The 57,671-nt window shown below is 72.2% G+C and carries 47 protein-coding genes (1 of these 47 running past the window's edge); 27 read left to right on the forward strand and 20 right to left on the reverse strand.

Going from position 1 to position 57,671, the window contains the following annotated elements:
• Positions 1-95: 95 nt before the first annotated feature.
• The 3 genes from ACFYWM_RS31630 to ACFYWM_RS31640 all read right to left on the reverse strand — a co-directional run bounded on the left by ACFYWM_RS31630 (position 96) and on the right by ACFYWM_RS31640 (position 3,659).
• On the reverse strand, positions 96-1,109 hold the full coding sequence (locus ACFYWM_RS31630) for an enolase C-terminal domain-like protein (RefSeq protein WP_389921101.1): 1,014 nt from the start codon (positions 1,107-1,109) through the stop codon (positions 96-98).
• A gap of 220 nt (positions 1,110-1,329) precedes the next feature.
• Positions 1,330-2,874, reverse strand: coding sequence for an MFS transporter (locus ACFYWM_RS31635; RefSeq protein ID WP_389921104.1), 1,545 nt, complete (start codon positions 2,872-2,874; stop codon positions 1,330-1,332).
• 47 nt (positions 2,875-2,921) lie between these two features.
• Positions 2,922-3,659 carry a TetR/AcrR family transcriptional regulator gene (locus tag ACFYWM_RS31640; RefSeq protein ID WP_389921107.1) on the reverse strand — a complete coding sequence of 246 codons (738 nt, stop codon included), beginning with the start codon at positions 3,657-3,659 and terminating at the stop codon, positions 2,922-2,924.
• Between the two features lie 171 nt (positions 3,660-3,830).
• On the opposite strand from ACFYWM_RS31640, the gene ACFYWM_RS31645 reads away from it, so the two are divergent.
• From ACFYWM_RS31645 to ACFYWM_RS31655, 3 genes are all read left to right on the forward strand, one after another.
• Entirely contained in the window at positions 3,831-5,288 is a 1,458-nt protein-coding gene (locus ACFYWM_RS31645) for an MFS transporter (protein ID WP_389921110.1), read from the forward strand.
• Positions 5,289-5,543: 255 nt separating this feature from the next.
• A complete protein-coding gene (locus ACFYWM_RS31650) occupies positions 5,544-6,173 on the forward strand; it encodes a TetR/AcrR family transcriptional regulator (protein ID WP_389921114.1) in 630 nt (209 codons plus the stop codon).
• A 1-nt stretch (position 6,174) separates the two neighbouring features.
• The gene (locus tag ACFYWM_RS31655; protein ID WP_389921118.1) at positions 6,175-6,615 is read left to right on the forward strand and encodes an acyl-CoA thioesterase; all 441 of its coding nucleotides are present in this window, start codon (positions 6,175-6,177) and stop codon (positions 6,613-6,615) included.
• Positions 6,616-6,974: 359 nt separating this feature from the next.
• On the opposite strand, the gene ACFYWM_RS31660 is transcribed toward ACFYWM_RS31655, so the two are convergent.
• The 5 genes from ACFYWM_RS31660 to ACFYWM_RS31680 form a co-directional block, all read right to left on the reverse strand.
• Positions 6,975-8,126 (reverse strand): VWA domain-containing protein, encoded by a 1,152-nt coding sequence (locus ACFYWM_RS31660; protein WP_389921120.1) that lies wholly within the window; start codon positions 8,124-8,126, stop codon positions 6,975-6,977.
• Positions 8,119-10,707: a DUF5682 family protein gene (locus ACFYWM_RS31665; protein WP_389921123.1), complete on the reverse strand. Its 2,589-nt coding sequence runs from the start codon at positions 10,705-10,707 to the stop codon at positions 8,119-8,121. Before ACFYWM_RS31665 ends, ACFYWM_RS31660 begins: the two co-directional genes overlap by 8 nt.
• Positions 10,708-10,983: 276 nt before the next feature.
• Positions 10,984-12,051, reverse strand: a complete 1,068-nt coding sequence (locus tag ACFYWM_RS31670) for an AAA family ATPase (RefSeq protein ID WP_389921126.1) — start codon at positions 12,049-12,051, stop codon at positions 10,984-10,986.
• Positions 12,051-13,463, reverse strand: a complete 1,413-nt coding sequence (locus tag ACFYWM_RS31675) for a DUF5691 domain-containing protein (RefSeq protein ID WP_389921129.1) — start codon at positions 13,461-13,463, stop codon at positions 12,051-12,053. Before ACFYWM_RS31675 ends, ACFYWM_RS31670 begins: the two co-directional genes overlap by 1 nt.
• Entirely contained in the window at positions 13,460-15,049 is a 1,590-nt protein-coding gene (locus ACFYWM_RS31680; protein ID WP_389921132.1) for an SWIM zinc finger family protein, read from the reverse strand. The genes ACFYWM_RS31675 and ACFYWM_RS31680 overlap by 4 nt, the downstream gene beginning before the upstream one ends.
• Before the next feature lie 97 nt (positions 15,050-15,146).
• On the opposite strand from ACFYWM_RS31680, the gene ACFYWM_RS31685 reads away from it, so the two are divergent.
• From ACFYWM_RS31685 to ACFYWM_RS31695, 3 genes are all read left to right on the forward strand, one after another.
• Entirely contained in the window at positions 15,147-15,578 is a 432-nt protein-coding gene (locus ACFYWM_RS31685; protein ID WP_389921135.1) for a cupin domain-containing protein, read from the forward strand.
• A 184-nt stretch (positions 15,579-15,762) separates the two neighbouring features.
• On the forward strand, positions 15,763-17,298 hold the full coding sequence (locus ACFYWM_RS31690) for an aldehyde dehydrogenase family protein (protein ID WP_389921137.1): 1,536 nt from the start codon (positions 15,763-15,765) through the stop codon (positions 17,296-17,298).
• A gap of 225 nt (positions 17,299-17,523) precedes the next feature.
• On the forward strand, positions 17,524-18,333 hold the full coding sequence (locus ACFYWM_RS31695; RefSeq protein ID WP_389921140.1) for a class I SAM-dependent methyltransferase: 810 nt from the start codon (positions 17,524-17,526) through the stop codon (positions 18,331-18,333).
• A gap of 202 nt (positions 18,334-18,535) precedes the next feature.
• Here ACFYWM_RS31695 and ACFYWM_RS31700 read toward each other — a convergent pair whose 3' ends face one another.
• On the reverse strand, positions 18,536-20,365 hold the full coding sequence (locus ACFYWM_RS31700) for a M14 family zinc carboxypeptidase (protein WP_389921143.1): 1,830 nt from the start codon (positions 20,363-20,365) through the stop codon (positions 18,536-18,538).
• A 152-nt stretch (positions 20,366-20,517) separates the two neighbouring features.
• The gene (locus ACFYWM_RS31705; RefSeq protein WP_389921146.1) at positions 20,518-20,886 is read right to left on the reverse strand and encodes an ATP-binding protein; all 369 of its coding nucleotides are present in this window, start codon (positions 20,884-20,886) and stop codon (positions 20,518-20,520) included.
• Between the two features lie 231 nt (positions 20,887-21,117).
• Here ACFYWM_RS31705 and ACFYWM_RS31710 point away from each other — a divergent pair, with 231 nt between their 5' ends.
• Together ACFYWM_RS31710 and ACFYWM_RS31715 are read left to right on the forward strand one after the other, a co-directional pair.
• Complete coding sequence (locus tag ACFYWM_RS31710; protein WP_389921149.1) at positions 21,118-21,942, forward strand: helix-turn-helix domain-containing protein; 825 nt, start codon at positions 21,118-21,120, stop codon at positions 21,940-21,942.
• Between the two features lie 33 nt (positions 21,943-21,975).
• Complete coding sequence (locus ACFYWM_RS31715; protein WP_362693278.1) at positions 21,976-22,206, forward strand: DUF397 domain-containing protein; 231 nt, start codon at positions 21,976-21,978, stop codon at positions 22,204-22,206.
• Between the two features lie 107 nt (positions 22,207-22,313).
• Here the strand turns inward: ACFYWM_RS31715 and ACFYWM_RS31720 are convergent, their stop codons facing one another.
• Entirely contained in the window at positions 22,314-25,322 is a 3,009-nt protein-coding gene (locus ACFYWM_RS31720) for an AAA family ATPase (protein ID WP_389921152.1), read from the reverse strand.
• Between the two features lie 14 nt (positions 25,323-25,336).
• Complete coding sequence (locus tag ACFYWM_RS31725; RefSeq protein WP_389921154.1) at positions 25,337-25,993, reverse strand: hypothetical protein; 657 nt, start codon at positions 25,991-25,993, stop codon at positions 25,337-25,339.
• 964 nt (positions 25,994-26,957) lie between these two features.
• Between ACFYWM_RS31725 and ACFYWM_RS31730 the strand changes: the two genes are divergently transcribed.
• Genes ACFYWM_RS31730 through ACFYWM_RS31775 form a run of 10 tightly spaced genes read left to right on the forward strand, consistent with a single transcriptional unit; the run spans position 26,958 to position 32,863 of the window.
• Positions 26,958-27,665, forward strand: a complete 708-nt coding sequence (locus ACFYWM_RS31730; RefSeq protein WP_389921157.1) for a hypothetical protein — start codon at positions 26,958-26,960, stop codon at positions 27,663-27,665.
• 5 nt (positions 27,666-27,670) lie between these two features.
• Positions 27,671-28,846, forward strand: a complete 1,176-nt coding sequence (locus ACFYWM_RS31735; RefSeq protein WP_389921160.1) for an SRPBCC family protein — start codon at positions 27,671-27,673, stop codon at positions 28,844-28,846.
• Positions 28,847-28,882: 36 nt separating this feature from the next.
• A complete protein-coding gene (gene gvpJ / locus ACFYWM_RS31740; RefSeq protein WP_389921163.1) occupies positions 28,883-29,323 on the forward strand; it encodes a gas vesicle protein GvpJ in 441 nt (146 codons plus the stop codon).
• A gap of 1 nt (position 29,324) precedes the next feature.
• Positions 29,325-30,194 carry a GvpL/GvpF family gas vesicle protein gene (locus ACFYWM_RS31745; RefSeq protein WP_389921165.1) on the forward strand — a complete coding sequence of 290 codons (870 nt, stop codon included), beginning with the start codon at positions 29,325-29,327 and terminating at the stop codon, positions 30,192-30,194.
• A 33-nt stretch (positions 30,195-30,227) separates the two neighbouring features.
• On the forward strand, positions 30,228-30,452 hold the full coding sequence (locus tag ACFYWM_RS31750) for a gas vesicle protein GvpG (protein ID WP_389921168.1): 225 nt from the start codon (positions 30,228-30,230) through the stop codon (positions 30,450-30,452).
• Between the two features lie 45 nt (positions 30,453-30,497).
• Positions 30,498-30,959, forward strand: a complete 462-nt coding sequence (gvpO, locus tag ACFYWM_RS31755; protein WP_389921171.1) for a gas vesicle protein GvpO — start codon at positions 30,498-30,500, stop codon at positions 30,957-30,959.
• A gap of 1 nt (position 30,960) precedes the next feature.
• Positions 30,961-31,398 (forward strand): gas vesicle protein, encoded by a 438-nt coding sequence (locus ACFYWM_RS31760; RefSeq protein WP_389921173.1) that lies wholly within the window; start codon positions 30,961-30,963, stop codon positions 31,396-31,398.
• Entirely contained in the window at positions 31,391-32,182 is a 792-nt protein-coding gene (locus ACFYWM_RS31765; RefSeq protein WP_389921176.1) for a GvpL/GvpF family gas vesicle protein, read from the forward strand. The genes ACFYWM_RS31760 and ACFYWM_RS31765 overlap by 8 nt, the downstream gene beginning before the upstream one ends.
• A complete protein-coding gene (locus tag ACFYWM_RS31770) occupies positions 32,172-32,447 on the forward strand; it encodes a gas vesicle protein (RefSeq protein WP_389921179.1) in 276 nt (91 codons plus the stop codon). The genes ACFYWM_RS31765 and ACFYWM_RS31770 overlap by 11 nt, the downstream gene beginning before the upstream one ends.
• On the forward strand, positions 32,444-32,863 hold the full coding sequence (locus ACFYWM_RS31775; protein ID WP_389921181.1) for a gas vesicle protein K: 420 nt from the start codon (positions 32,444-32,446) through the stop codon (positions 32,861-32,863). Before ACFYWM_RS31770 ends, ACFYWM_RS31775 begins: the two co-directional genes overlap by 4 nt.
• Before the next feature lie 129 nt (positions 32,864-32,992).
• On the opposite strand, the gene ACFYWM_RS31780 is transcribed toward ACFYWM_RS31775, so the two are convergent.
• The 3 genes from ACFYWM_RS31780 to ACFYWM_RS31790 form a co-directional block, all read right to left on the reverse strand.
• Positions 32,993-35,656, reverse strand: coding sequence for a glycoside hydrolase family 3 N-terminal domain-containing protein (locus ACFYWM_RS31780; protein WP_389921184.1), 2,664 nt, complete (start codon positions 35,654-35,656; stop codon positions 32,993-32,995).
• Positions 35,657-36,073: 417 nt separating this feature from the next.
• A complete protein-coding gene (locus tag ACFYWM_RS31785; RefSeq protein WP_389921187.1) occupies positions 36,074-37,618 on the reverse strand; it encodes an MFS transporter in 1,545 nt (514 codons plus the stop codon).
• Between the two features lie 299 nt (positions 37,619-37,917).
• Positions 37,918-41,232: a BTAD domain-containing putative transcriptional regulator gene (locus tag ACFYWM_RS31790; RefSeq protein WP_389921189.1), complete on the reverse strand. Its 3,315-nt coding sequence runs from the start codon at positions 41,230-41,232 to the stop codon at positions 37,918-37,920.
• A gap of 233 nt (positions 41,233-41,465) precedes the next feature.
• Here ACFYWM_RS31790 and ACFYWM_RS31795 point away from each other — a divergent pair, with 233 nt between their 5' ends.
• Complete coding sequence (locus ACFYWM_RS31795; protein WP_389921192.1) at positions 41,466-41,792, forward strand: carboxymuconolactone decarboxylase family protein; 327 nt, start codon at positions 41,466-41,468, stop codon at positions 41,790-41,792.
• Between the two features lie 179 nt (positions 41,793-41,971).
• Here the strand turns inward: ACFYWM_RS31795 and ACFYWM_RS31800 are convergent, their stop codons facing one another.
• On the reverse strand, positions 41,972-43,231 hold the full coding sequence (locus ACFYWM_RS31800) for a nucleotide sugar dehydrogenase (RefSeq protein ID WP_389921195.1): 1,260 nt from the start codon (positions 43,229-43,231) through the stop codon (positions 41,972-41,974).
• A 353-nt stretch (positions 43,232-43,584) separates the two neighbouring features.
• Between ACFYWM_RS31800 and rffA the strand changes: the two genes are divergently transcribed.
• The gene (rffA, locus tag ACFYWM_RS31805; RefSeq protein WP_389921198.1) at positions 43,585-44,883 is read left to right on the forward strand and encodes a dTDP-4-amino-4,6-dideoxygalactose transaminase; all 1,299 of its coding nucleotides are present in this window, start codon (positions 43,585-43,587) and stop codon (positions 44,881-44,883) included.
• Entirely contained in the window at positions 44,865-45,761 is an 897-nt protein-coding gene (locus ACFYWM_RS31810; protein ID WP_389921200.1) for a GNAT family N-acetyltransferase, read from the forward strand. The genes rffA and ACFYWM_RS31810 overlap by 19 nt, the downstream gene beginning before the upstream one ends.
• Here ACFYWM_RS31810 and ACFYWM_RS31815 read toward each other — a convergent pair.
• Positions 45,712-46,719, reverse strand: coding sequence for a glycosyltransferase family 2 protein (locus ACFYWM_RS31815; RefSeq protein WP_389921203.1), 1,008 nt, complete (start codon positions 46,717-46,719; stop codon positions 45,712-45,714). The two genes, ACFYWM_RS31810 and ACFYWM_RS31815, sit on opposite strands and share 50 nt — an antisense overlap.
• Before the next feature lie 175 nt (positions 46,720-46,894).
• Between ACFYWM_RS31815 and ACFYWM_RS31820 the strand changes: the two genes are divergently transcribed.
• The 5 genes from ACFYWM_RS31820 (at position 46,895) to ACFYWM_RS31840 (ending at position 52,705) form a co-directional block, all read left to right on the forward strand.
• Complete coding sequence (locus ACFYWM_RS31820; protein ID WP_389921207.1) at positions 46,895-47,269, forward strand: GtrA family protein; 375 nt, start codon at positions 46,895-46,897, stop codon at positions 47,267-47,269.
• A gap of 123 nt (positions 47,270-47,392) precedes the next feature.
• A complete protein-coding gene (locus ACFYWM_RS31825; RefSeq protein ID WP_389921211.1) occupies positions 47,393-48,460 on the forward strand; it encodes a glucose-1-phosphate thymidylyltransferase in 1,068 nt (355 codons plus the stop codon).
• Positions 48,457-49,434, forward strand: coding sequence for a dTDP-glucose 4,6-dehydratase (rfbB, locus tag ACFYWM_RS31830; protein WP_389921214.1), 978 nt, complete (start codon positions 48,457-48,459; stop codon positions 49,432-49,434). The genes ACFYWM_RS31825 and rfbB overlap by 4 nt, the downstream gene beginning before the upstream one ends.
• 36 nt (positions 49,435-49,470) lie before the next feature.
• Complete coding sequence (locus ACFYWM_RS31835) at positions 49,471-50,175, forward strand: class I SAM-dependent methyltransferase (protein WP_389921219.1); 705 nt, start codon at positions 49,471-49,473, stop codon at positions 50,173-50,175.
• 184 nt (positions 50,176-50,359) lie between these two features.
• Positions 50,360-52,705, forward strand: coding sequence for a hypothetical protein (locus tag ACFYWM_RS31840; protein ID WP_389921222.1), 2,346 nt, complete (start codon positions 50,360-50,362; stop codon positions 52,703-52,705).
• A 64-nt stretch (positions 52,706-52,769) separates the two neighbouring features.
• Here ACFYWM_RS31840 and ACFYWM_RS31845 read toward each other — a convergent pair whose 3' ends face one another.
• Entirely contained in the window at positions 52,770-55,088 is a 2,319-nt protein-coding gene (locus ACFYWM_RS31845; protein WP_389921225.1) for a hypothetical protein, read from the reverse strand.
• Positions 55,089-55,548: 460 nt separating this feature from the next.
• Here ACFYWM_RS31845 and ACFYWM_RS31850 point away from each other — a divergent pair, with 460 nt between their 5' ends.
• Positions 55,549-56,418, forward strand: coding sequence for a sulfotransferase family protein (locus tag ACFYWM_RS31850; RefSeq protein ID WP_389921228.1), 870 nt, complete (start codon positions 55,549-55,551; stop codon positions 56,416-56,418).
• On the opposite strand, the gene ACFYWM_RS31855 is transcribed toward ACFYWM_RS31850, so the two are convergent.
• Together ACFYWM_RS31855 and ACFYWM_RS31860 are read right to left on the reverse strand one after the other, a co-directional pair.
• Entirely contained in the window at positions 56,394-57,539 is a 1,146-nt protein-coding gene (locus ACFYWM_RS31855; RefSeq protein WP_389921231.1) for a glycosyltransferase, read from the reverse strand. The genes ACFYWM_RS31850 and ACFYWM_RS31855 overlap by 25 nt on opposite strands.
• Before the next feature lie 28 nt (positions 57,540-57,567).
• Positions 57,568-57,671: the end of a hypothetical protein gene (locus ACFYWM_RS31860; protein WP_389921233.1), read on the reverse strand. 1,105 nt of this gene lie beyond the right edge of the window; the window shows 104 of its 1,209 coding nt (coding positions 1,106-1,209); its start codon lies off the right edge, out of view; the stop codon is at positions 57,568-57,570.

Raw genomic sequence — 57,671 nt, forward strand, 5'->3', positions numbered from 1 at the left:
AACACTCGCGCCCGTCCCTGGATCTGGGACCGCCCGGCTCCCGAGCCTCGTCGGCGCCGACACCGTTTTGTCTACCTGCTTTAAGAAACGGAGCATTAGACCGAGTACGACTCCTTGGACAGGCGCCGGACCCGGTCCTCGTCGATGCGGTGGCCGAGGCCCGCCTGGGTGAGCGGCACCGCGACCACGCCGCCCGAGGCGCCGACCGGAGGGTCGACGATCTGCGCGCTGCGCGGCGGCTCGGCCACGTCACAGGGCAGGCCGCAGCCGGGCAGGCTGGCCGCGGCGACGGTGGCCGCGCGGGCGAGCCCGGTGCCCTTGCCCCCGGCGCAGGCGATCTCCCATCCGGCGCGCACCGCGCGGTCGTGCGCCCGGCGCACCTCGCGCAGGGAGCCCAGGGCCGCGGGGCGGAGCAGCATCGCCCGGCCCGCCCTCGCGGTGATCGCCTCGTCCAGCTCTGCGACCGAGGCGACCTCCAGCAGCACCGGGGCGGCGACGCGCTCCTGCAGGTCGGCGTGGTCACCGAGGCTCGCCAGGCCGGTGAAGGGGCGTTCGATGACGGAGAGGGTGTAGGCGTCCAGCGCCTCGAGGGCGTCGACGTCGGTGTAGGCGCCGCGGGCGTCCACGCCGATGCCCAGCGCGGGGTACGCCTGGCGGACGGCGCGCAGCGGCTCGATGTCCCAGCCGGGGTGGACGTCCAGGGTGACGTGGGCGTATCCGGCGCAGACGTGGCGGTTCACCCTCGCGACCAGGCTCTCCAGGTTGCGGTCGGCGCCGATCCTGACGGTGGCCATGAGGGAGGTGCGGGTGCCGCCGAGCGCGTGGGCCAGCGGCACCCCGCGCATCTTCGTCCACAGGTCCCAGCAGGCCATGTCGGCGGCGGACCCTCCGGGAACGGCTCCCAGCTCGTCGGGATGCTCCCAGTCGACGCCGATCAGCGCCTGCCCGAGCCCCTCCTCCAGCGCGACCCAGGTCTTGGGGTCGGCGTCGACGACCTCTCCCCACCCGGTCATGCCGCCGTAGTCGGTGAGCCGGACGAGGATGCTCTCCGGCCGCCTGCCGTAGGGCAGGATGAGCCGGAACACCTCAAGCTCACGGACGCGCGGCATGGCCCCCCCTGACCTCTCCGAGCCCGGCGAACCCCGGGCTCCGACGACTTTCCAGGCCCGGCAACCCCGGGCCGTGGAAACGCGAATCCCGCCCGAAGGCGGGACTCCCCCCTCAACACCGCGAAGAACGGCGTTCTTCCCATGGTGCCACGGTGACCCGTGAATGCCTCCGGCGCGGAGGGGAAATCCGGCGTCGAGGGCCCGGAGAGGTGAGAAGAACTCACACCCTGGGCAGTACGCGACCGGCGACAATGGCTCCGGTGGCCGCCATCAGCGCCGTGAGGCCGAAGCAGAGCACGTAGACGGCGGCGGAGGCCCCCAGGGCCGCCAGGAGTGCCCCGGTGATCGCCACCGCGACGACCGTGTAGACCGACTCGGCGACACCGAGCGACGCACTGTTCTCCCCCTCCTCACCGGAGGGCGACAGCTCCAGGATGAGCACCGACAGGGTCGGGTACACGATGCCCATGCCGAGCCCCAGGGCCATCTCCCCGACGAAGGCGGTGGCCACCGGGACGGCGCCGAAGACGGTCAAGCCCATCAGCGCGAGGCCCACGGCGATCAGCACCGAGCCCGAGCGCAGCACCAGGACCCGGTCGAACCGCCATCGGCCCACCACCCACGAGGCGAACGACCAGCTCAGCGCGCCGCCGGTCAGGGTGAGCCCGGCCATGGTCAGCGACAGGCCGCGTTCCTCGTTGAGCATCAGCGGCAGGAACGCCTCGCCGCCGATGGCCGCGCCCGCCGCGATCCCGCGCAGGGAGATCACCGAGGGCAGGCCGCGGGCCGAGCGCAGGGTTCCCGGGGGGAGCAGCCGGGGCAGCGCCGCGACCAGCATGGCCAGACCGGCGGCGAGCAGGACGAGCCCGGTGACGGACGCCATGCCCCCCGAAAGCATGCCTCCCGACGCCGTGTCACCCGATGCCGCGCCCCCGGAGTGCGTGCCACCGGACCCCGTGAGCGCCGACGCGCCGTACTGCATGAGCGCCGCCCCTGCCGCGACGAGCAGCGCCCAGCCCAGCCTGCGCGCGATCGAGGAACGGGCGCCGGGCGACCTCTCCGACCCCGGCTTCGGCTTCGGCTTCGGTGCCGGTGTCGGCGTCACCCCCGGAGCCCCCGATACCGGCTCCGTCACCGCCTCCGTCACCGGCTCCGTCACCGGCTTTGTCATGGGCGCGGAGGCCAGCCCGCGCCAGAGCAGCAGCGCGGCCGGGAGGAGGATGCCCGTCACGCCGATGAAGACCCAGCGCCAGCCCGCGTTCTCGACCACGACGCCGGTGATCGCGGGCCCCACCATGGAGGGCACCACCCAGGCGGTCGCGAAGATCGAGAACACCCGGGGATGGAGCTCCGGCGGGTAGCACCGCGAGACCAGCACGTACATCGAGACCTGCAACATGCCCGCGCCGAAGCCCTGGACGAACCGCCCCGCGACGAACACGTCCATCGTCGGCGCCGCCCCGGCGAGGACCAGCCCCACGCCGAAGACCGCCACCCCGGTCCAGAGCGGCGCGGCCGGCCCCCCACGGTCGCCCCACCACCCGCCCAGCACCGTCGCGACCACCCCGGCCGCCAGCGCCCCGCTGAACGCCAGCCCGTACAGCGCGTGGCCGTCCAGCTCGTCGGCGACGACCGGCATGGCGGTGGCCACCGCGAGGTACTCGAAGGCGGCCAGGGAGATGAGGGCCACCATCCCGACCGTCAGGGCGCGGTGACTCCGGGCGAATATCCCGGCAGGAGGCTCGTCGGTCATCACGGTAGTCATGGGTCGACGGTACGGCCGGCGCGCACCGGCCCGCATCAGGCTTTCGATCAGCCCTTGGTCGTAGGACCGGCGTCCAGGACATGAGCGGCCAGGCCCCGCAGGAGCAGGTCGAGCCCGAACTCGAACCGGTCCGTCCCGTCGCCGGCCATCAGGTTGTCGACCTGGGCGACGATGTTGGGAAACCGGTCGGCGGGCAGGCTGCGGTAGAACGTGCCGATCTGACCGAAGAAGTCGCTCATGAAGATCTCCGGCTTCACGCCGCTCTCGCGCTGCCGGTTGATGTACAGGGAGTTCTCGTAGGCGTCCGAGCAGACGTACAGGCCGAGGCGGTCGATCATCAGGGCGGCGGTCCTGGGCGGCACGCCACCCGCGAGCATGATGGCCAGCTGCCCCTCGCCCACCCGCAGCGCGTTGAACCCGGTCGGGAGGCTGGCGAGACCGACCCTGGCGATGTCGGCGTGGGAGGCGAACACCCGGTAGGCGTCGAGGACGAGCTCCCTGAGTTGCTCCAGCCAGCGCTCCGGCTCGGGTTCGGGGACCCGGATCTCGCCCATGACCCTGTCGTAGATCAGGTCGAGCAGCTCCTCCTTGTTCGCCACGTGGGCGTAGAGCGAGGCGGGACCGGTGCCGAGCTCCTGGGCGACCCGGCGCATGCTCAGCGCCTCCAGCCCCTCGGCGTCGACGACGCGCAGCCCGGTGGCGACGATGAGATCCCTGCTCAGGACGGTTCGCGGAGCGCTCGCCTTGCGGGTCTTGCGCCACGGCGGGGCGGGGATCTCGGTCACGCGCCGATCTTATACGTGCCGTATCACGGCAGCGAACACCGTACTTTCTGCGAACACTGTTCGTTTTGCGCGGACGATGTACTTGACGCGAACAGCGTTCGTTTGTAGAACAGTGTTCGTAATCAACGAACACCGTTCTTCGATCATCAGAATTCCCGGATCGGATTCCCCATGACAAACACGGTCGAGACCGGCTCATCCCCCATCGGCGCGGAGCCGTACCGATGGCGCTGGGCCGCCCTCTTCGTGGTTCTCGCCGCCGAGGTGATGGACCTGATGGACGCCATGATCACGATCATCGCGGCGCCGTCCATCCAGAAGGAGCTGGGCGGCTCGTCGAGCATGATCCAGTGGCTCAGCGCCGGATACACCCTGGCGATGGCCGTCGGCCTCGTGACCGGGGGCCGCCTCGGCGACCTCTACGGGCGCAGGCGCATGTTCGTCGCCGGCGCCGCCGGCTTCACCCTGTTCTCGCTGCTGTGCGGCCTGGCCGCCTCCCCCGAGATGCTGGTCGGCTCGCGGGTGCTGCAGGGCCTGGCCGGGGCGGTGATGGTGCCGCAGGGCCTCGGCGTCATCAAGGAGATGTTCCCGCCCAAAGAGCTGGCCACCGCTTTCGGCGCGTTCGGCCCGATCATGGCACTGTCCACAGTGGCGGGCCCGGTCCTCGCGGGCTGGCTCGTCGACGCCGACCTCTTCGGCACCGGCTGGCGCATGATCTTCCTGATCAACCTGCCGATCGGCCTGATCGCCCTTCTCGGCGCGCTCCGCTACCTGCCCGCGTCGAAGCCCTCGCACGCCTCGCGCCTGGACCTGACCGGCACCGGGCTCGTCTCGGCCGCCTCCTTCCTGTTGATCTTCCCTCTGGTCCAGGGCCGCGACCTCGACTGGCCCGCGTGGATCTTCGCCCTGATGGCCGCCTCGATCCCGGTCTTCGCGCTCTTCTGCCTGCACCAGTCCCGCAAGGAGCGCGCGGGCGGCGACCCGCTGGTGGTGATGAGCCTGTTCCGCAAGCGGTCCTTCACCGGCGGCCTGCTCACCGGCCTCGTCTTCTTCTCCGGGATGGTCGGCTTCTCCCTGGTGTTCGGCCTCTACACCCAGATCGCCCTGGGCTACGACCCGCTGAAGGCGGGGCTCGCGGGCCTGCCGAACGCCATCGGCACCCTGATCGGCTTCGCCCTCGTCAACGCCTCGGGGCTGGCGCGGAAGGTGGGACGCAGGCTGATCCACATCGGCGCGGTCGCGATGGCCGGGGGCGTCACGGGGGTCGCCCTCACCCTGAACGTCGCCGGCATGGGCGTCACCCCGTGGCAGCTCGCCCCCGCCCTGCTGCTCACCGGTGCCGGGATGAGCCTGATCATGGCGCCGTTCTTCGACATCGTGCTGGCCGGGGTGGATCCCCACGAGTCCGGCTCGGCCTCCGGCACCCTCACCGCCGTCCAGCAACTCGGCGGCGCCCTGGGTACGGCGGCGATCGGGACGCTTTTCTTCGGCCTGGTCAAGCAGGGCCGGAGCCTGGAGGACGCGATGCTGCTCACGATCTGGGTCGAGGTGGGCCTGCTCGCCGTCACCTTCGCGACCGCCTTCCTCCTCCCCCGGCGGGCGCGAGCCGAACAGGAGATCGCGCACTGACACCCACCGGCGAGCGGGCGGGCCCTCGCGGGCTCGCCCGCTCGCGGCGTCCCGGGCGCACCACCGCTTCCGGGGCGACCGCCCCTGCCGCGCGTACGAGAAACCACCTCACACAAGAGAGCTGAACCGCACGAGAGAACCGGACCGCACGAGAGAACCGGGTCACACGAGAGAACCGGGTCACGCGAGGCTCGGATCCGTGCGAGGAAAAATATTAGCGACCGGTCGTTCATATTGTTTGCTAGAGTTCTCGGCATGATCGACGGACGGCTCCAGCGCGGGGAGCGCACTCGTCAGGCGGTGCTCGACGCCGCCGTCCGGCTCGCCTCGGTCGAAGGACTCGACGGCCTGTCACTCGCCCGGCTGACCGCGACACTCAGCGTGAGCAAGTCCGGACTTTTCACTCATTGGCCTGACAAACAAGCGCTGCAGCTGGCGATCGTGGAGCACGCCCGGCGGCAGTGGACCGAGCACATCATCGCGCCGGCCCTGCGTGCCCCCCGAGGGGTGCGCAGGTTGTGGGCCCTGCACGAGCACCGCCTCGACTTCTACCGCTCGGGGCGGCTGCCCGGTGGCTGCTTCTTCCGTGCCGTCGACGGCGAGTTCGACGACCGGCCCGGCCCGGTCCACGACGCCATCGCCGACGCCATCGGCGACTGGATGAACCTGCTGGACCGGCTCAGCGAGCTCGCCGTCGAGCTGGGCGACCTGCGGCCCGGCACCGACCCCGCCCGGCTCGCCTTCGAGATCGAGGCGATCGGCTCGGTCGTGGTCGTCCACACCCACCTGCTCAAACGCGAGCAGAGCTACCGGTTCGCCCGCACGGCCGTCCTCGAGCAGCTCCGCTCCCTCTCGACCGATCCCGGCATCCTCCCGGAGGAATGACTTGACGACCACCCTGCGCAGCGGGCACATCCAGCCCGTCCAGATCCACTTCGACGACCTCGACGCGATGGGTGTCGTCCACAACGCCCGATACGTCCTGCTCCTCGAACGAGCCCTGTCCGACTACTGGGCCGAGCGAGGCTGGCCCTTCGACCCCGCCCGGCCGCACTTCGCCGAGATCTTCTTCGTGGTACGCGAATTCTCCATCACCTACCACGTGCCGATCAGCACCGTGGGCGAGGCCTCGGTGCACTTCTGGCTGGACCGCCTGGGCACCACCAGCGTGGTGTACGGCTTCCGCGTGCTGTCGGCCGACCACAGCGTCGTGCACGCCGAGGGCCGCCGGGTCCAGGTCAGGCTCGACCCGGCCACGCTGCGGCCGAGCCCGATGAGCGAGCCCCTGCGCGACTCCCTCAGACAACTGCTGGCCGTCACTCCGTGAGCACCCCACGAGCCGGTCGCGGGCCCAGCCCGACGGACCTTCCCACCCCGGACGTCCCAACCCGACCCCACCCCGGACGTCCCAACCCGACGACCCCGCACCCCCCAGACGTCCCAGCCCGACGGACCAGCCCCTCCCGGACATCTCAACCCGGTGGACCAGCCGTCCCGGACGTCCCGGCCCGAGGACCGACACCCGCGAGTCCTGTCTCGGTGCCCTGAACAACGCACCGCCACCTCCGTGACACGTGGCCGCTCCCCTGCCGGTGCCGGCGAACGCCCCTGACGACGCGATCCCCGGCGTCCCGACGTCCCGGCGAGGGCAGGCCCCCGTGGCCTGCCGCCCTCGCCGGGACGGGATCAGGTGGCGGTGCGTTCCAGCTCGCGCTCGGCCCACTGGCCGATGTCGCGGCGCTCGATCGCCGCGGCCATCAGGTCGGGGAAGGCGTCGGGGGTGCAGGCGAAGGCGGGCACCCCCATCGCCGCGAGCGCCGCGGCGTTGTCGTGGTCGTAGAAGGGCGCGCCCTCGTCGGAGAGCGCGAGCAGCACGATCACCTGGACACCGGCCGCGGTCATCTGGGCGACCCTGCGGAGCATCTCCTGCCGCACACCGCCCTCGTACAGGTCGCTGATCAGGATGAAGATCGAGTCGTTGGGACGGGTGATGAGCCCCTGGCTGTAGGCGATGGCCCGGTTGATGTCGGTGCCGCCGCCGAGCTGGGTGCCGAACAGCAGCTCCACCGGGTCGTGGAGCTGGTCGGTGAGGTCGACGACCGCCGTGTCGAAGACGACCAGCGAGGTCCGCAGCGAGCTCATCGAGGCGAGCACCGCGCCGAAGACACTCGAATAGACGACGGAGGCGGCCATCGACCCGCTCTGGTCGATGCAGAGCACGACCTCGCGCTGGACGGCCCGCTGCCGCCTGCCGTACCCGACCAGCCTGGAGGGGATCACCGTGTTGCGTTCGGGCAGGTAGTTCTTCAGGTTGGCCCGGATCGTGCGGTCCCAGTCGATGTCGGCGACCCGCTTGGGCCGGTGGGTCCTGGCCGAGCGGTCCAGGGCACCGGTCACGGCGGCCTTCGTCTTCTGTACGAGTTTCCGCTCCAGCTCGGAGACGACCTTGCGCACCAGCGCCCTGGCCGACTCGCGCGCCTTCTCGGGCATCACCTTGTTGAGCGACAGGAGCGTGCCGACCATGTGGACGTCCGGCTCGACGGCGTCCAGCATCTCCGGTTCCATCAGCAGCCGGGTCAGGTTCAGCCGTTGGACGGCGTCCTTCTGCATGACCTGTACGACGGTCGAGGGGAAGTAGGAGCGGATGTCGCCCAGCCAGCGCGCCACCCTGGGCGCGGAGGCACCCAGGCCCGCGCTCCGCTCGCCGGAGCCCTCGCCGCCGTTGTAGAGCGCGGCCAGCGCGCCGTCCATCTGGGCGTCGGCCCCGGTCAGCGAGCACCCGGTGCCGTCGGCGTCCCCGCCCAGGACCATCCGCCAGCGGCGGAGCCTCTCATCCATCGGTGCTGCCCGTCCCTTCCGAAATCGTCGGCCCGGAAATCGCCGGCCCCAGGATCGCCAGCACGGTCCGCACGGCCGCCGCCGCGCGCTCCTCGTCGAAGTCCTCCGCCTCCCGCGCCGGGCCGCCGGTGCCCGCCGTCCCCAGGGAGCGGACGCGCGAGCCGATCGAGCGCCGCTCCGGGGCCGCGAAGGCGCCGAACGTCCTGCGGAGCAGGGGCAGCACGTCGACGAAGGTCTCCGGGGCGAGCCCGGTGAGCCACTCGTCGACCAGCCCGAGCAGCCGGGGGTCGTGCACGAGCAGCAGCCCGCCCCCGGACAGGAACCCCTCGATCCAGGCGGCGGCCCTGGCCGCCGGGTGTCCCGCCGACATCGCCAACGACATCCGCCGTCCCACCTCGGCCGTGTCGAGGTCGGCGGCGTCCAGCAGGATCCTGGTGAGCCGCCCCTCGATGAGCCCGTGCAGGTCGGCCCGGCCGGAGGCCCCGCGCAGCGCCGTCAGCCACCGCTCCTGCGGCGTCTCCTCCCCTTCCCCTGAGCCGTCCTGGCGGGCGGGCCCGGTGTCGAGCAGGGCGACGGCGGCGTGGACGGCGTCGATGTGACGGATCAGGTCGCGGGCGGCGTCGTCGTCGAGACCGGTGACGGCACCGCCGAGGCCGACGCAGATCCTGGTGAGCATCGCCTCGACGATGGTGACCAGGCCGGTGGCGGGGGTGCCGCGCACGTCGCCGTAGCGCTGGGCGCGGACCATCGCGGGAAGCGCGGCCATCAGGTGCGTGACGTCGCCGTCGAGCGCGGCCCGCGCCGACAGGGCGTCGAGCACGTACGGCAGCGCCTCCGGCAGGTCGGCGAGCAGGCAGCGCTCCACCAGGCCGGTGAGCACGGCCAGCGTGACCCCGCCGGACGCGCCGCCGGAGGCGCCCCGGGCCCCTCCGGCCCTTCCGGGACCGGCCGTTCCCGGAGCTCCGGCTCCCGGGCCGGACGCTCCGCCACGGGGGGCCGGGCCGGTCGCCGCTCCCCCGTCGGCGAGGTCGCGGACGCGGGCGGCGGCCGCCGCGGGGACGGTCGTGCCCCAGGCGCCCGCCTCGATCAGGTCGATGTCGAACTCGGGCCGCCAGGCGAGCGACCACGACTCGCGGAAGGTGCCCTTGCTCCGGCTCTCCCGGGGGGTGCCCCAGTCGACGCCGAGCAGGCGCAGCCGGTGCAGCAGCCTGCTGCGCTCCAGGTCGAGGGGTTTGCGCAGGTCGAGGTCGTACTCCCGGTCGAGTGCCTCGGGCTTGAGCTTCACCCGGCGCTGCTCCTCGCGCAGGTGGCGCTGGAGCGGGACCATCGGGGTGGCGTCGGGCACCTGGCCGAGCCGCTCCCCCACGACCATGCGCCGCTGGATCAGCTCCACCGGCAGGTCGTCGCCCTCGCACAGCACCGCCCTGACCGCCTCGGTGACCTCCGCCAGCCCGGCCAGCGGCCGTCCCCTGAGCACGGCCAGGCTCTCCGCGAGCCGCACCGCCTCGATGACGTGCGCGGAGGAGACCGGCAGGTCCTCCTCGCGGAGCACCCCGGCCGCCCCGGTCAGCCACCGCTCGACCGGCCGGTCGGGGGAGGCGAACAGGTGGTGGTACCAGCCGGGGGAGGTCACCCCCGCGCCGTAACCGCTCCAGGCGGCCAGCCGCCCGTACGTCCACGGCACCCAGGTCATCTCGGCCTTGACCTTGGGCAGCCCCCTGAGCAGCGCGTCGTCGGCCTTCACGGTGGGCAGCCCGGCTCCCCAGGGCGCGCCCTCGCGCGCGGTGCCCGCCAGGGCGGGGACGTGCCAGGCCCCGCAGACCACGACGATCCGCTCGAACCCGTCCTTGACCGCCCTGCGGATCGTGCGCCGCATGAAGGCCTCGCGCCGCGCCTCGTACTCGTCGGCGACGTGCCCCTCGCGGACGGCCTCCATGGCCTGGGCGATCATGTGGAACGGGGTGTCGCCCCGGTGCTCGACCGCGTCCTCCCACCACCGCTCCGGGTCGTCGTACCCGGCGGCGCGGGCGAGAGCCCCGATCGGATCGATCCGCACGGCCTCCGGGGCGGCGTCGTCCGGCGCGTCGTCCGTGTCGCCGTCCGTGTCACCGTTCCCCTCATCACCGGTCGCCGCGCCCGGGGAGCCGGGGACCTTCGCGTCCGGCCTCCGATCCCCGGCGCCCTCCGGCGCCTCCCCCTCGGGAGGCGCCGCAGGTCCGTCGCCCGTGTCTCCCGGCTCGGGGTGAGCGCCCGTGCCGGGACGGGAGGCGAGGCTGTGCACGGCCGGCAGGTCGCAGAACCGGACCGGGACCCCCGCCGCGACGGCGTGGCGGATCGCCTGCCACTCGGGCGAGAACACCGCGAACGGCCAGAACGCGGCCGTGGACGGCTCCCCCGGCACGTGGGCGAGCAGCGCGACCGGCGGCTGGAGGCCGGGGTCACCGGCCAGCGTGACCAGCTCGTCCGCCTCGGGCGGGCCCTCGATGAGCACGACGTCCGGCTTGAGACGTTCGAGCTCGTCGCGCAGGGACCGCGCCGACCCCGGTCCGTGGTGCCGGATGCCCAGCACGGAGACGCTCATCGCCACCCCCCACCCGGCCGGGGAGCCGCCACCGGCGCCACCGCCACCACCGGCGACGCGGAAACCGGAACCGCCGGGGCTTGGAGCGCGCGGGCCGGGAACGCGGAAGTCGAGAGCGCGGGAGCCCACACCGCAGAAACCGGAAACACGAGGGCCGACAGCACGGGAACCCGCAGCGCGGGAACCGAGGAAGCGGGAACCGGGAGCGCGGAGGCCGGGAACGCGGGAGCTGGGAACGCCGCAGCCGGGAACGTGCCCCGCCAGGGGGCCGTCGCCTCAGCCCGCGTCACGGCAGGCCCGGTAGAAGTCGCGCCAGTCCTGGCGCTCGCGCACCACGGTCTCCAGGTATTCGCGCCACACGACGCGGTCGGAGACCGGGTCCTGGATCACGGCGCCGACGATGCCGGCCGCCACGTCCGAGGGGCGGAGCACCCCGTCGCCGAAGTGCGCGGCCAGGGCGATGCCGTTGGTGAGGACGGAGATGGCCTCGGCGGTGCTGAGCGTCCCGCTGGGAGACTTGATCTTGGTACGGCCGTCCTCGGTGGCACCGGCGCGCAGCTCCCTGAAGACCGTGACGACGCGGCGGATCTCCTCCAGGGCGGTGAGGGTCTCGGGCAGCTCCAGGGAGCGGCCGAGCTGGCCGACCCGCCGGGAGACGATGTCCACCTCCTCCTCCGCGGTGGCCGGGACCGGCAGCACGACGGTGTTGAACCGGCGGCGCAACGCGCTCGACAGGTCGTTGACGCCGCGGTCGCGGTCGTTGGCCGTGGCGATGATGTTGAAACCGCGCGTGGCCTGCACCTCCCGGTTGAGCTCGGGGATCGGCAGCGTCTTCTCCGACAGCACGGTGATCAGCGCGTCCTGGACGTCGGAGGGCATGCGGGTCAGCTCCTCCACGCGGGCGAGCCGCCCCTCGGACATCGCCCGCATCACCGGGCTCGGCGTGAGCGCCTCCATGGACGGGCCCTCGGCCAGCAGCCTGGCGTAGTTCCAGCCGTAGCGGACGGCCTCCTCGGCGGTGCCCGCCGTCCCCTGCACCAGGAGGGTGGAGTCACCGCTGATCGCGGCGGCCAGGTGCTCGGACAGCCAGGTCTTGGCGGTGCCGGGCACGCCGAGCAGCAGCAGCGCGCGGTCGGTGGCCAGCGTCGCCACGGCCACCTCGACGATGCGCCGGGGCCCGATGTACTTGGGGGTGATCTGGTCCCCGTCGCCGAGGATGTAGGCGGTCACCGCCCACGGCGACAGCTTCCACCCCGGCGGGCGGGTGCGGTCGTCGCCCTTGGCCAGGATCTCCAGCTCCTCGGCGTACTGGTCTTCGGCGTGGGCCCGCAGAACCGTTGTCACTACGTGAGCTCCTTCAACATGTCGTCACGGAAACGCAGGAGGGCGGCGACCTCCTGGATGGATGGCTCCGGCGAGAGCCGCCCGGCCAGGCCGTGCATGGCGGGGTCGATGCGTTCGCCGGCGAGCTTGACCAGCTCCCCGAGGTTCCACGGCTGGGTGCCGGAGACATCGACGATCTTCTGCAGGACCGCCCTGGCCAGGGTGGGTCCCCACGGGGCCGCGGCCCCGCCGAGAACCATGATCAGCTGACCGTCCAGGCCGTGCCCCCGTACGAAGTCGGCGGCGACGATCTCCTGCTTGTCACGGGGCAGCGCGGCCAGCAGGTCGGCGAGCGGATCCCAGGTGAAGAGCTCCAGCGCCCACTCCGGATCGCCCTGGAGGACGGAGGCCCTGACCCAGCCCGCCATGACCTCGCGACCCCAGTCGACGATCTTCATCCGGACGAGCTCGCGGGGCGGCCGCCCGAGCAGCGAGGACCAGACGCCGAGCGGGGTGCGGGCCACGGTCTGCTGCAGCCACCAGCTCCGCTCACCGGCCCCCCGGGGCGCCTTGGCCCGTACGCCGTCGCGCTCCAGGGCGCTGTCGCAGGCCGTCGGCGGGTCGACGTGGATCTCGTCGCCGACGACGGTGACGTACCGGGCGGCCCGCTCGGCCATGCGCAGGGCCAGGCGCGACTCGGGGAGCCGGGTGAGCAGGTCCGCCGCCGTGTGACGGACCTCGCGGCGGCGGTCGTCGAGCGCGGCCTCCAGGAACGGCTCGTCGTCGGGCGAGAGCCCGGTGGCGAGGACCTCCAGGAACGCCGCCCTGTCGTCGGGGGTCTCCTTCTCCCAGGTGGCGGCGAGCAGTTCCCTCGCCCCCGCCGGGTCGGCCGCCCGCAGCGCTCCCAGGTGGACGCGGCGGTCACCCGAGGTGCCGAACTCCCAGGTCTGGGAGGCTCCGCCGGAGCCGGTGGCGAGGAGCCCGGTGACCTCCTCCAGCAGGAAGCCCCACGCCGGGTTGAGCCTCGCCAGCCAGCGGCCCCGATTTCCGGCCAGCACACCGAGGTGCGGGCGGATCGACCGGTCCTTGGCCGCGTGGTCGAGAAGCTCGGGCAGCAGGTGCGGCGAGAGGCGGTATCCGCGCGCGGCCGCGGTCTCCAGCCACTCGGTGAGCAGTCTCGGCTGCTCACCGCCGAGGATGCGGGCGAGCCGGTCGCCCGCGGCGCGCGAGACCGCGGGCTGTTCCTCGGGCGCCGCGACGGCGGGCGGCTCACCCGCGGCGACCGGCCTCCGCCCGGCGCGCGCCCGCAGCGTGTGCACGGCCGCGCGCCCGAGCAGCTCGACCTCGCTCGCCCCCTGACCGGGCAGCGGGCGGCGGTCGGTCCCGACGAGCGCGGTGGACACCAGGTCCTCCCATTCGGCGGAGGCGTTCACAGGACGATCACCCGGCCTTCCTCGTCCCAGGTCGTGAGGGGACGCAGCCCCCTCGGGGTCCATTCGACGGCGACGGTCAGCGGGTGACCGCCCGAGGTGGCGACCAGACGCCACGGGGTGCCCGCGGACGGGTGGAGCGGCAGCCCGCCGGAGGGCCCGGCCAGCAGCCGCGAACCGCTCCCCGTGGGAGTCACCCCCTCCAGCACGAGCGGCCAGGAGTCGAGCCAGGGGTCACCGGCCAGGGCCTCGGCCACCTCGTCGAGGGCCTGCTCGACGGTCGAGCCGGGCGGCGGACCGGCCGTGGCGAGACGGCGGGCGGCGTCGACGCCGATCCGCTCATCCCGAACGGCATCGACGGGCGCATCCCCGGCGGAGCCACCCAGAACAGGGTCGCTCAGGGCGGGGTCGTTCAGCGCAGAGTCGCCGCGAGCGGCGTCGTTCGGTGCAGGGTCGTTCGGTGCAGGGTCGTTCAACACGGAGTCGTCGCGAGCGGAGTCGTGACGGACGGGGCCGCCGCGAGCGGAGTCGTGACGGGTGGCGACCACCGCGCGCAGCGGGGCCGAGCCGGGATAGAACGCCAGGTCGGCGTCGATGGTCGTGCCGGTGACGAGCGAGGCGTCGAGGGCCTGCCCGACCGGGGCGAACGAGAGCACCAGCGCCGCCCGGCCCGTCGCGCGCCCGCGCAGCCAGACCCGGCGCGCGATCAGCCGGTCGTGCTCCTCGTCGCGCCGTCCCAGCACGTCCCACAGGTCGCGGACGGCACCGCGGGCGAGCACCTCCTCCTTCGTCATCGGGAAGCCGACCCGGTCGCGCACCCTTTCGAGAAGCCCGTCGGGAACCGTGTCCCGGGACGCCCCCTCACCCGAGCCACCGGAGTCGGCGGAGTCACCGCCACCGGCCCCGTCCGGGACGGAAAGACGCCGGTGGGCCACGCAGAGCAGGTGCAGCAGCGCGTACTCGCCGAGCAGGCGGGCGGGCCAGTCGTCCCCGTCCAGCACGGCGCCGAGGCGGGACAGCGAGCCCGCGACGGCGGGCGCCTGGGCGTCGATCAGACGTTTGACCAGGTCGTCCCACTGGTCGTGGCGCCGCGAACCGGCGATGCCCTGCCTGATCTGGTCGGCGAGCCAGCGCTCCAGGTCCGACAGCCCCGTGTTCACCCGCTGCTCGCGCTGCGCGGCCCTGCGGCCGTCCGTGGCGCCGGGCTCGGCGGCCAGGGCCGCGCGGGCCGCCCCCGCCTCGGCGGCCCTGGCCGCGCGGCCACGCCGCCCGTCGAGCCACTCGCCCACCCAGTCGGCGGGCTCCTCGGCCGCGGGAACACCGTCGGCCGACCACAGGAGCAGCAGGCCGAGAGCGTGTTTGCAGGGGAACTTCCTGCTGGGGCAGCTGCATCGGTACGCGGGCTCGGACAGGTCGACACACGCCCGGTAGGGTTTGGAGCCGCTGCCCGCGCACTCGCCCCACACCGCGTCGGCGGTGGCTCCGGACCCCGACCACTTGCCGGGGGCGGAGACACCCCGGGCCGCTTTCTGGGACGAGGCGTCGGGCGCGAGCGCCAGCACCTGATCCCGGTTCCACCGTTCGATCACGGACTGAACCTAGCCGTCCCCGCCGACAAATCCGGCCCCGTCCGCAACGGCCGTCCCACCGTACGTCCGCCGGGCCCGGGTCCCTAGAATCGTTGCGGTGACGACCCCTTCGCGCCCGCCGCTCGCCGACGCCCTTGACCTGCAGCCGCACCCCGAGGGCGGCTGGTTCCGTGAGACCTGGAGGACTTCCGTCGACCTCGCTCCCCCCGGATACTCCGGCACGCGGGCCACCGCCACCGGGATCTACTTCCTGCTGGAGCCCGGCGAGGAGTCGCGCCCGCACGTGGTCGCCTCCGACGAGGTCTGGTTCTGGCACCGGGGCGGCCCGCTGACGCTGATCCTCGGCGGTCACGAGGGCCACCCTTCGAGCACCGTGACCCTGGGGCCGCTGGTGGAGGAGGGGCAGGTCCTCCAGGCCCTGGTGCCCGGCGGCACCTGGCAGGCCGCCCGTCCCGCCGGCGACGAGGGCGTGCTGGTGAGCTGCGTCGTGTCCCCCGGCTTCGACTTCGCCGACTTCCGCATGATCTGACGGAAGACACGACGGACGACACGTCAGGGCACGACGGAGAACGTGGCGGACGGCGCCACGGACGGTCCTCCGACCGAAGGTCGCGTGGACGCCCTCCCGGTCGAGGTGACCCCCTCCCGGACGATGTGACGGCCTCCCCCGGCGCGGGGAGAATGCGGTCAAAGGTCCAACCGGGAGGTCAAAGGTGACCAGCGAGATCGTCTCCGTCATCGGCGGAAAAGAAACGTCCAACGGCGCGGCCTACGAGTCGGTCAACCCGGCTCGCGTGGACGAGGTGGTCGCGCGGGTGCGGCTGGCGGACGCGAGCACGTTCTCCTCCGCGTGCCGCACGGCCGCCGCCGCGCAACGGGAGTGGGCGCGCGTCCCCGCGCCCGTCCGGGGACGGGTGATCGCCTCGATCGGACGCCTGGTGGAGGCCAACGCCGAGGAACTGGCCCGCCTGGTCACCCGCGAGATCGGCAAGCCGTACGCCGAGGCGCTGGGCGAGGTGCGCGAGATCGTCGACACGTGCGACTTCTTCCTCGGCGAGGGCAGGAGGCTGTACGGGCAGACGGTCCCCTCGGAGATGCCGGACAAGAACCTGTTCACCTTCCGGGTCCCGGTGGGGGTGGCCGCGGTGATCACCGCGGGCAACTTCCCGGTCGCGGTGCCGTCGTGGTACCTCGTACCCGCGCTGCTGTGCGGCAACGCGGTGGTGTGGAAGCCCGCCGAGTACGCGGCGGCCTCCGCGCACGCGCTCCACCGGCTGTTCGTCGCGGCCGGGCTGCCCGACGGCGTGCTGAACCTGGTCCTCGCCGACGGCGCCGCGACGTTCGAGGGGCTGGAGGCGGCGCTGGCCGAGGGCACGGTGCACAAGGTCGGGTTCACCGGCTCCACCGAGGTGGGCCGCCGCGTCGGCGAGCTGTGCGGGCGCCACCTGCAGTCTCCCTGCCTGGAGCTGGGCGGCAAGAACCCGATGGTGGTCATGCCCGACGCCGACCTCGACCTGGCCGTGGAGGGCGCGCTGTTCGCGGGCTTCGGCACCGCCGGGCAGCGGTGCACGTCGCTCGGCACGGTGATCGCGCACGAGAGCGTCCACGACGAGTTCCTCCGCCGGTACGTGCACGCCCTGGCCGGGGCCGTGGTCGGCGACCCCGCGGGGGACGTGCTGTGCGGGCCGCTGCTCGACCGGAGGTTCGCCACGCGCTACGAGGAGTATCTGGGCTGGATCCAGCCGCACCACACGGTCGTCTCCGGCCCCACCGGCCGCATCACCCCGGACAGCCCGCGCGGCGACTTCACCGGGGAGGGCGGCCTCTACTACCACCCGGTGGTCGTGGACGGCGTCCGCCCCGGCGACCGGCTCTTCCTGGAGGAGACCTTCGGCCCCATCGTCGGCGTGACGACCTTCGGCACGCTGGACGAGGCCGTCGACCTGGCCAACCTTCCGGGTTACGGGCTCTCCTCGTCCATCTACACCACCGATCCGGCGTCGGCCTTCCGCTTCCGCGAGGGCATCGGCGCGGGCATGGTCAGCGTCAACAACTCCACCTCCGGCGCGGAGGCCCACCTGCCCTTCGGGGGCAACGGCAAGTCGGGCAACGGCAGCCGCCAGTCGGGGGTGTGGGTCCTCGACCAGTTCACCCGCTGGCAGGCGATGAACTGGGACCACTCGGGCAGGCTCCAGAAGGCCCAGATGGACGTCGCCGAGATCGTCCCCGACCTGGACTTCCGCCTCTGACGTCCCCGATGTTCCTGACGTCTTCGATGCACCCGACATCACCGGCGTCGCCCGGTGCCGGCCCGACCCGCCGGTACCGGGCCGTCGCACCCCCGGCACCACCCCCCGGCACCACCCGCCGGCGGTTCCCGCCGGATTCGTGACGACCATATAGTGAGACCATTGTTCTTGAAATATGAGACCCGTGTTATCGTCCGACCAGCGTGACGACAACGGGGAGGCCTCATGACCGGCAAGGACGCCGTCTACACGCACGGGCACCACGAGTCCGTGCTCAGATCCCACCGGTGGCGTACGGCGGAGAACTCGGCGGCCCACCTCCTGCCGCACCTGAGGCCGGGCATGACGCTGCTGGACGTGGGCTGCGGGCCGGGCACCATCACCGCCGACCTGGCAGAGCGGGTCGCGCCCGGCACGGTCACCGCGGTCGAGATCACCGAGGAGGCGCTCGGGCTCGCCCGCGCGGAGGCGGAGCGGCGCGGGCGCTCCGACATCGCGTTCGCCGTGGCGGACGTGCACGCGTTGGAGTTCCCCGACGACACCTTCGACGTCGTCCACGCCCACCAGGTGCTGCAGCACGTCGGCGACCCGGTCCGGGCGCTGCGCGAGATGCGGCGGGTCTGCAGGCCGGGCGGGATCGTCGCGGTGCGCGACAGCGACTACGCCGCCTTCGCCTGGTTCCCCGAGATCCCCGAGCTGGACGAGTGGATGGACCTGTACCGGAAGGTGGCGAGGGCCAACGGCGGCGAACCCGACGCGGGGCGGCGGCTGCTGTCGTGGGCGCGCGCGGCGGGGTTCGCCGACGTCTCGGCCACCTCCTCGACCTGGTGCTTCGCCACCCCCGAGGACCGCGCGTGGTGGGGCGGCATGTGGGCCGAGCGCATCCTGAAGTCCGACATGGCCGGACAGGCACTCGCCTCGGGCGCCGCCGCCGAGGAGGACCTGCGCCGCGTCTCGGCGGGCTGGCGGACCTGGGCCGGGGAGCCGGACGGCTGGCTCTCCTTGCTGCACGGCGAGCTGATCTGCCGCGCCTGACCCTCGGCGGCCCATGGGTGAGCGTCGGACCTCACAGGCTCGCGGCCCCGGTTCCTCACAGGCTCGCGGCCCCGGTTCCTCACAGGCTCGCGGCCCCGGTTCCTCACAGGCTCACGGCCCCGGTTCCTCGCAGAGAGGGCTCCTGGCACCGGTCCCCGCGCAAAAAGCTCGGGGCGCCTCCGGGAGGCGCCCCGAGGGAGGGTCAGGGCTGCTGGGTGATCTTGATGTCGTCGACCCCGGCCTCGACCAGGGAGGCGCCGGAGGCGTCACCGGCCTCGATCAGGATCCGGACGCTCTGTCCCGCGAACGCGGAGAGGTTGGCCGTGGCCGTGGCCCAGGCCCCGTTGCGGTTGGAGGCCGCGCCGAGTTGCTGGAACACCTGGGTGGTGGTGGAGCCGACGACCTTCACCCGGAAGAAGTCGGCGTTGGAGGCGTTGGAACCGTGCGCCAGGTACCACGACAGCGACAGGTTCAGCGTCCCGGTCGACGGCAGGGTGATGGCCGGTGACCGGATGCTGGTGATTCCTCCGTCGACGTCGTAGTCGCCCGCCGCGGCGCCCGCGAGCCTGCCGGTGACCAGGTCGTTGCTGCCGCTGACGGTGGTGCCGAGCTGCTTGGCGCCGCTGGAGGTGGTGGCCGCCGGGTCACCCCGCTCCCACAGGCCGGAGGTGGCGGTGTCGGTGCCCGAGGGGTTGACCGTCCAGCCGGTCGCCGTCTCGAAGTCGTCGGAGTAGACCGTCACCGGCGGGGTGCCGGTGCCGCAGTACTGCGACTCCTTGCCGATGATCCGGTAGACGCAGTCGGCGTACTCCAGGAAGCGCAGCGTGGCCTCCCGGTTGCGGGTGGTCTGCGGGACGATCTGCTCGTCGGGGGGATAGAAGCCCGGCGAGGAGCTGACCGGGTACATCTCGAAGGTGTAGCTGAAGATCTTGTAGACGCCCCACAGCCAGTCGTCGATCGTGCCGTCGGTGATGTAGAGGTCGCTGGCCTGCTGGGGGGTGTAGTTGTTGGTGGAGGCCATGTTCTGGCCCAGGGTCGCGTGGGCGTCGCGGTCGTCCTGGGTCAGGCCGGGGCCGGTGTCGTTGAAGGTGTAGCCGTACGGCCACAGGATCAGCTCGCCGTAGGTGTGCCAGTCGATGTGCGCCTTGACCTGCTGCACGCCGCCGACGACCCGGCTGCGCACCCAGTTGGCCACCGCCCTCACCTCGGGGGTCGACTCGGCCGCCGAGCCCCGGTAGGTGTCGCTGGAGGCGGAGCCGGAGGAGCCGCCGCAGCAACCCCAGTTGTAGCCCCAGTTGCGGTTCATGTCGGTGCCCACGGCCGAGGAGCCGGAGTTGGGCTGGCGGTTCTTGCGCCAGGAGCGGTAGGAGCCCGTGGCGATGTCGTACTCGCCGCCGTCGGGGTTGAGGTCCGGCATGATCCAGATCTCGCGGCCGTTGACCAGGTTGGCGATGCGGCTGTCGGTGGCGTACCCGTCGGTGAAGAGGTTGAGCAGGTAGATGGCCATCTCGACGGTCAGGTGCTCGCGGGCGTGCTGGTGGTGGGTGAACAGCACCTCGGGTTCGTTCTCGTCGGTGGCGACGTTGTCACTGATCTTCACGGCGATCAGGTCGCGCCCCTCGTACGAGGTGCCATAGCTGATCTTGCGGGCGATCGTCGGGTGGTCGGCGACGATCTGGTTCACCGCGGCGGTCATCTCGGCGTAGTTGTGGTAGCCGGAGTCGGCCGGCGGGAAGTCGGCGAGCCGTTCCGGCCTGGTCGGGGATAACGACCTGGGGATCCTCGTGACGGTGTAGCCGAGCTTCTTGATCGCGGCGACCTCGTCCTCGTTGGCGGTGATCACGATCGATTCGGGGTCGACCTGGTCGATCGCGGCACCGGTGGCGGCCACCGCGCTTCGCTGCTGGGCGGTGCTCGGTCCCTGGACCTTGTACTGGCTGTTCGGTTGTGGCTCGGCCGAGGCTCCCGCCCCGGTCACACCGAGACACAACAGTGCCAGGGCGACGAACACCACGATCAGACGGCGTCTCACCTGCGTCCTCCTCAGGCACGCACTCTAGGGTTTTGTCGCGCGCCTCCACCGAGAGTCAGACAGCGGCGTTGATTAGCAAAGGCCCAAATTTTGGGAGCGGCGGGACCTTGGCCTCACGGCCGGACACGAACGAGGCGAGGGCGCGATCGAACTCAGAAGGCGACCTCGAACCAGAGCGTCCTGGACCCCTCGGGGGCGTCGTCCTGGATGCCCCAGTTGTCGGCGAGCAGGTCCACCAGGAACATGCCCCGCCCGCCCTCCGCCTCCGGGTCGTTGCGCACGTGCGGCGCCGACGCGCCGGATCCGGCGTCGCAGACCTCGACCAGCACCGCGGCCGAGCCCACCGCCACCGTCATCGCGACCTCGCCGCCCTCCCCGGAACCGGAGTGGAGCACCGAGTTCGTCACCACCTCGCTCACCAGGAGGACGACGTCGTCGGACGCGGGATGCCCCTCGCCGAGCAGCTCCCTGACCCGGCTCCGCGCCACCGACACCGACTCCGGGACCCCTTTGAGGGTCACCGTCGATCGAGGTGAGACGGTCCGCCGTCCGGTTGTCATGGTCGACCTCACTCCCCGACACGCATATTCCATGCACATCGCCCTCTGAGATGGCACACTCACTCACGGTGAACTGTTCTATCAAGGACTGCAATACCTCATGTTGGGATTCCGCAGATTTGCTATCAAAGGACGGAGGGAGGTGGATGCGTGGCTTCTCGACGCAGCCCCACGGCCCGTCATCGCCGTCTGATGGCTGAACTGAGCCGTCTGCGAAAGGACAGCGGGCTGACGCGGCTGGAGGTGGCCGAGCGGATCGGCTCCACCGACACCACCGTCTGGAGGTACGAGACGGGCCTGTCCCGGCCTCGTCCCTCGGACGTGTCGGCCCTCACCGATGTGTACGGCGTGACCGGGGAGGCTCGAGACTCCCTGATCCAGATGGCCGTCGAAGCCAGGAGACGGGGCTGGTGGCACCCCCACCGTCAGGCCCTGAAACCCGGTTTCGACTCCTACATCGGGCTCGAGGCGGAGGCGTCGCTCGTGCGTTCGTACGAGCCGCTGGTCGTCCCCGGCCTGATGCAGACCGAACCGTACGCACGCGCGGTGATCGAGGTGACCTCAGTAGTTCAGACCCCCTCCGAGGTCGAGGAGACGGTCTCCGTGCGCATCTCGCGCCAGCAGTTGCTGCACGGACCCGGTGACCCGATCCACCTCGTCGCCGTGCTCGACGAAGCGGTGATCCGGCGTCGGATCGGCGGTCGCGACATCATGTCGGAGCAGCTGGAGCATCTCGTCCACCTCGGTGAGCTGCCCAACGTGGAGATACGGGTCGTCCCGTTCTCCGCGGGGGCGCACCCCGCGATGGACGGCCAGTTCTGCCTGCTCAGCTTCCCCGAGCCCGAAGCCCCCGACCTGCTCTACCTGGAGCAGGCCGCGAGCGGGAGCGTGCCGGACGATCCCGAGCAAGTCAGCCGATACGCCTCCATGTTCGAGAGCCTCTGCGCCATGGCTCTCAGTCAGGAGGCGTCGGCGGCCTTCATCGCCCAGATGGCGAGAAGGTTCTCCTCCCCCTAGCTGTAGAAGGAAGAAAAAGTGCGAGGGTCCACGATGGATCTGTCCGGCGCCCAGTGGCGCAAGAGCGGCCGCAGCACCAACGGAGGCAACTGCGTGGAGGTGGCGGTCGTCCCCGGTGACCCTGTGGTCGCCAGGCACAAGGCGGACGCCGACCAGCTGTATCTCGTCCGCGACTCCAAGGATCCGGGCGGCCCGGCGCTGGCGTTCACCCGGAGCGAGTGGGACGCCTTCGTCGGCGGCGTGAAGGACGGCGAGTTCGACTGACGGACCTCCGGGGGAACCCGCCTCACGGTTCCCCCGGAACCTCCGGCCACAGCCCGCCCGCGGCCCCGGCCCGGCGGGCTGTGCTCGTCACCGCCGCTCGTCGCCCTTCACCTGTCGTTGCCGTTGTAGCCGAGGATCCGCATGGCGACCTCGGGGTCCATCGCCGCGGCGAGCAGCTGTGCCCGTTCCACGGCCCTGTCACGCTGGGCCTCGGCCCTGGCCTTGGCCGCCTGCGCCCCCCGGGTGACCGCCGCCACGATCGCGGCTCCCACGACCGCCGCCAGCACGGCGACGAACACCACCATGAGCGTGCCGGAGTCGGGCGAGCCCACGCCGCCCGTCGTGACCGTCCCGCCGTTGAACACGTAGGTGCCCAGCGCCGTGAAGGCCGCCAGCGCGGCCAGGCCGGCCGCGATCACGAACACCGTCCGCAGCCTCCCGCGGCGTGGCGCGGGGTCGGCGGGCGACGGAGGCGGTGGCGGTGGCGGTGGCGGTGCCGGGCGACGCGCCGGGGTGTCGCCGCTCCAGGGCACGAAGTCGGGTTCGGACAGCGCCGCCGAGGACCCCGAGAATCCCGGAGACACAGAGGGCCCCGGAGACACGGGGGACACAGAGGAAACCGGGGACATCGGGGGCACGGCGGTCGACACCGTACTCGACACCGCGCTCGACAGCGTGCTCGACACCGCGGAACCGTTGCCGTTGCCCGTGAGCACCGCGCCGTGGATGACCGCGGCGGCGGGTTCGAGCCGGGGCAGCGCCGGCGGGACGGGCAGGGCGCGCGCCACGTGGCTGTGCTCGCGGTGCGCCCGCGCCGCCTCCAGGTGGTACTCCTCGATCTCGGCGTAGAAGTCCTCCGAGTCGTAGATCGAGCCGTCGATCAACGGCCCCCGCCCGCGTTCCAGGATCGCGACCACGTCGTCACCGTTGAGCGTCTTGTGCGCCTCCAGCGCGTGCGCCAGGCACAGGACGTCCCGCCGGTGCTCGCGCAGCAGCACCTCGGTCCGCTCCAGCAGGCTCACCAGGTTGAACTCGATGCGCTCGCCGAGCACGTCGGGCGCGAGCGGCTGGCTGCCGCCCGGTGTCTTGGTGAAGCCGATCCCCCCGCCGCCGGGTTTGGGCATCGACTTGCCGCCCATGATCTCCAGCTCCTGCAGCGCGGGCACCGAGGTCACCCCGCGGCCCATGCCCCAGTGCGCCTCCATCAGCGCGGTGAGGTACGTCGCGGAGAACAGGTCGCCGGAGACACCCGAGGAGTTGTCCTCGCCGAAGAACATCCGCTCCCCCGCCAGGGAGGCGAGCGAGACCATGATGTCGGCCTCGTGCTCGGACTTCCATCGGGTGAACTGGTCCTCGGGCTTGATGCTCGCGACCATGCCGAGGTAGTCGGCGCCCTTCTCGATCGTGGCGATGTCGATTTCCAGGTGGTAGCGGGTGCGGTACGCCGCCACGGCGTGGCAGGCCTCGTGCACGGCCACGGCGTGCCGCTCGCGCTCGATGTACTCCACGTCCTCGGGCGGCCCGAGCTGCTTGAGCCGCTTGGCGCGGGTCACGTCCGACCAGGTGATGGTCTCCCGGCCGTCGCGGATCGCGGTGATCAGCGACTCGTTCACCAGGTCCTTGATCGTGGCACCGGTGGCGTAGGGCGTGATCGTCGCCAGCTTGTCCAGCTGCGCGTCGGTCAGCTCGTGGTCGACCTTGTCGAAGTAGCCGCGGTAGGTGCGGACCCGGCCCGCCTTCGAGGGGTAGCCCACCTTGTAGATGCGGTCGATGCGCCCCGGCCGCAGCAGCGCCTCGTCCAGCGAGTTGGGCATGTTGGTGGCCATCATGACCAGGATCCGGTACTTCGGCGGCGGCTTGGGCCGCATGCCGAAGAGCCTTCGCACGTGCCGGTTGACGATGCCCCTCGGCTTCTTCAGGCCGGACAGCTCGGTGAGCAGCGCCTGCAGCGTGCCCGGGTCGCCGCCGCCCCCGCCCATGCCGCCCATCATGAAGCGGCTGCGGCCGGTGTCGGGTTCCTTCGGCTCGGCCGCGCCTCCCCGGCTCAGCAGCCAGCGGGTGTCCTCGCTGAGGTAGCCGAAGCCGTGGCATCCGGCGGTGTGCGGGGAGAACCCGGGAGCGCCCCTGGGCCCCTGCTGCGCCAGCGAGCCGCGCTTGCCGAGGGAGTCGGCCTCGTCGAAGAAGACGATCACTCCCCCGTACCGCAGCGAGAGCTTGCGGAGCTTCCTGAACAGCGACTTCACCTTCAGGATGCCGATGCCCATGAACATGTTGACGAACGCGCCGGGGTCGACGAACACGTACGGCTTGCCGGTCTCCCCGGCCACGGCCTCGGCCATCAGGGTCTTGCCGGTGCCCGGCGGGCCCCACAGCAGCAGGCCGCTGGGCACGTAGCCGCCGCGCTCCTCGATGGCGTCCGGCCTCTCCAGGAAGACGATGTTCTCCTTGACCCGCTCGACGACGTGGTCCTGGCCCCACACGTCGGTGAAGCGGGTCTTGATGTCGTCGGGGAAGTACGTCTCCACGCCGCCCCGCGACAGCAGCCAGAACAGGCCGATGAACTGGAAGGCGATGAAGAAGAACGCGAAGGCGAGCTGCGCCACGTACGGCAGGGCCTGCCAGAGCAGCGCGGGCGCCTGGAAGAGCGCGAGCGCCGGAGAGGTGTCCAGCACCTCGCCGAGGATGAGGGCGAGCACCGCGATCCAGAACGCCCACTTGATGGCACGTGCCATCCTGAAGCGGTTCCAGTCGGAGAAACGGCGGTGGGTCCAGCGCTCGAAGCCTCCGAACACGCTGCGCGTCCAGAACCGGTTGTATCCGGCCGAACGCTCGCTGACGAAGAAGTGGAGCTGGCGCAGGAACTCGATCCCCAGGAGCCAGAAGATCCACGGCGCCGCGACCGCGGTGTTGATCATCCCATCCCGGAACGTCATGATGCCCTCGTAGGAGGCCATCTCGCTCCACACCAGGATGAAATAGATGGTCGTAAGGATGAGGAGGAACTTGATCCGGTCCCAGAACGGCATCTTCTTGCGCTTGTCGGGATGCGGATCGGTCGGGCCGGAACCGGGAGCCCGGAGTCCTTCGAAGTTGGGAGGCGGTGGAGGTGACTTCATGGACGGGCTTCTCCTCACCCGGCGAGCCGCTTGACCTTGAACGATTGCGCGATCTTCTCGAACTCCCCGGCGCGCTTCCGGTAGCAGGCGGCCGAGCAGCGGATCAGCAGGGTGGAGATCTGCTTGCCGTCCTCGGCGAGGTAGGAGGTGAGGTCGAAGGTCTCGGTCCCGGCCCCCAGGATCGAGTAGTTGAACCGCACGTGCACCCCGCGCAGGCCGTCTCCCGGCTGGAGCACGTCGTCGGCGAGCAGTTCGAAGTTGCGCAACGCGGAGCCGGCGGTCGCCTCGTACTCCTTGCGCGCCGTCTCGGTGACGGGCAGGAAGGCGTTGCGCATGGTGTCGAGGGAGACGGTGTCCTGTTCCTTGGGCAGAAGTTTGGTGGTGCGGGCGAAAACGAATGGTTCGTCACCGGTGCCGTAACCGAGAAGGTGATTCGCGGACGGTTCGGTGTGGGCGTCGTAGCCGATCGACCAGATGAGCTGTTTGCGTATCTGCGCGGTGGCCGATTCGAGGTCGTCCCCGAGCGTCATCTTGTCGAGCGCCGTTTGGTCGACCTTCTGCCAGGTCGCCGGAACCTTGAAGTACGTCTGCCCCTCGTCGTGGCGGACGTAGGTGAACTCGGCACGTGCGCATCCCGTGAGCCCGCCGACCATGGCGGATACGACCGCCACGGCAACCACGGCAAACCCGGCCCTTGATCTCTTCACCAGGGCTGTACCTCCGCTTTACGGGTTAACGAGATGGTTGTGCCCGCTTTTCACGCGACTCTCTCCTCTCCTGGCACCCCTAATCCAGGAAAAATTGACCAAATCTTTCCGGGAACCCGGCTTCACTTGTTACACAGTGCCGCCGCCGGATTCCCGACATCATTGAACCCTCGGGCCCTGTCCCGGAACAGGGGGCGGCGGGCCCGCTCCGTCCTTTCCGTGAACCGGGCGCCCCCGGACAGTGCCGGGCGCCGTGCGACAAACCGTGACATCGAGCGGACGGGCACCGGCGCGAGGCGCGCCCGCCGCACCCCGCGACGTTCCCTGCCGACCCCTGCCACCCCCGGTCGGCCCCGGGCCGGGGCGAGGCGAAGAGGGCCCGCCTCCGGGACCGAAGAAGGCCGGCGAAATCTCCCGCGGCACGCGACCGCCGGGAACCCTCTCCCGTCACCATGCGAATCGATGAATCGCACATTCGTCCGTACGCCCGTCCGTTCAACGCGATATCGACGACGACGATGGATTCCGTCTGGCGAAAAAGTCTCGCGGGCCGATCGCGAGCCACCGGCCGGGATCACGGCCGCTCGTGATCACCGCTTTTCTTGAGGTCGGCCACCGGGCGACCGGGCCGCCGGGCCCGGCGGCCGTTACCCCCGTGCGGGGCGCCCGACCGGGCGGATGACCCGAAAGAGCTCACAGAACGCCTACAGCCCGAGCAATGCCCCTTTTGTTGACTCTTTGCTCACGCACATCTTTATCCGGATTTTTCAGGGTACGGAAGTATGAGGTTTATAAAATATGGTGCTTTCTTGCCTTTGCCCAAAAAAGGCATTGAACATCATCGACACCACCTTCCTTCGCCATACGCCGATGAGAACTCCACGGGGGGTGGAGCGCACGACGAGGCAACCGACAAGGAGTGATGATCGTGAACAATGAGGTACGGATAGCCCTCGCCGTAGCCGGTGGCTATCTTCTGGGGCGACGCCAGAAGCTGCGGCTGGCGATGGCGCTGGCCGCGGCCGGGGCGACCGGCCGGTTGAGCGCCGGTCAGGGTGACCTGCTGCAGCAGGGGTTGAAGGTACTCAGCTCCTCCCCCGAACTGGCGAAGATCACCGAAAGTGTCCGGGGCGATCTCGTGGACGCGAGCAAGGCCGCCGCCAAGGCCGCGGTGAGCAGGCGGATCGACTCGATGAGCACCAGGCTTCACGACCGGGCCGAGTCCCTGCGCAACCCGCTGGAGCAGCCGGAGGACCTGGGAGAGGAGCCCGAGGAGGGCGAGGAGGCCGAGGAGCCCAAGGGGCGCCGCGGGCGCATGAAGGGCCTCCTGTCCCGCAGGAAGGGCCGGCGACAGGACGAGGAGGAAGAGGAGGAGTACGAACCCGAGACGGACGAGTACGAGGAGGAAGAGGACGAGGAGGAAGAGGAGGCCCCGCCCGTCCGCAGGCGTCCCGCCTCCAAGCGCCGTGAGCCGGCCGTCAAGCCCGCCCGGCGGGCACCGCGAGACTCCGGAGACGAGGAGGACGAAGAGGAGGAGGAAGAGGAGCCACGGGCCAGGGCCAAGCGCCGGCCTCCGTCCCGGAGCGGATCCACCTCTTCCCGCACCAAGCCGACGCCCGCCAGGGCACGGGGGTGACCTCGATGGCCGAAACCTCGAAGAAGCGTCCCGACCGTGAGGGCGGCGACGAGCCGCCCACCAGCCGGCTCAACCAGGAGTTCCACAACCTCATGGGAGCCCTCGGGGAGCGGGCCCTGTCGTCGGTGAGCGGAAAGGTCGAGGGCATGACCGGCCGCCTGACCGACTACGCCGGGGGCGCCGGGTCCGGCCTGATCAGCGCGCTGACCGGCTCCAAGCACCCCAAGACGGCGATCGCCGGGGGCATGGTGAAGGGGCTGGGCAAGATGGCGGTCGGCGGCCTGGTCAAGAAGCTCACCGGCGGCGGCAAGGGCGGTCAGAGCGGGAAGCTCAAGATGATCAACATCATCGAGTCGATCGACGTCGGCGCCCCGATACGTGTCGTCTACGACCAGTGGACCCAGTTCGGTGACTTCCCGAGCTTCATGAAGAAGGTTGAGGGCGTCGACCAGGAGTCCGACGAGAAGCTGGAGTGGAAGGCGCAGATCTTCCTCTCCCACCGGACCTGGGAGTCGACGATCCTCGAACAGCTGCCGGACAAGCGGATCATCTGGCGGTCGAAGGGGGCGAAGGGCTACGTCGACGGCGCCGTGACCTTCCACGAGCTCGGTCCGGACCTCACCCGGATCCTGCTCGTCCTGGAGTACTACCCGAAGGGCCTCTTCGAGCGCACCGGCAACCTGTGGCGCGCCCAGGGCAGGCGCGCGCGCCTCGAACTCAAGCACTTCCGGCGGCACGTCATGAGCCGGGTGCTCCTGCATCCCGACGACCTGGAGGGTTGGCGCGGCGAGATCCGTGACAGCGAGGTCGTCAAGGACCAGGAGACGGCACTGCGCGAGGAGGAGGAAAGGAAGAAGGCCGAGAAGGACTCCGAGGAGGAACCCGAGCAGGACCGGACCGAGACCGGCGAGGCCGACGAGGACGAAGGCGAGGAGTCCGAGGAGGACGCCCTCGAGGACGAGGAGGAATCCGAGGAGGACGAGCCCGAGGACGAGCTCGAAGAAGAGGAAGAGGAGGAAGAGGAGGAAGAGCCCGAAGCGGAACGCGCGGCCGACGAGGAGGAGAAGCCCGAGGAGAAGCCGCTCAGGCGTCCGTCGCAGCGTCGCAGGTCCGCCGCCCCCAAGGGCGCGGAGGAGACGCCCAGGCGTCCCGCCCGCCGCAAGGCGGCCAGCCGGACGTGACCGGAGGGGGCACGGGAGCACCAGGGAGGAGACGCCATGACCATCGTTCAACCCTCGGGCGGCGGGACGGGCGGCCACGGGTCCTCGTCGGGACTGGCCGACGTCATCGACACGATCCTCGACAAGGGACTCGTGATCGACGCCTACGTCAGGGTCTCCCTGGTGGGGATCGAGCTGCTGACGATCGACGCGCGCGTCGTGGTGGCCAGCGTCGACACCTACCTGCGCTTCGCCGAAGCCGTCAACCGCCTCGACCTCACCCAGACCGGCAACCAGAAGGGGCTGCCCGAGCTGGTGGAGGGCATGACGGAGAGCGGCAGCAGGACGAAGGTCAAGGGTGCGACGCACGGGCTGCTGGACGCGGCGGGCGAGAAGCTCCGCGGCCTGACGGCCGGGGAGCCCGGCGAGGACGAGTACGACGAGGACGGCACGGAACGCGAACGGGTGCCCCGCCGCAGGCGGCGCGGGGAGGAGTGAGATGCACGGTTCCAGCGAGAAGCGCGGCACGGTCCGGTCCGGCAGGCGGCCCAGGGCCGACGCCTCCAGGACGGCCGGACGGCACGACACCGGCCGCACCGGCCGGGCCGCCGCGGCCCGGCCCGGGGAGCCCCGCGCCACCGGCACCTACGTGTACGGGATCATCCCGTCCGACGTCGAGCTGACCCCGGGCACCCGGGGAGTGGGAGACCCGCCGAACACGGTCCGGCTCGTGCCCCACGGAGAGATCGCCGCCCTGGTGAGCGACGTCCCCATCGACCGCCCCCTCGGCAGGCCGGACGACCTGGTGGCCCACGAGCGGCTGCTGGACGCCACCGCCGCGGAGGTGCCGGTGCTCCCCTTGCGTTTCGGGGCGGTGGTGACGGACGCCCGGGCGGTCGTCGACGAGCTGCTCGCCCCCCACCACGACGACTTCCTCGCCACGCTGGACGAGCTGGAGGGACGCGCGGAGTACGTCGTGAAGGGACGCTACGTCGAACAGGCCGTCCTGCGGGAGGTGCTCGACGAGGACCCGCGGATCACGCAGCTGCGCGACGCGATCCGCGGGCGCCCCGAGGAGGCGACGTGGGACGCGAGGATGCGGCTCGGAGAGCTGGTCAACACGTCGATCGCGGCCAAGCGCGAGGCCGACACCGAGGCCCTGGTCGGCGCCTTCGACCCGCTCTGCGTCTCCATCGTCGTGCGCGAGCCCACCCACGAGCGGGACGCCGCCCACGTGGCCCTGCTCGCGGACACCGATCGGCAGCCGGAGATCGAGGAGGCCCTGGAGGAGTTCAGGGCCCGGTGGACCGGCCGGGTCGAGCTGCGCCTGCTCGGCCCGCTGGCACCGTACGACTTCGTCAGGGCGTGAGGGAACACACGGGGACGCGAAGGGAGGTGAGCGGTGGTGGAACCGCTGGGAATGATCCTCGGCCTTCCGCTCGCGCCGCTGCGCGGGCTGATCCGGCTCGCGGAGCTGCTGGAGGAGCAGGCCGAGCAGGAACTCCGGGGTCCCGCGGCGGTCAGGCGCCGCCTGGAGGAACTGGCGGAGGCCAGGGCCTCCGGCGAGATCTCGCAGGAGGAGGAGGCCGAGGCGGCGGAGCGGATCCTCAGGGAGATGATCGCTTAGCCGGTACGGCCGCACCGGCGCGGAGACGACGAGAGGAGTGATCTCGTGCCTGTCAGACACAGAGCCCGCGGGGAACGCTCGACCGGCGATTCCCACAGGACCACCGGCGACGAGGCCCTCGACGAGACCTTCGACGAGCCTCTCGACGAGGACGAGGACGAGGAACCCTACGAAGACCTCGACGAGGAGGACCTGGACGAGGACGAGCCCGTGAGGGACCGGCGGCCGGGGCGGCGCTCCCCCGCCCTGTCGGCGGCGACCGCCGGAGCGGCCGGGCTGCGGCAGATCGCCGACCTGACCGCGAAGGACACGGAGGGGGTGACGCTGGTGCGACGGACCGAGGAGGGCTGGCAGGTCGAGATCGAGGTCGTCGAGGACCGGCACATCCCCTCGTCGGGCGACATGCTGTCGCTCTACCAGGTCGAGATGGACGCCGCCGGCGACCTGCTGTCGTACCGCAGGGTGAGGCGCTACAGGCGCGGCCGGACGGACGGCGAGGCGGGGTGACGTGGCCGACGTGACACGCCCCGGCGGCGGCAGCGCCTTCCCCCGGTCCTACGGCGGGGGGACACCCGGCGGGCGGGAGTCGTCCGGCAACCTCGCCGACATCCTGGAGCGGGTGCTCGACAGGGGTGTGGTGATCGTGGGCGACATCCGGGTGAACCTGCTGGACATCGAGCTGCTCACCATCAAGCTGCGCCTGCTCATCGCCTCGGTTGACACGGCGCGGGAGCTGGGGATCGACTGGTGGGAACACGATCCGTGGCTCACCTCCCGGGACCGCGACCTGGTCGAGGAGAACCGCGTCCTCCGCGACCGGCTGGCCGGCGTGGAGGGCGACGGCGCCCGGCGCCGCTCCCTCGGCGGGGGCGAGGGCACCCGTTCGCCCGGCGACGTCCGGGAGCCGGGAAGGGCCGGAAGGTTCAGGGAGGGACGCGATGGCTGAGACGGGCACGTATCTCTACGCGATCGCCCGGGAGGTGGGCCGCGCCCTCCCGGACCACGTGATCGGCGTGGCCGGGGCGCCGGTGCGCGCGATCACGCACGAGGGTCTGGTCGCGTACGTGAGCCCGGTGCCCCTGGAGGAGTTCGGCGAGGAGCCGCTGCGGCGTTTCCTGGAGGACCTGGACTGGGTCGGGGAGACGGCCCGCGCCCACAACCGTGTCGTGGAGGCCGTGGCGGAGGGGGCTCCCACGGCCCCGGTCCGGCTGGTGACGGTCTACAGCACCGAGGAGCAGGTCCGCGACCTGCTCCGGCGCAGGCACGACGACTTCGCCGAGGTGCTCGCCCGCGTCACCGGGTGCAGGGAATGGGGTGTGAAGGCGTACGCCGAACCGGACTCGGGCGCCCCTGCGGCCGAGGAGGCCCCCGCGGAGACCTGCAGCCCGGGAACGGCGTACCTGAAGCGCCGCCGGGCGAGCCTGCGCGGCCGGGAGGACGCCTGGCGCCGGGCGGCGCGGCGTGCCGAGGACATCCACGCCGCCCTGGTGTCGGTCTCGGTGGCCGGGCACCGCCACCGGCCGCAGGACCCGCGACTGTCCGGCCGCGAGGAGGTGATGCTGCTCAACGGCGCCTACCTCGTCGACGAGGACCACGGTGAGGAGTTCACCGCGGCCGTCGACTCGCTGCGCGGCGAGGGGGTCGGGATGCAGCTCACCGGCCCCTGGGCACCGTACTCCTTCACCTCGATGGACCTCGGCGATCCACGCGAGGCGTCCGATGACCCGTGACCGCCCCCCGCGAGGCGCCGAGCTCGCCGCCCAGGGACGCCTTCCCCCCGAGCGGGTGGCGCTCGTGGACCTGCTCGACCGGCTGCTGGCCGGTGGCGTGGTCGTGAGCGGGGACCTCGTGCTGTCCATCGCCGACATCGACCTCGTCCGCATCTCGCTGCGCGCCCTGATCACCTCCGTACGGGCCTCCGACCCGATCCCGTCCGCCCACCCGCCCGGCGCGGTCACGCTCCTGCGGGCCTCCGAGGAGGGGGGCCCGCCGTGAACCGCCGCCTGCCCGCCGCCTCCGGCACGGGGGACTCTCGCGCGACCCGGGGACGGCCTCGTCCCGCGGCGAGGAGGTTCAAGGTCAGGCGGACCACGCTCGCGGGCACGGCCGGGAACGCGCGAGGACCGGCGCGGACCGCCGGCTGGCGGGTGAACACCGACCCAGAGGCCGTCGAACGGGACCTGACCCGCCTCGTGCTCACCCTCGTCGAGCTGATACGGCAGCTGGTGGAACGCCAGTGCGTGCGCCGGATGGACCAGGGAGACCTGTCGGACGAGCAGGTTGAGGTGCTGGGCATGACGCTGATGCGCCTCGAGGAGGCGATGACCGAGCTGTGCGAGCACTTCGGGCTCTCGCCGTCCGACCTCAACCTCGACCTCGGACCGCTCGGAACCCTCCTGCCCACCGACTGACACCACCCACCGCGTCTCCCGCGTTTTCCAGAGCCCCTCCGGCCGGACGCGCGACGGCCGGAAGGGCTCCCCGGGGACACCGGCAGGGCCGGAGGGGCGAACCCCTCCGGCCGCCTCGTTCCCGGACTCCTAGGTCAGATCCTCACACTTCTTCGCGTCGGGATCGTCGGCCGCCTGCGGCACCCAGCGGACGTTGGCGAACGAGGCGGAGAAGGCCCCCTCGGTGTAGACGAGGAACGGCGTGTTCACCACCTCCAGGTCGAGGCCGCCCGCGGCGAAGCAGGCGATGGGGATCTTGACAGTTGACCTCGTCCCCACCGGAAGCCCCTGGAAGAGGGAGGTCGCCACCACCTCGGAGAAGCACGGGTAGACGCAGTGCACGCTGAGCACGGTCCTGGCGGCCGGGGGCTGGTGGACGATCGTGTCGAAGACCAGCGCCCCCTTCGCGTTGAGGTAACCCCTCAGGTCCGTACCGCCCGCCGGGTTCTGCAGGTAGAGCTGGGCGGGGCCGGTGCCGGTCCAGGTCGCCTTCAGGCCGTCCTGCTGTACGTTGACGTCCGACTGCACCACGCCGATCTCGGCGTGCGCCGCCTGGCCGTCGGGGCCGATCTCGGTGCCGCCCCAGTTCTCGGCGGAGCCGATGAAGCTCCGGTACGGCGCGATGTCGGTCCGGTTGAAGATCTCCAGCTCCTCGCTCGCCTCCCCGCCGCCGCCCTGCTCGCCGCAGCCGAACGGGGGCGCGGTCTCGTCGAGCGTCCCGACCTGCCCGCTCTGGCCGCCGCGCAGGCCGTACCCGAGCGGGAACAGCGGGTCGTAGCCCTCGGCGCCCGGGTTCAGCGGCGACTGGCAGGCGCTCCTCGGCCACGAGAACGGCAGCTTGCCGGTGAAGCCGTCACGGTGCTTACCCCGGACGAGCACGTCGGCGACGCCGCCGCCCTCGGTGCCGGGCAGCCACGCGGCGACGAACGCGTCGGAGCGGTTGAGCTCCTTGTTCATCCAGAGCGGCCGCCCGCCGACGAAGACGGTGACGACGGGCGCGCCCTTCCCGGTGACCTTGTCGAGCACCGCGAGGTCACCGGGGTAGATCTTGGCGGCCTCCAGCGTGCGCCGCGAGAGGTCGCCGACACCCTCGGCGTACGGCGTCTCGCCGATCACCGCGATGACCGCGTCGTACGCCGAGGGGTCGACGCCGTCGCCGGTCTCGCTGAAGGTGACGTCGGCCTCGCCGAGCGTCTCGCGCAGGCCGCCGAGGATCGTCGTGCCGTTGGGGAAGTCGGCGTTGACGTTGCCGGTGCCCTGCCAGGTGAGGGTCCAGCCGCCGGTCTGGTTCTGCAGGCTGTCGGCGCTCTTGCCGACCACCAGGACCTTGGAGTCCGCGGCCAGCGGCAGCACCCTGCCGTTGTTCTTGAGCAGGACCTGCGACCTGCGCACGGCATCCCTGGCGAGCCTCTTCGACTCCAGCGCCTCGGCCGATCCGGCGAAGGCGCGCCTGGAGGGCCTGGGGCCGTCGAGCACCCCGGTGCGCGACTTCACGCGCAGGATGCGCGTCACCGCGTCGTCGATGCGCGCCATCGGGATCGCGCCGCTCTCGACCTGGGCGATCGTGTTGGCGATGAACGCCTTCCAGTCGTTGGGCACCATCACCACGTCGATGCCCGCGTTGATCGCCTGGGCGCAGCTCGCGTTGGTGCACCCGGCGACCTGGCCGATGCCGTTCCAGTCGGAGACGACGATGCCGTCGAAGCCCATCTTCCGCTTGAGGATGCCGTCGACGACGCGCTTGCTGCCGTGCAGCTTGCCCTCGGCGATGCCGAGCTCGGCGTTCGTCCAGCTGTTGAACGAGACCATCACGCTCTGGGCCCCGGCCGCGAGGGCGCCGTAGTAGCCCTGGCCGTGCAGGTTGATCATCTCGGCCTCGGACGCGGGGTTGACCCCCTGGTCGGTGCCCTTGAGGGTGCCGCCGTCACCGATGAAGTGCTTGGCTGTGGCGATGACGCCGTCCTGGCCGATGCCGCGCGGGTGCCTGCCCTGCAGGCCCCTGACGGCCTCGTACCCGTACGCCCGGGTGATCCGGGGGTCCTCGGAGAAGCCCTCGTAGGTGCGGCCCCACCGGTCGTCGCGGGGGACGGAGACGCTGGGCGCGAACGCCCAGTCCTGGCCGGTGGCGCGCATCTGCCGGGCGGTCGCCGCCCCGATGTCGCGCACGAGGCACGGATCCTGGGCGGCGCCCAGCCCGATGTTGTGCGGGAAGACCGTCGTGCCGTGGACGTTGTTGTTGCCGTGGACGGCGTCGATGCCCCAGATGACGGGGATCTTCGCGCGGGTGGCGACGGAGGCGTTCCAGTAGGCGTCGGCGAGGTCGAGCCAGGCCTTCTGCGTGGCGTGCTTGTCGCGGCCCGGCCAGGAGCCGCCGCCGTTGAGCACCGAGCCGATGAAGTACTGCCCGACCTCGGCGGGGGTGATCGCGGCGATCTCCGGCTGGGTCATCTGGCCGACCTTCTCGGCGAGCGTCATGCCCGCGAGGATCCTCGCCACCCGCTTCTCGTCGGAGCGGTCCCGCTCGATGCTGCTCCTGACCTTGGGCCACTCGGAGAGGGTGGGCAGCTTCTTCTCGATGCGGGCGCAGCCGCGGGAGTCGAGGGCGGGCTTGCCGATCACCGGCTGCCGGCCGCCCGCCGCGGTCTCGGCGCCCGCGCTCGGAATCCCGGTGGTGCCCGCTGACAGGACGGCGAGACTCGCCAGGACCGCGAGTCCGCTCCGGCGGGCGCCCGGTCGGGCGAAGGGTCTGATCATCGAGGATCCGTTCTCCAGGTACCGCATGGGCGTGGCGGATCCCCCGAGTCCGCACTGCGCAGATCCTGACGCTGTGACCGGGCCGAGTCAATACTCTTGCGAGAGCGCTCTCTCGACTGGATGCGCGACCTTCGGGCGGTTCGCGGCTCACAAACCCTTATCACCAGGCACATCATCGCCGACCGCGTCCCCGGGCGGGAGATCTGGATGAGAGCGCTCTCAGCAAATCGGACACCCCCGCGGCCGGGTGGCGCCGGACAACCCACGGTCAGGGAGGCGGCGCCGCGGCGGCCGGGGCTCCAGGGCGCCCGCGGGAGTCACCTCGTGCGCCCGGCGCGCGGCGGCCTCCGTCCTGGCGCCTGTCCTGGCGCTGGAGCGCCCGCAGCGGGGTGCTCGCGCCCGAAACGCCCGCGCGGGTCACCGGTGCGGTTCGGAAAGGAGTTCCTCGGGGATCACGTCGGGGACGCCGCGCAGGCTGACGAGCGAGACCGCCGCCAGTACGGCGATCGTCACCGCGGCGGTGATCGCGGTGACCTCGACCCCGGTGACGAAGGCCAGCCTCGCGGCCTCGGCGACGGCCTCCCCCAGCTGTCCGGGGAGCGCCGCGGCCGCCTCCAGGGCGGTGGGCAGCGACTCCCTGACGGGGGCCACCACCTCACCGGGCAGCCCCGCCGGAAGCCGGAGGTCGCCCCGGTAGACGCCGGTCAGAACGCTGCCCAGCACGGCGATGCCCAGCGCGGCGCCCAGCTCGAAGGACGTCTCGGAGATCGCCGCCGCGGCGCCGGCCCGCTCTCTGGGCACGCTCGCGAGCACGGTGTCGTTGGTGACGGCGAACGTGAGCCCGATGCCCACCCCGCAGACGATCATCGGGGCGAGGAAGTAGAGGTAGGGGGTGTCGAGAGCGATCTGGCCGTAGAAGGCGAAGCCCGCGGCGGCCATCGCCAGGCCGAGCGCCACCACCCTGGCCCGGCCCCAGCGGATGATCAGCCCCGCCGCCAGGACCCCGCCGACCGCCGCCGACATGCCCCCGGGCAGTCCCGCGAGACCGGCCCGCAGGGGCGACCAGCCCAGCACGAGCTGGAAGTACCAGGCGAAGATCAGTGACAGCGCGGACATGCCGAAGATGGCCACGAGGTTGGCGCCGACCGAGGCGGTGAAGGCCCGGCGCCGGAAGAGGCGGACGTCGATCAGCGGCTCGGCGAGCCGGGTCTGCCGCCGGGCGAACACCGCCAGGGCGGCGATCCCGGCGGCTCCCGCCACCAGGACTCCCGTGTCGGCGAGACCGTGCACGGCGGCCTCCTTCACGGCGTAGATGACACCGATCACGCCGGCCACGGACAGCGGCACGCTCACGAGGTCCACCCGCCCCGCGGCGGGGTTGCGCGACTCCGGGAGCACGACGAGACCGGCGAGCAGGATGAGCAGCATCACCGGCAGGTTGATCAGGAAGACCGAGCCCCACCAGAAGTGGTCGAGCAGCAGGCCGCCGACGACCGGCCCCAGGGCGAACCCGGCCGCGCCCATCCCGCTCCACAGGCCGACCGCCGTGGTCCGCTCCTTCGGGTCCGTGAAGACGTTGCAGACGATCGACAGGGTGGAGGGCATGATCGTGGCACCCGCCACGCCCAGCAGGACACGGGCGGCGATGAGCAGCTCGGGGGTGGGGGCGTAGGCGGTCACCGCCGAGGCCACGCCGAAGGCCGCGGCACCGATGAGGAGCAGCCGTTTGCGGCCGATCCGGTCGCCGAGGTTGCCCATCGTGATCAGCAGCCCGGCGAGCGCGAAGCCGTACGCGTCGCCGATCCACAGGATCTGGGTCGACGAGGGCCGCAGGTCCGCGACCAGCTGGGGAAGGGCGAGGTGCAGGACGGTGACGTCGACGGACAGCAGCAGCGCCGCCAGGCAGGCGACGGCGAGGGTCGCCCATCTGCGGCGGCCCGTGATCGGGGAGTGGTCGTTCATGCCGGTCATCGTGACCGGGAGCGCTGACGGCCCGCGCACCCCCCGCTGACGCCCCCGCACCGGGACGCGCGCGCCGCGACAGGGGCGCGTCACGACAGAAGCGCGTCGTAACAGGCGCGCGTCACGACAGGGGCGCGTCACGACAGGGGCGCGTCACGACAGGGGCGCGTCACGATAAAGGAGCGTCGTGACAGGGGCGCGCGTCGCGACGGTGACGCGTGTCGTCTACGCCCCGGCCCCCGCCGGAGTCGGCCGGAACGTCGAGGTCGGCCGGGCCGCCGGGGACCGTCAGGCCGGGGTCACGCGTCGAGTGTCGCGAGCATCTCGCTCCGCGACAGGCGGGTTCCCGCGCGCCACTCCTCCTCGTACGCGGCGTCGCCCATCCGGGCGCGGACGGCCGCCGTGACATCGACGCCGGAGTCCGCCGCGGTGGTGCCGCCGAGGGCCGTGACCGCGCCCAGCAGCCGGGCCGCGCCCTTGGCGTCGCCCTCCAGCAACGCGACCTCCGCCAGTCCCTCGATCGCCGAGCCCGCCACCAGCGGGTAACGCTGCAGCGCCGGTTCCACCGCCCTGCGGTACCAGGTCCTCGCCCCGGCCCCGTCCCCCCGCGACGCGACGATCCGGCCCAGCCCGACGGTGATGCGCAACCGGAGCTCCTCGGTGGCGTACCACTCCTGGGTGCACAGCTCCAGGGCGCTGAGGGCGAGGGTGAGCGCCTCGTCCAGATCCCCGCGGAGCCTGGCGATCTCGGCGAGACCGTGGTGGACCTTGGCCATCACGTCGGGGGCGCCCGCCCGGCGGGCGTGCTCGGCCGCGCGCAGGTACTCGGCGTGGGCGGTCTCGAGGTCGCCGTCGCGTACGGTTCCCGCGGCGCCGCGGCAGACGAGCTCCGCGATGTCCTCGTCCGATCCGAGCTCCTCCGCCAGGCGAAGCGCCTCCCCGCTCAGCGCGCGCGACGCGGCCCTGTCCCTCCGCAGGTCGGCGAGCCCGGCCAGTTCGGCCAGCGTGAGCGCGCTCCCCCAGCGCTCCCCGATGGAGCGGAACAGCTCCAGCGCCTTCTCGAAGGCGCGTTCGGCGCTCCCGGCACCGCCGCCGTACAGGTAGAAGTAGCCGTAGCCGTAGCAGGACAGCGCCCGCAGCCACGGGTCGGTGATGACGAGGAGCGACGACGGTTCGGGCAGGGAGTCGGGCGGGCCGGTGAACATCGGCCACAGCATGCCCAGGAACGGCCACCGGTAGGGCAGGTCGATCGGAGGGATGATCGGGATGATCGTCTCCAGCAGGTCGAGGTGCCAGGGCGACCGCGTCTCGCCGGAGGAGGCCACGAGCACGCACACGGCGTACTCCTCCTCCATCCCCTCGACCGGCACGGCCCGGGTCGCGCTCTCCGGCGGAGCGGGTCCCGTCACCCCCCCGGCCGCACCGGCACCGATCACGCTCGATGCCGGAACGGCCTCGGTCGACCCCTCGGACGGAGCGCCCCCGGTCGATCCCCCTGCCGGAGCGGCCCCGATCGCGTTCTCGGCGGGGACCGAGCCGATCGCGACGAGCAGGTCCGCGGCGAGGGCGGCGCCCTCCGAGCGGCGGCCCCGCAGCCACCAGTACATGGCGAGCCCGGCGAGCAGGCGCAGCCCCTGCCGGGTCCTGCCGGTGTCGACGGTCCAGCGCAGCGCGGCGTGCAGGTCGTCGCGCTCCTCGTCCAGGCGCCGCAGCCACTCCAGCTGCCCGGCGTCGCGCAGGTGGGAGTCCGCCGTGGCCGCCAGGTCCGCGTAGTAGGAGGCGTGCGCCTCGCGGCGCGCCTCGGTCTCGCCGGTCTCGGCCAGCCGTTCCGCGCAGTACGCGCGGATGGTCTCCAGCATCCGGTAGCGCCCGCCCACCCGCTCGACGAGCGACTTCTCCGCGAGGGAACTCAGCAGGTCGACGACCTCGTCCTCGCGCAGCCCGCACACCCGCCCGGCCGCCTCCAGCGTCGCGCCGCCCACGAAGACGGTGAGCCGCCCGGCCAGTGCCCGCTCGTCGTCGTCGAGCAGGTCCCAGCTCCAGGCGACCACGGCGCGCAGCGTCTGGTGCCGGGGCAGCGCGGTGCGGCTGCCGCGCGACAGGAGGCGGAACCGGTCGTCCAGCCGGGAGGCCACCTCGGCCACCGGCAGGGAGCGCAGGCGCGCCGCGGCCAGCTCCAGCGCGAGCGGCAGGCCGTCCAGGGCGCGGCAGATGCCCAGTACCTGCTCGACGTTGGCGTCGTCGACGCGGAAACCGGGGCGCACGGCCGCCGCCCTGTCGGCGAAGAGCCGTACCGCCGGGTAGGTCAGGGCCTCTCCCGCGGCGGTGCCCGTCCTCGGCACCGGCAGCGGCGCGACCGGGTGGAGCACCTCCCCGGTGATGCCGAGCGCCTCCCTGCTGGTGGCCAGGACGCGCAGTCCGGGACAGGCGGCGAGCAGGTGGTCGGCGAGCTCGGCGGCCTCCGCGACCAGGTGCTCGCAGTTGTCCAGGACGAGCAGCATGGGACGGTCGGCCAGCACCGCGACCAGCCTGGCCAGAGGGGCGGGCACCGGGCGGCCGGGGAACAGGCCGCCGTCGCGGACGCCCAGCGCGCCGAGGACCGCCTGGGCCGCCTCCCCCTCGCCGAGGACGGGGGCCAGCTCCACGAAGCACACGTCGCCCCGCTCCCCCGCGGCGACCTCGCCGGCCAGCCGGGTCTTGCCCGCGCCGCCGGGGCCGACCAGGGTGACCAGTCTCGTCTCGCCGAGCAGCGCGCGGAGCCCGGACGTCTCCCCCTCCCTGCCGACGAAACTCGTCAGCGGGGCCCGCAGTCCCGACCTGACGGGCGCGGCGTCGCCGGCCGCGACACCGGAGACGTCGCCGGAGGCGCCGGTGAGGGCGGGGTCGGCCCTGAGCACCGCCAGGTGCACGGCGGCCAGTTCCGCCGACGGGTCCACGCCGAACTCCTCGCCGAGGATCCGCCTCGCCCCCTCGTACACCTCCAGGGCCTCGGCCTGCCTGCCCGAGCCGTACAGGGCGCGCATCAGCTGCCCGTACAGCCGCTCCCTGAAGGGGTGGGCGGCGGTCAGCTCCTGCAGCTCGGCGACGAGCTCGCGGTGGCGGCCCAGCTCCAGCTCCGCCTGGACGCGGTCCTCCACGCAGTCGAGCCTGAGCCTCTCCAGCCTGGCCGAGGGCGCCCGGGCGAACGGCGCCTCCCCCACGTCGGCGAGCGCGGGCCCGCGCCACAGGGAGAGGGCCTCGCCCAGCAGGCCGACGGCCCTGTCGTACTCGCCGGAGGTCAGGGCCCGGCGGCCGTCGGCGGCGAGCCGTTCGAAGCGGTGGGCGTCGACGGTGTCGGCAGCGGCCGCGAGCCGGTATCCCGCCGGGTGGAACTCGATCATCTCCTGGACGCCGAGCGTCCTGCGCAGCCGCGAGACCTGGGACTGCAGGGCGTTGGCGGCGCTCGCGGGCGGGTCGTCGCCGTACAGACCGCCGATCAGCCGCTCGACGGTCACCACCCTGCCCGCGTCGAGGAGGAGCATCACGAGCAGCGCGCGCATCCCCTGCCCGCCCACGACGACCACGCGCCCGCCGTCGAGCCGGATCCGGGTGGGACCGAGGATGTCGAACCGCATATCCCGATTATCGGGGCATCCGCCCGCCGCCGCCCTGTCGCCGATCATCACCGATCGGGGTACGGGCGTGTAACGCCGGATGATCTCTGGTACGACATATATCTACATGTCAGGACTTTAGGGAAAAAAGATCTTTCTCTGACCCCAGAAGGGGCGGGGCAGGCGGGGTAAGGACTCCACTGGCCGCCCCCGCCAGGGAACGGCTGCCGGGGGTCTCCACGCGGAGGTGTTCGATGAAACAGGTCTACGGCTGGGACCAGGGCGAGAACGAGCCCGGCGACCCCTTCGGGGCGACCGTCGAGAACCTGTTCGCCGAGGTGTGGTCCAGGGAGGGCATCTCCAACCGCGACCGGCGCATGCTGCTGGTCGGCCTGCTCGTCGGCCAGGGCATGGACGCGGACGTCGGCCTCCAGCTGGACGCGGCGCTGCGGACCGGCGACCTCACCCCCGAGGAGCTCCGCGAGGTCGTCGTCTTCCTCACCCACTACGCCGGATGGCCCCGGGGCGCCAGGCTCAACGGCCAGGTCGAGGAGCTGATCGCCCGCGTCATGAGATCGTGACGCCGTCCGGCGAGACCAGCCGCTGCACAGCGAGCCCGGCCGCCTTACGGGGACGTGACCGCACGCGCGGAGCCTCCCGCCCCGAGGTCACGGCCGCGCGGTCCGGCGCCCTCCGCCGGAACCGGCCGGTCGCACGCTCCCGAGGTCACGGCCGCACGCGCGGAATCCCCCTCCCGAGGTCAGAGCCGCTCGACGTTGGGGCCCCGGCAGCGGTTCCTGGTGTCGAAGACGAGGGCGCTCGCCCGCTGGACGAGCTCGTAGTCGAAGCAGTCGTGGTCGGTGAGGACCACCACCGCGTCCGCCGCCGCCAGTTCCCGTTCCGAGAACGCGACCACCTCGACGCCCTGCGGCAGCAGGAAGCAGTCCACGTGCGGGTCGGCGGCCCGCACGTCCGCGCCCAGCTTGCGAAGGTTCCTCACCACCTCGATCGCGGGCGACTCGCGGCAGTCCCCGGCGTTCTTCTTGTACGCGAGGCCGAGCGCGAGCACCCGGCTGCCGTTGACCGGCTTGCGCGACCGGTTCAGCGCGAGACCGACCCGGTGCACGACGTGGTCCGGCATGTGGGCGTTGATGTCGTTGGCCAGCTCCACGAACCGGAAGTTGTGCCCCAGGCTGCGCTTGACCTTCCACGACAGGTACGACGGGTCGATCGGCAGGCAGTGCCCGCCCACGCCGGGACCGGGGGTGAAGCGCAGGTAGCCGAACGGCTTGCTGGAGGCGGCGTCGATGGCCTCCCAGACGTCGATGCCGAGCTGCTGGGCGAAGATCGACAGCTCGTTCACCAGGGCGATGTTGACGTGCCTGAAGGTGTTCTCCAGGAGCTTGCACAGCTCGGCCACCCGAGGCGAGGAGACCGGCACGACCTCGCGCACGATCCGCGCGTAGAACGCCCGGACCCGCTCCAGGGACGCCCCGTCGACGCCGGAGACCACCTTGGGGGTGTTCTCCAGGCGCCAGCGCTCGTTGCCCGGGTCGATCCGCTCCGGGCTGTAGCCGAGGTGGAAGTCGCGCGGCGCGCACAGCCCGGAGCCCTCCTCCAGCAGGGGCAGCAGGTACTCCTCCGTGGTGCCCGGATAGGTGGTGGACTCCAGCACCACCGTGGCGCCCGGCCGCAGCAGCGGGGCGATCGACTCCCCCGCCGCCGCGACGTGGCGCAGGTCGGGAACGCCCTCGCGCAGCGGGGTCGGCACGGTCACCACGCACACGTCGAACCCCTCGGCGGCGCCGTAGTCGGCGGCGGCCAGGTAGCGGCCGGTGCGGTGGGCGGCGGCCAGCGTCTCGTCGCCGACATCCTCGACGTAGGACTCGGCGGCGTTGAGCCGCTTGACCCTGCGGCGGTCGACGTCGACGCCCACCACGTCGAATCCCGCCGCGACGGCCCGCATCGCCAGGGGCAGGCCGACGTATCCCTGACCGACCACGACCAGTTTCTCTCCCACGGCAGGACCTCCGCACCTCGGAAAAAGGAGAATACGAGACAACTTTAGGAGCAGGTATTATCGCCATACCGATTCAGCAATAATCCGGGCGTGTCGCGGCCCATATTCACCGGAACGCGAAGCCGCGACCGGCGCCACTCACCACACATCTCTGATAAGCAGCAAAAACCCTATATTTCCGTCAGAAAAATCATCTTCCCAGTTCAGAGCAGGCACGAAACCCGTTCGACCACCGGGGAAAGAGGCCCGGTGGCCCGCATGTCGGTCCGTCCGAGCACCGAGGATCATCAGTAACATTCACCCGTGCATTCGACGTACGACATCGACGCTGAATCGAAAAAGGGGACCGGTTGATGGCGGGCGGCACGCGTCCCCGCGTCCTTCCGCGAGATCCCGCCCCCGCCCCGCCCCCGGCCCCTCCCGGCACCGCCGCGGACGCCCCGGCTCCCGGCACCACCGCAGGCGCCCCGGCTCCCGGCACCACCGTGGACGCCCCGGCGGGGATTCCCTTCAACCGGACGCACCTGTCCGCGAACGAGCTCGACTATCTCGCGGAGGCCGTGCGCCGGGGGTCCACCTCCGGGGACGGGCCGTTCACCCGGCGGGCGGCCGAGCTGCTGAGGGAGATGACCGGGGCCCGGCAGGTCCTGCTGACCACCTCCTGCACGCACGCCCTGGAGATGTCGGCGATCCTGCTCGACCTGCGGCCCGGCGACGAGGTGATCATGCCGTCGTTCACCTTCGTCTCGACGGCGAACGCCTACGCGCTGCGCGGCGCGGTGCCGGTCTTCGTCGACTGCAGGCCCGACACCCTCAACGTGGACGAGCGGCTGATCGAGGCCGCGATCACCGACCGCACGCGGGCCGTGGTCGTCGTCCACTACGCGGGGGTCGCGTGCGCCATGGAGGAGATCGGCGAGATCTGCGACCGGTACGCCCTCCCCCTCGTCGAGGACAACGCCCACGGCCTCGGAGGCTCCTACCGGGGGCGCCCGCTGGGGGCTTTCGGCGCCCTGGCCGCGCAGAGCTTCCACGAGACCAAGAACGTGCAGTGCGGGGAGGGCGGCGCACTGCTGCTCAACGACGCCGGCCTGATGGCGCGCGCCGAGGTCATCAGGGAGAAGGGCACCGACCGCAGCCGCTTCTTCCGCGGCCAGGTGGACAAGTACCGGTGGGTCGACATCGGCTCCAGCTACCTGCTGTCGGACATCCTCGCCTCGCAGCTCACCTCCCAGCTGGAGTCGTTCGCCGAGACCCAGGCCCGGCGCCTCGCCGCCTGGCGGGGCTACCACGAGGGCCTGGCCGGCTGGGCGGCCGAGAACGGGGTCCGCCTGCCGACGGTTCCCGACGGGTGCGCGCACCCCGCGCACCTGTACTACCTGCTGCTGCCCGACCTGGCGAGCCGCGGGGCCCTCATCGCCCACCTCGGTGACAGGGGCGTGCAGGCGACGTTCCACTACCAGCCCCTGCACGCCGCCCCGGCCGGTCTGCGGTACGGCCGGACGGCCCCGGGCGGGTGCCCGGTCACCGAGAGCGTCGCCGACCGCCTGGTGCGGCTGCCGCTCTTCGCCGACCTGGGCGCGACCGGCGTGACGCGCGTGCTCGACGCCGTACGGAGCCACGAGGTGAGCCGATGGCCTGGCAGGACGTGACGGGAGGCGGGGCCCCGCGCATCGCGGAGTCGCCGCTCGACTCGGCCAGGTTCGGCCGCCCGGTGGAGCGCCTCACCGTCCCCGCGGAGTCCCGGTCCCCCTTTCCAGCGGTTCGCGAGGCCGTGCTGGGGTCGAAGGCGGACGTCATCGTGCTGCGTTACCCGGCCGAGCACGTCGGCTGGTTCGCCGAGCTGACCTCGCTCGGCCGCACCGCCGTGTTCGCGGACTCGCTGACGTACTGGCGCCTGCGCGCGGGACGCGGGCGCGCGCCGGAACCGCCGGGGGATCTCCAGCCGACGCAACGGGTCACCCCGGAGGCGGTGCGCGAGACGGTCTCCGACATCTTCGCCGCCTACCGGAACCACTACCTGGCCAACCCTCTGTTCGACGGCGCCGAGGCGCTGGCGGGCTACCGGGAGTGGGCGCTGCGGTCGGCCTCCGAGGGGGGATGCGTGGCGCTGCGCGAGTGGAGCCCGGCCGCCCGCCCCGGCGGCCCCGCCGCTTTCCGGTCCACCACGCCTTCGGAAAGACCCTCGCGCGCCGCGCCCCCGGAAGGCGGCCGTCACCCCGCCGGGAACGGGGACGGGGACGGGGACGGGATCCTCGCGCTGGCCACGCTCGCCGACGACACCGACCGGACGGAGATCCTGCTCGCCGGCGTCGTCTCCCGGGCCCGGGGACGCGGCCTGTACGCCCACCTGCTGGCGGCGGTGGAGGGGCGCGCCCTGGCCCTGGGCGCGCGGGAGGTCGTCATCTCCACCCAGGGGCACAACACCGGGGCGCAGCGGGCGTGGGCGAGGTACGGCTTCGAACCCGCCCTGGCCTTCCTCACCGTTCACCTGGTCCGGCCCCGGCTGCTGCGTGGACGGCGACGGTAGTGCCGCCCGGCTGCCGGGGCACGCCCGGGGCGGCCGAGGACCCGACGCGCTCGCACACGACGTAGGCCGGCCTCCCCATGCCGTTGCCGTGGATGCGCCCGACGTACTCGCCGAGCACGCCGACGGCCATCAGCTGGGCGGACGAGAAGATCGCGATCATCGACGCGATGGTGGTGAACCCGGCCACCGTGGTGTCGCCGGTGACGAAGTCCCACAGGACGGCGCCGCCCAGCAGGAGGCCGACGACACCGGTGAGGAACCCGAGGTAGCTGGCCGCGCGGAGCGGGGCCGTGCTGTACCCGAGGAGCATGTTCGCCGCGTGCCGCAGCAACAGGACCGGCGTGTAGTTGGAGCGCCCGTGACCGCGCTCGTTCATCTCCACCCGGACCGATCCCACCCGGGTGGTCACCCATGACAGGGCCACGTCGACGGAGGCGTGCGGCCCGGACAGCGCCTGGAAGCCGTCACGCAGGCGCGTACGGAAGGCACGGAAGGCGCTGATCGTCCGGGCGGCGCGGACGCCCAGCCCACCGGCCATCGCGGCCTTGACCGACCGGGAGGCGAGACTGCGGACCGGCCCGTGCTCCTCGCGGCGCGGGACGCCGTACACGAGGTCGAGGTGGTCGCCCTCCAGGGCGGCCAGCAGGAGGGGGATCTGCTCAGGCGGGTGCTGCAGGTCGTCGTCCATGGTGACGACGACCTCGAACTCCGCCTCCCTGATCCCGGCGACCAGCGCGTTGTGCTGGCCGTAGTTGCGGGACAGGTGCAGGGCGCGCACTCCGTCGACGCGGCGCGCGAGCTCGGCGGCCGTCCTCCAGGTGTCGTCCGGGCTCCCGTCGACGACGAGGATCACCTCGTGGGGGACGGCCAGCTCGCGCAGGACCGTCATGAGCCTGGTCACCAGCACCGGAAGGGTCCGCGCGGAGCGGTAACACGGAACAACCACCGACACGGACATCGATCCCCCGGTTATTTCTCGCAGCGGGATAAAATCCAGCTGATCATCGCGCGACACATTCCACAAAAGGCCGGACATGGCGCACGTTAAAAATCGGACTGATCATGAAAAGCATCCACATGACCGGCGGCGAGGTTTTATCCCCGCTCTTGGGGGACAGCGCATCACATACCTGATGGCGAGCGCCACGACGGCCCTGCTCTATTGCGCTCTCCTGGGGCTGGGATTGCTCGCCGCCAACGATGCGGTCCCCTACCTTCTCCTCGCCATGGCGGCCCATCTGACGACCGTGGTGATCGTCTACCCCTGGTACAGGCTGGTGGTCTTCCGGGCGCGCGGCCGGTCGTGGCTCGCCGGCTACCTGCGCTTCTACGCGGTCGGGCTCGGATTCCTCGCGACCTCGCTCGTCGGGCTCCCGGTGCTGGTGGAGCTGTTGCGGCTTCCGGTCATGGCGGCCCAGGTGCTGCTGCTCGCCGTCAGCCCGGCGGTCAGCTACGCGATCCACCGGGCCTGGACGTTCCGGGAGAACGCGAACGCCCGGCCCCGGTAACACCTTTTCCACTTCTCCGCAAAAACGATGGCGGCGAACGGCCGTCGGCCGGATATCGCCGTAGTTTTCAACGGGCGACCGGCCGCCGTGACCACGCGTTCCTCGTGGAGGGATCCAAGAGCGATGAAGGCACTTGTTCTGGCGGGCGGCAAGGGTACGAGACTGCGCCCGCTCACCCATACGTCCGCGAAACAACTCGTCCCCGTCGCCAACAAACCGGTGCTCTACTACGGGCTGGAGGCGATCAGGGACGCGGGGATCACGAGTGTCGGCGTCATCGTCGGCGACACGGGCCCCGAGGTCCGGGCGGCCGTCGGCGACGGTTCGAGATTCGGTCTCGACGTCACCTACATCCGGCAGGAGGCCCCGCTCGGCCTCGCCCACTGCGTGCTGATCGCCCGCGAGTTCCTGGCCGACGAGCCGTTCGTGATGTACCTGGGCGACAACTTCCTGCTGGGCGGCATCGCCGACCTGGTGAACGCCTTCGGCGAGGCCGGCCACGACGCGCAGATCCTGCTCACGAAGGTCGCCGAACCCCAGTTCTACGGGGTCGCCGAGCTGGGGCCCGACGGGGAGATCCTCGGCCTGGAGGAGAAGCCGCGGCATCCGCGCAGCGACCTCGCGATCGTCGGCGTCTACACCTTCTCCCCCGTCATCCACGAGGCGGTCCGGTCGATCATGCCCTCCGCCCGCGGCGAGCTGGAGATCACCGACGCGATCACCTGGCTCATCGGCAACGGCCACCGGGTGCACTCGCACCTCGTCAGCGGCTACTGGCGGGACACCGGGCGGCTGCAGGACATGCTGGAGTGCAACCGCATGGTCCTGGAGGCGCTCGAACCGGACGTCAGGGGGACGGTGGACAAGCACTCCGAGATCACCGGGCGCGTCGACATCGGGCCGGGCACGACCGTCGAGCGGTCGGTCATCCGGGGCCCGGCCATCATCGGCGCCGGCACCAGGATCGACGGCTCGTACATCGGCCCCTACACCTCGATCGGTGAGGGGTGCGTGCTGGAGGAGGCCGGGGTGGAGTACAGCATCGTCCTCGGGGACTCCGCCATCAGGGGCGTCTCGGGGCTCACGTACTCTCTGATCGGCCGGAACGTGGAGGTGACGAGGGCCGTGGGACTGCCCAACACGCATCAGCTCATGATCGGCGACCACAGCAGGGTCCAGGTGCGGGCATGAGGGTCCTGGTCGCCGGCGGCGCCGGGTTCATCGGCTCCCACTACGTGCGCTCGCTGCTGTCCGGGCTCTACCCCGGATACGAGGACGCCCGCGTGACGGTGCTGGACAAGCTCACCTACGCGGGCAACCCCGCGAACCTCGGCCCGGTCGCCGGCCATCCCCGGTACGCCTTCGTCAGGGGCGACATCACCGACGCCCGGCTCCTCGCCGACCTGATGCCCGGCCAGGACGTCGTGGTGAACTTCGCCGCCGAGACGCACGTCGACCGCTCGATCACCGGCCCCGGTGACTTCGTCGTCACCAACGTGCACGGCACGCAGTGCCTGCTCCAGGCGGCGCTGGAGGCCGGCGTGCGCACGGTCGTCCAGGTGTCGACGGACGAGGTGTACGGGTCCATCGCGGCGGGCTCGTGGGACGAGTCGCGGCCGCTGCTGCCCAACTCGCCCTACTCGGCGGCCAAGGCCGGAGCCGACCTGCTGTGCCGGGCCTACCACCGGACCTACGGGCTCGACGTGCGGACCACCCGCTGCACCAACAACTACGGCCCGTACCAGCACCCCGAGAAGATCATCCCGCTCTTCGTCACCAACCTGATCGACGGGCGCCGCGTCCCCCTGTACGGGGACGGCGAGCACGTCCGCGAGTGGCTGCACGTCGACGATCACTGCGAAGGCATCCAGCTCGTGCTGGACAAGGGCCGGCCCGGCGAGGTCTACAACATCGGCGGCGGGGTCGAGCTGACCAACCGGGAGCTCACCGAGCGGCTGCTGGCGGCCTTCGGCGTGGGCTGGGAGATGGTGGAGAGCGTGCCGGACAGGCTGGGGCACGACCGGCGCTACTCGGTGGACAGCCGCAAGATCCAGGCGATCGGGTACGAGCCCAGGACGGGCTTCGACGACGGGCTGGAGCGCGTCGTGCGCTGGTACCGCGACCACGAGAGCTGGTGGCGCCCCGCGAGACGCGCCGGGCGCTGAGCACGGGAACACCAAGGCACACGTCCGGGGGGACACATGGAGGCCACGGAGATTCTCCGTACCGTCGAGGTGGAGGACCGCCACTGGTGGTACCGCGAGCGGCGCGCCATCCTCGCCCGCGAGCTCCGCGGGCTGCGCCGGCTCGGCCCGCCGGGCAGGGCGCTCGACGTCGGCGCGGCCGGGGGCGGCAACACGCGCGTGCTCGTCGAGCACGGATGGGACGCGCTGGTCGCGGACTTCTCGGAGACCGCGGTGGAGCTGGCCAGGGAGCGCGGCCTGCGGGCGATCCACGCCGACGCGCGGGACCTGCCCCTGCCGGACGGGGAGTTCGACCTCGTCACCGCGTTCGACGTGCTCGAACACATCGAGGAGGACGGCAGGGCGGCAGGCGAGCTGGTGCGCGTGCTCCGGCCGGGGGGAACGGCGCTGATCACGGTCCCCTGCGACATGGCGCTGTGGTCGGCGCACGACGTGGCGTCCGGCCACGTCCGCCGGTACACGCGGGAGGGGCTGGACGCCCTGCTGACCGGCGCCGGCCTGGTCGTCGACCGCCTGTGGAGCTGGAACGTCCTGCTGCGGCCGGTCGTCGCCCTGCGCAGGAGGCGCCTGTCCGGCTCGGACGTCACCGAGACGCCGCGCCTGGTGAACGCGGCCCTCACCGCCGTGGTCGTGGCCGAGAGGTACCTGCCCGTCAGGTCGCTGCCGGGCGTCTCCCTCGTCGCCCGGGCACACCGCCCCTGACCTCCCGCCCCGCGCCGCCCCGCGCCGGCCCGCCCGGGGCCCGGAGGCGGGGCCGGGGCGGGTCCGGGGGCGGCGTTCCCGCCCCCGGGGCGGTCGTGAAAACACGGCCAAGGACGGGAAAAGACATCGGCGGGCGCGAGCGCCGGGTGCCGCCGGCGTCGTTCGTTTCACCAGGCTCGGGCGCATGACAGAAACCCCAGGCCGCCGGGTTCCCGCTGCGGGTCCGCTCATGACCGCCGGACGCGACGAGACGGACGGGCCCCCGGCCGGGCGAGGTCGCGCGGCCCCGCCGCGCGGGGCGGGAACCCTCCGCGGGTGGGCGCCCGCCGCGTCGATGACCGCCCTCACCGCGGCGGTGACGGCCCTGTACGGCGTCTCCGTCCCGGACATGATCCTGTTCGGCCTCTACGTCGTGCTGGGGGTGGGGCTCCCCGGCGTGCTGCTGCTCCGGCTGCTGTACCGGGGCAGGCGCACGCTCGCCGAGGAGATGGCGCTCGGGCTGGCGCTCGGCTACGCCGTGGAGGTCCTCGCCTACGCCGGTGCCCGCGCCCTCGGCGCGCCGCTGCTCGTCCTGGCCTGGCCGATCGGCGCCTGCCTGCTCTTCCTCGCCGTCCCGCGGCTGCGCCGGCACTGGACCGTCGCCGCCTCCCGCCGGGAGCGGGCGCCCGGCTGGTGGTCGTGGTTCCTGGCGGCGCTGACGGCCTACCTGCTCGCCTGGAGCGCCGTGGCGTTCTTCAGGCTCAACGCCCTGAGCTGGCCCGCCCTGGGGCGGTCCTTTCCCGACATGCCCTTCCACCTGGCCCTGGTCGGCGAGCTGAGGCACCATATGCCGCCCACCGTGCCCATGGTCGCCGGGGAGCCCCTCTCCTACCACTGGTTCGTCTACGCGCACCTGGCGGCGGCGAGCTGGGTGACCGGGGTGGAGCCGCTGGTGCTGCTGTTCAGGCTGGGCATGTTCCCCGTCCTGGCCGCGTTCGTCGTCCTGGCCGGGATGACCGGGCGGCGGGTCACGGGCTCCTGGGCGGGGGCGGCCCTGACCGTGGCCGGCACGGTGCTCGTGGCGACCCCGAGCCTCTACCTCGGGAGCAACGGCGCCTTCACCTGGGGAGGGGTTCCCGACCTCATGTGGGCGAGCCCCACCCAGACGTTCGGCGGCCTGATGTTCGCGCCCGTCGTGCCGCTCCTCCTCGACCTCCTGGAGCGCCGCCGCCGGACCGCCGGGCACTGGGCGCTGCTGGGCGTCTTCCTGGTGGCGGTGGCGGGGGCGAAGGCCACGTACCTCCCGCTGCTGGGCGCGGGGCTGCTGGCGGTGGTCGCGGCCGGGGCGCTCAGGCGGCGCCGGCCGCCCGGGCCGGTGCTCGCCGCGCTCGGGATGACGGCGGCGTGTTTCCTGTTCGCGCAGTTCGTGCTGTTCGGCGGCGCGAGGCAGGCGCTCGTCGTCGATCCCTTCTCCTTCATGGAGACGGTCTGGCGGGAGATGACCGGCGCGGGAGACGGGGCCGATCCCCCGCCGCTCTCGATCCCGGGGATGGTGGTGGTGTTCCTGCTGTGCTGGGCCGTCACGTGGGGCGGGATCTCCGGCCTGCTGAGCCGGCCGCGGCTGCTCGCGCGCCCCGCCGTGGCGCTCGTGCTCGGCATCGGCGCGGCGGGGCTCGGCGCGGCCCTGCTGCTCGGGCATCCCGGCAGGAGCCAGCTCTTCTTCCTCTGGGGCGCCTACCCCTACCTGGCGGCCGCCACGGCGCTCGGGATCGTCACCCTGGCGCGGCGGGCCCGGCAGTCCCGCCGGGCGACGCTGTGCGCGGCCGGGGCCGGGCTGGCCGCGGCCTACCTGATCCCCCTGCTGTGCGGCGTCCGGATCCCCCTGAAGCCGGGGACGGGCGACACCGTCCTCTACCTGCCGTACGCCGTGCTGCTGGCCACGATTCTCGCGGCGGCGGCCGTCCTGGCCGTCACGAGCGGGCGCCTGCGCGCCTGGTCCCTCGTGGTCACCGCGCTCGCGGTCGTCGGCCTGCCCGCCGTCGTGCACGCGCGCCTCCTGTGGCTCGTGGCCGGCCGCGAGGCGGGCGGGCCGCCACCGGTGACCGCGCCGCCCCCGGAGGGCGCCCTCGACGCGGGGCGCTGGCTGCGCGCGCACTCGGACCCCGGCGACCTGGTCGCCACGAACGCGCACTGCCGCTGGGGGCGTGAGGAACCGTGCGACGGCAGGCACTTCTGGGTGGCCGCGCTGTCCGAGCGGCGCGTGCTCGTCGAGGGGTGGACCTACACCTCCAGGAACACGGCCCGCTGGCGCCCGGAGCTGCCCGCGCTGGAGCTCCCGTTCTGGGACGACCGGCTCATCGCGCTGAACGACGCCGTCTTCGAGGCGCCCACCGCCGAGGCCGTCCGGGAGCTGCGCGAGCGTCACGGCGTGAGCTGGCTCTTCGCCGACGAGCACCGCGGGGGGCCGGTCCCCGGTCTCGGGGCCTTCGCGACGCCGCGGTTCCGTTCCGGCGGCTACGCCGTCTACCGGCTGCCCGGCGGGCCGGCGTGAGGACCGCCGGGCGGCGGGAACCCGCTCCACGCCGCCCGCCTCGGCGGCGTGGCAGGGGAGGAGGTCAAGGTCCGGATTCGCGGAACACCCCCCGGGGGGCCTCGGGAGCGTCCGGTATCCGGTAGACGGCGTAGGCCCCGGCGCGGAACCGGAGATCGGCGAACTCCCCGAGCGCCCCGACGTTCCCGGTCTTTCCGATGTGTCCCGGTTTCTCAGGCTCCCCGGGCTCCCCGGGCGTCGGGCTCAGGGCCGGGCCGGGTACCCGTTCCTCGGCGAGGAGCCAGCGCACCCCGTACCGTTCCCGAAGCCGTCGCACCGAGGTCCCCGAGGGTGCCAGGAAGGCCTCGTCGTTCAGGCGGATCCGTTCCCCGTCCCAGAACGGGAGCCCCGTCATCGGTTCGCCCGGGCGCCAGCGGTCCAGGTTCGACGCGGTGTACGCCCACCCCTCGACGAGCACGCGCCGCTCGGACAGCGCGGACAGCCAGAAGTGGCGGCTGTCGCACGGCTCCTCACGCCCCCAGGCGCAGTGCGCGTTCGTGGCGACCAGGTCGCCGGGATCGGAGTTGGCGCGCAGCCACCGTCCCGCGTCGAGCGCGCCGGGCGGGACCTCCGGCGCCGCCGGGCGGCTCACCCGGTAGACGCCGCCCTCGCCGCCGTGCATGATCAGCAGGGCGCGGGCGTGCCAGGCGGAGAGCGGTCCGACGGCCGTGACCAGGGCGATGACGAGGGCCCAGCCTCGGAAGCGGCGCCTCGTCGCGACCAGGGCGACGGCCCCCGCCACGGCGAGGGCCGAAAGGACGAGGTAGGGACGGTACAGCGCGGCCTCCGGCTCCCCCGGGGGCAGCGGGACCTCGACGCCGGACAGCGTGCGGACCAGGTGGGCGACGGCCACCCCAGCGCCCGCCGCGCACGCCGTGGCCAGGGCCGACGCCCGTTCCCCGCGCGCGACGGCGAGGAAGCCGCAGGCCGCGGCGATCGCCAGGTAGGGGTAGGCCCCCTGCAGGAAGTAGCCCTGGTTCATGGCGGGCCCCCCGAGCAGGACCACCGCGCCGAGGCCCGCCGCGCCGACGCCCAGCAGGAGCACCACCGCGGGACGTGCGAGCAGCCGCGGCCCGCGGAGCAGGCCGCCCACCCCGCACCAGGTGACGGCCCAGCACAGCACGTACAGCAGCGTGATCCCCGCCAGCGAGGCGGGCGAGGGCGCGGCGTGCTCCCCCAGGCCGGTCAGCTCTCCCCAGGTTCTGCGCATGAGCGAGAGGGGGTCGACGATCGTCGCCTGTCTCGCGCCGCCGAACAGCACGAACTGCGCGTAGACGAGGCACGCGACCGCCATCCCGAGCGCGGCGAGCGCGGGCCGCGGCGACCCGCGCCGCACGACCGCCTCGACCGCGGCCACCGCGACCAGCCCGGCGACGAGCATGGGCAGGTACGTGGCCTTCGCCCCCATGACCGCCACCAGGAAGACGCCCAGGAGCAGCCACCCGCCGGCGCCGCGCGCCCGGCGCCGGCGTTCGAGGAGGTCGACGAGGAGGAGGATCACCGGGGCGAACAGCAGGGCCCCGAAGGTCTGCGTGGGACTCTCCCACGAGGAGTGCTGGACACCCGTCCAGGTGAACAGCCCGTTCGCGTTCACGTAGAGGCTCGGAACCGCGACGAGGATCGTGCCCGCGATGGAGAGCAGCGCCCCCGCCCGGGAACCGGTGACGCGGTGCCCGATCGCCCCCACCAGGACGACGAACGCCACCAGCATGGGCAACATCCCCAGGCGGAACAGCAGGACCAGCGGCTCCACCCCGGTCACCCAGCTCGCCGCGGCGAGGTGCGCGTAGACGAACCAGTGGTAGAGGAGCGGCTCGCCGGAGACCACGGGCACCGTCGGCGGCATGTGGTGCCTCAGCTCGCCGACCAGGGCCAGGTGGTACGGCATGTCGAACAGGGACGTCCCGGCCCCCGGCCAGGTGAGGGGGGTCGTCCTGAAGAAGGTGAAGGAGCTCCAGGCGGTGACGTACGCGACGAGCAGCGCGAGGGACCACGAGTACCAGGCGGGGGCGCACGGGCGGGTGGCGCCCTTCCAGTGCCGGCGCAGCCGGGGGACGGCGGCGAAGGCCGCGTACGTGGCGACCGGCCAGGCCGCGACGAGCGACGGCGCCCCGGCGGCGCGGGCGGCGATGTAAGCGAGCACCTCCACGGCGTAGCCGAGCGCGAGCCCGAGCGCGATCTCCTCCACGAGCGCGAGCCCGCGCGTCCCCCGGTACAGGGCCCGGACCAGCAGCAGGCCGGGCAGCGCCAGACCCAGCGCGACGTAGCCGCAGAAGAACGCCAGGTCCGCGGCCGGCACCCCGTAGAAGGTCAGCACGGCCACGACGACGGCGATCGCGGACACCGCCGGCGACCACCTCCGCACGAGGGCGGGCGGCGTCTCCCGCGTTCGGGAGGATCGCCTTCTCCCGCGGAACGCCTCCGGCCTCTCGCGGTCCGCGACCGCTTCGATCGGGCTCAGGGTGGAATCGCTACCGGACGCCGGCTTGATCATGGGCGTAAGTCTGGCGACGAGAGCGTCTCCACCGGTCGCGGACATTCGCGTCCCGTGATGTTTTGCCAGGCTTTTGTACCGGACGGGAGCGGTATACCGCGCCGGACGGCACCGTCCGGACCATTATCGCCGATCAGGTGAATCCGGATCGCAGGTGTTTTCGATATCGATTTCACCGGACCCGTCACGGGCACCGGGCCGACGAAGATGACATCCGACGACGACTCAGGCGGGTGTGTTAGCGTCGGAGACCCCGCCCGGTTCCGGCGAACCGGATCGTTTTCCGGCACCACTCGGAACGGGGAAGAAAATGCTCGATTTTCTCGTCGGCAGCGGTCGTTGCGGCTCCACACTCCTTCATGAAGTGCTCACCGGCCATCCCGGCGTGGGATTCGTCACCAACCTGGACGACCGGTTCTCCCGGGTCCCCGACTCGGCGAAGCGCGTCAGCGGGAAGGTCTACCGGCGGATGCCCGCGCGTTTCCCGGAGAAACGGCTGCGCCCGTGCGAGGCCCACCGCGCGCTGAGGCGTGAGGTCTCACCACTGATCGTCGACTCCTTCCAGGACCTCTCGGCCGCCGACGTCACCCCGTGGCTGAAGGAGCGGCTGAGGACCTTCTTCGGGAGCCGGGCCGCCGCGCAACGGGTCGGGCGCTACGTCCACAAGTTCACGGGGTGGCCCCGCGCGGCGTTCCTGCACGAGGTGTTCCCCGAGGCGCGCTTCGTGCACATCGTGCGCGACGGGCGTGCGGTGGCCAACTCGTGGCTGCAGATGCCGTGGTGGCGCGGGCACCTCGGAGCGCCGGGATGGCACTTCGGCCCCCTGCCCGAGGCCTACTCCAGGGAGTGGCAGGAGGCGGGACGCTCGCAGGTCCATCTCGCGGGAATCGGCTGGAAGCTGCTGATGGACGCCACGGAGACGGCGCGGGCCGCCGTCCCGCCGGACCTGTGGCTGCAGGTTCGCTACGAGGACCTGCTCGCCGACCCGCGCAAGCAGACGGACGTGATCCTCGACTTCCTCGGGCTCGCCTGGACACCCGGCTTCGAGCGGAGTTTCGCGCGCCACGTCTTCACCTCCGCCCGGCGCGAGGCCTTCCGGCACGACCTCGCCCCGTCGCAGCTCGCGCTGCTCGACCGTTCCCTCGCCGGGCACCTTCACGACTTCGGATACCGCGTCTGAGCTCGGGCCAGTTCCTCGTAGAGGTGCTCGAACCATTCGGCCGTCCCCGTGATCTCGACGCTCTCCGAGCTGGCGGCGGCCCCGGACCGCAGCCGGCGATGCGTGGCCGGCTCCATCGCCGTGAGGATCCCCGCGGCCAGGGCCTCCGGCGACTCCGGCTCGGTCAGGATCCCGTTCCAGCCGGAGGAGACCAGTTCCGGTATCCCGCCGACCCTGGTGGAGACCACCGGCACCCCGGCCGCGAGCGCCTCCATGACGACCACGGGAAGCCCCTCGTAGTGCGAGCTCAGGACCAGCAGGTCGGCCGCCGCCACCAGCCTCCTCGCCTGCTTCACCGGCCCCAGGACGCGTACCCGGCCCTCCAGCCCGCGCCGCTCCGCCTCGCGGACGATCCCCTCCCGCAGCGGTCCGTCCCCGGCCAGCAGGAAGAGCGCGTCCGGCCGTGCGCGGAGGACCTCGGCGGCGGCCCTGACCAGCAACGCGTGGTTCTTCTCCGGCCGGAAGTTGGCGACGCAGACCACCAGGAACGCCTCCTCCGGCACGTCGAACCGGCGCCTGACGATGTCCGCGCGCATCGCCCAGGAGCGCTGCCCGATGACGTCCACGCCGTGCACCCGGGTCAGCAGGCGGCGTGCTCCCCGGACGGAGGGGGAGCGTGCCACCTGTGACGAGACCGCGACCGTCCGGTCGTCGAGCCTCCGGACGAGGTAGTCGAGGAGCAGGTTGACCGCCTCGGTCAGGCGGCCGAACCGGGCGGTGGCCGGCCGCCTGCAGTAGTGGACCGTCGACACCAGGGCCGGCCGCCGGGGGGTGATCCGGGCGAACGGCCAGAGCACCGCGGCGGGAGTCGGCGAGTGCGCGTTGAGCACGTCGGGGGCGAGCCGCCGGACCGTTCCGACGAGGCGGGCGTAGGCCAGCGGGCGGGCGTGCGGGCTGAGGTCGACGACCGTGATCCCCGAGGCCCGCAGCTGTTGCACGAGTTCCCCGGTCGACACCTGGAGGCACACCACCGTGTACTCCTTGTTCACCCCGGGGGCGCGCCGCAGCCGCTCGACGAGGAGCACCTCGACGCCCCCGGGGTCGAGGGTCTTGACGACCTCGCACACGCGAAGATCCCTCATCGCGTCCTTCCTGTTCGAGGCGGCGGGGTCACCGCGCCGCCCGGGATCCGGCGACGGGCTGGGGCGCGACGCCGGGACGCGGCGCGGGCGCGGGCGGGCGGGACCGGGGCCGCATCCCGCGACCGGCCTCGG

This window comes from Streptosporangium sp. NPDC002721, assembly GCF_042888905.1.
Taxonomy (GTDB): Bacteria; Actinomycetota; Actinomycetes; order Streptosporangiales; family Streptosporangiaceae; genus Streptosporangium.

Coding starts and splice junctions, on each gene's coding strand:
- ACFYWM_RS31745 (WP_389921165.1), top strand. CDS start 29,325: ATGCACGGTTCCAGCGAGAAGCGCGGCACGGTCCGGTCCGGCAGGCGG.
- ACFYWM_RS31840 (WP_389921222.1), top strand. CDS start 50,360: ATGACAGAAACCCCAGGCCGCCGGGTTCCCGCTGCGGGTCCGCTCATG.
- ACFYWM_RS31815 (WP_389921203.1), bottom strand. CDS start 46,719: ATGTCCGTGTCGGTGGTTGTTCCGTGTTACCGCTCCGCGCGGACCCTT.
- ACFYWM_RS31660 (WP_389921120.1), bottom strand. CDS start 8,126: ATGGATGAGAGGCTCCGCCGCTGGCGGATGGTCCTGGGCGGGGACGCC.
- ACFYWM_RS31720 (WP_389921152.1), bottom strand. CDS start 25,322: ATGAAGTCACCTCCACCGCCTCCCAACTTCGAAGGACTCCGGGCTCCC.
- ACFYWM_RS31835 (WP_389921219.1), top strand. CDS start 49,471: ATGGAGGCCACGGAGATTCTCCGTACCGTCGAGGTGGAGGACCGCCAC.
- ACFYWM_RS31780 (WP_389921184.1), bottom strand. CDS start 35,656: ATGATCAGACCCTTCGCCCGACCGGGCGCCCGCCGGAGCGGACTCGCG.
- ACFYWM_RS31645 (WP_389921110.1), top strand. CDS start 3,831: ATGACAAACACGGTCGAGACCGGCTCATCCCCCATCGGCGCGGAGCCG.
- ACFYWM_RS31770 (WP_389921179.1), top strand. CDS start 32,172: ATGACCCGTGACCGCCCCCCGCGAGGCGCCGAGCTCGCCGCCCAGGGA.
- ACFYWM_RS31785 (WP_389921187.1), bottom strand. CDS start 37,618: ATGAACGACCACTCCCCGATCACGGGCCGCCGCAGATGGGCGACCCTC.
- ACFYWM_RS31665 (WP_389921123.1), bottom strand. CDS start 10,707: ATGAGCGTCTCCGTGCTGGGCATCCGGCACCACGGACCGGGGTCGGCG.
- ACFYWM_RS31630 (WP_389921101.1), bottom strand. CDS start 1,109: ATGCCGCGCGTCCGTGAGCTTGAGGTGTTCCGGCTCATCCTGCCCTAC.
- ACFYWM_RS31795 (WP_389921192.1), top strand. CDS start 41,466: ATGAAACAGGTCTACGGCTGGGACCAGGGCGAGAACGAGCCCGGCGAC.
- ACFYWM_RS31765 (WP_389921176.1), top strand. CDS start 31,391: ATGGCTGAGACGGGCACGTATCTCTACGCGATCGCCCGGGAGGTGGGC.
- rffA (WP_389921198.1), top strand. CDS start 43,585: ATGGCGGGCGGCACGCGTCCCCGCGTCCTTCCGCGAGATCCCGCCCCC.
- ACFYWM_RS31695 (WP_389921140.1), top strand. CDS start 17,524: ATGACCGGCAAGGACGCCGTCTACACGCACGGGCACCACGAGTCCGTG.
- ACFYWM_RS31850 (WP_389921228.1), top strand. CDS start 55,549: ATGCTCGATTTTCTCGTCGGCAGCGGTCGTTGCGGCTCCACACTCCTT.
- ACFYWM_RS31820 (WP_389921207.1), top strand. CDS start 46,895: ATGGCGAGCGCCACGACGGCCCTGCTCTATTGCGCTCTCCTGGGGCTG.
- ACFYWM_RS31790 (WP_389921189.1), bottom strand. CDS start 41,232: ATGCGGTTCGACATCCTCGGTCCCACCCGGATCCGGCTCGACGGCGGG.
- rfbB (WP_389921214.1), top strand. CDS start 48,457: ATGAGGGTCCTGGTCGCCGGCGGCGCCGGGTTCATCGGCTCCCACTAC.
- ACFYWM_RS31810 (WP_389921200.1), top strand. CDS start 44,865: ATGGCCTGGCAGGACGTGACGGGAGGCGGGGCCCCGCGCATCGCGGAG.
- gvpJ (WP_389921163.1), top strand. CDS start 28,883: ATGACCATCGTTCAACCCTCGGGCGGCGGGACGGGCGGCCACGGGTCC.
- ACFYWM_RS31715 (WP_362693278.1), top strand. CDS start 21,976: ATGGATCTGTCCGGCGCCCAGTGGCGCAAGAGCGGCCGCAGCACCAAC.
- ACFYWM_RS31825 (WP_389921211.1), top strand. CDS start 47,393: ATGAAGGCACTTGTTCTGGCGGGCGGCAAGGGTACGAGACTGCGCCCG.
- ACFYWM_RS31710 (WP_389921149.1), top strand. CDS start 21,118: ATGGCTGAACTGAGCCGTCTGCGAAAGGACAGCGGGCTGACGCGGCTG.
- ACFYWM_RS31650 (WP_389921114.1), top strand. CDS start 5,544: ATGATCGACGGACGGCTCCAGCGCGGGGAGCGCACTCGTCAGGCGGTG.
- ACFYWM_RS31635 (WP_389921104.1), bottom strand. CDS start 2,874: ATGACTACCGTGATGACCGACGAGCCTCCTGCCGGGATATTCGCCCGG.
- ACFYWM_RS31735 (WP_389921160.1), top strand. CDS start 27,671: ATGGCCGAAACCTCGAAGAAGCGTCCCGACCGTGAGGGCGGCGACGAG.
- ACFYWM_RS31855 (WP_389921231.1), bottom strand. CDS start 57,539: ATGAGGGATCTTCGCGTGTGCGAGGTCGTCAAGACCCTCGACCCCGGG.